General features: G+C 63.0%; 44 protein-coding genes and 1 pseudogene (2 of these 45 only partly in view). 23 read left to right on the forward strand and 22 right to left on the reverse strand.

The genetic code is table 11. The features are described from left to right. The 6 genes from AC0NIL_RS27255 to AC0NIL_RS27280 form a co-directional block, all read right to left on the reverse strand. Positions 1-1,366, reverse strand: partial view of a non-ribosomal peptide synthetase gene (locus tag AC0NIL_RS27255; protein WP_275953880.1) — the 5' portion only. The gene continues 1,229 nt to the left of window position 1, outside the view; 1,366 of the gene's 2,595 nt are visible here — the first part of the coding sequence; the start codon lies at positions 1,364-1,366; the stop codon falls past the left edge of the window. A 1,432-nt stretch (positions 1,367-2,798) separates the two neighbouring features. Further along, complete coding sequence (locus AC0NIL_RS27260) at positions 2,799-3,392, reverse strand: DJ-1/PfpI family protein (protein WP_013533129.1); 594 nt, start codon at positions 3,390-3,392, stop codon at positions 2,799-2,801. Positions 3,393-3,464: 72 nt separating this feature from the next. Then, positions 3,465-4,415, reverse strand: coding sequence for a substrate-binding domain-containing protein (locus AC0NIL_RS27265; protein ID WP_013533130.1), 951 nt, complete (start codon positions 4,413-4,415; stop codon positions 3,465-3,467). A 54-nt stretch (positions 4,416-4,469) separates the two neighbouring features. Next, positions 4,470-5,468 (reverse strand): ABC transporter permease, encoded by a 999-nt coding sequence (locus AC0NIL_RS27270; RefSeq protein ID WP_275953881.1) that lies wholly within the window; start codon positions 5,466-5,468, stop codon positions 4,470-4,472. Next, complete coding sequence (locus AC0NIL_RS27275; RefSeq protein WP_275953882.1) at positions 5,456-7,048, reverse strand: sugar ABC transporter ATP-binding protein; 1,593 nt, start codon at positions 7,046-7,048, stop codon at positions 5,456-5,458. Before AC0NIL_RS27275 ends, AC0NIL_RS27270 begins: the two co-directional genes overlap by 13 nt. An 11-nt stretch (positions 7,049-7,059) precedes the next feature. Continuing rightward, on the reverse strand, positions 7,060-7,761 hold the full coding sequence (locus AC0NIL_RS27280) for a GntR family transcriptional regulator (protein WP_013533133.1): 702 nt from the start codon (positions 7,759-7,761) through the stop codon (positions 7,060-7,062). Between the two features lie 176 nt (positions 7,762-7,937). Here AC0NIL_RS27280 and AC0NIL_RS27285 point away from each other — a divergent pair, with 176 nt between their 5' ends. The 9 genes from AC0NIL_RS27285 (at position 7,938) to AC0NIL_RS27325 (ending at position 19,640) form a co-directional block, all read left to right on the forward strand. Then, positions 7,938-9,164 carry an iron-containing alcohol dehydrogenase gene (locus AC0NIL_RS27285; RefSeq protein ID WP_275953883.1) on the forward strand — a complete coding sequence of 409 codons (1,227 nt, stop codon included), beginning with the start codon at positions 7,938-7,940 and terminating at the stop codon, positions 9,162-9,164. A gap of 16 nt (positions 9,165-9,180) precedes the next feature. Continuing rightward, positions 9,181-10,662, forward strand: a complete 1,482-nt coding sequence (locus AC0NIL_RS27290; protein WP_063167481.1) for an NAD-dependent succinate-semialdehyde dehydrogenase — start codon at positions 9,181-9,183, stop codon at positions 10,660-10,662. Between the two features lie 10 nt (positions 10,663-10,672). Then, positions 10,673-11,497, forward strand: coding sequence for an alpha/beta hydrolase (locus tag AC0NIL_RS27295; RefSeq protein ID WP_473572776.1), 825 nt, complete (start codon positions 10,673-10,675; stop codon positions 11,495-11,497). 349 nt (positions 11,498-11,846) lie between these two features. Then, a complete protein-coding gene (locus tag AC0NIL_RS27300; protein ID WP_224620012.1) occupies positions 11,847-12,845 on the forward strand; it encodes an ABC transporter permease in 999 nt (332 codons plus the stop codon). Between the two features lie 33 nt (positions 12,846-12,878). Beyond that, entirely contained in the window at positions 12,879-13,895 is a 1,017-nt protein-coding gene (locus tag AC0NIL_RS27305) for a sugar ABC transporter substrate-binding protein (protein WP_064994996.1), read from the forward strand. Between the two features lie 12 nt (positions 13,896-13,907). After that, the gene (locus AC0NIL_RS27310) at positions 13,908-16,025 is read left to right on the forward strand and encodes an ABC transporter permease (protein ID WP_063167479.1); all 2,118 of its coding nucleotides are present in this window, start codon (positions 13,908-13,910) and stop codon (positions 16,023-16,025) included. Next, a complete protein-coding gene (locus AC0NIL_RS27315) occupies positions 16,022-17,116 on the forward strand; it encodes an NHL repeat-containing protein (protein ID WP_275953884.1) in 1,095 nt (364 codons plus the stop codon). Before AC0NIL_RS27310 ends, AC0NIL_RS27315 begins: the two co-directional genes overlap by 4 nt. A 3-nt stretch (positions 17,117-17,119) precedes the next feature. Further along, the gene (locus AC0NIL_RS27320) at positions 17,120-18,619 is read left to right on the forward strand and encodes a sugar ABC transporter ATP-binding protein (protein ID WP_275953885.1); all 1,500 of its coding nucleotides are present in this window, start codon (positions 17,120-17,122) and stop codon (positions 18,617-18,619) included. A gap of 124 nt (positions 18,620-18,743) precedes the next feature. Next, positions 18,744-19,640 carry a LysR family transcriptional regulator gene (locus AC0NIL_RS27325; RefSeq protein ID WP_275953886.1) on the forward strand — a complete coding sequence of 299 codons (897 nt, stop codon included), beginning with the start codon at positions 18,744-18,746 and terminating at the stop codon, positions 19,638-19,640. 100 nt (positions 19,641-19,740) lie between these two features. Here the strand turns inward: AC0NIL_RS27325 and AC0NIL_RS27330 are convergent, their stop codons facing one another. Continuing rightward, a complete protein-coding gene (locus tag AC0NIL_RS27330; protein WP_275953887.1) occupies positions 19,741-21,237 on the reverse strand; it encodes an aldehyde dehydrogenase family protein in 1,497 nt (498 codons plus the stop codon). Positions 21,238-21,378: 141 nt separating this feature from the next. Between AC0NIL_RS27330 and AC0NIL_RS27335 the strand changes: the two genes are divergently transcribed. From AC0NIL_RS27335 to AC0NIL_RS27350, 4 genes are all read left to right on the forward strand, one after another. Further along, entirely contained in the window at positions 21,379-22,122 is a 744-nt protein-coding gene (locus AC0NIL_RS27335; protein WP_013533144.1) for a glucose 1-dehydrogenase, read from the forward strand. 25 nt (positions 22,123-22,147) lie between these two features. Then, positions 22,148-23,248 carry an isocitrate/isopropylmalate dehydrogenase family protein gene (locus tag AC0NIL_RS27340; RefSeq protein ID WP_275953888.1) on the forward strand — a complete coding sequence of 367 codons (1,101 nt, stop codon included), beginning with the start codon at positions 22,148-22,150 and terminating at the stop codon, positions 23,246-23,248. Positions 23,249-23,349: 101 nt separating this feature from the next. Then, entirely contained in the window at positions 23,350-24,489 is a 1,140-nt protein-coding gene (locus tag AC0NIL_RS27345; protein ID WP_275953889.1) for an alpha-hydroxy acid oxidase, read from the forward strand. A gap of 181 nt (positions 24,490-24,670) precedes the next feature. Then, positions 24,671-25,078 carry a hypothetical protein gene (locus AC0NIL_RS27350; RefSeq protein WP_473572777.1) on the forward strand — a complete coding sequence of 136 codons (408 nt, stop codon included), beginning with the start codon at positions 24,671-24,673 and terminating at the stop codon, positions 25,076-25,078. Here the strand turns inward: AC0NIL_RS27350 and AC0NIL_RS27355 are convergent. Together AC0NIL_RS27355 and AC0NIL_RS27360 are read right to left on the reverse strand one after the other, a co-directional pair. Next, positions 25,062-25,217, reverse strand: a complete 156-nt coding sequence (locus AC0NIL_RS27355) for a hypothetical protein (RefSeq protein WP_196815386.1) — start codon at positions 25,215-25,217, stop codon at positions 25,062-25,064. The genes AC0NIL_RS27350 and AC0NIL_RS27355 overlap by 17 nt on opposite strands. A gap of 74 nt (positions 25,218-25,291) precedes the next feature. Continuing rightward, positions 25,292-26,197 (reverse strand): LysR family transcriptional regulator, encoded by a 906-nt coding sequence (locus tag AC0NIL_RS27360; RefSeq protein ID WP_013533150.1) that lies wholly within the window; start codon positions 26,195-26,197, stop codon positions 25,292-25,294. 135 nt (positions 26,198-26,332) lie between these two features. Between AC0NIL_RS27360 and AC0NIL_RS27365 the strand changes: the two genes are divergently transcribed. The 10 genes from AC0NIL_RS27365 (at position 26,333) to AC0NIL_RS27410 (ending at position 35,535) form a co-directional block, all read left to right on the forward strand. After that, the gene (locus AC0NIL_RS27365; RefSeq protein WP_013533151.1) at positions 26,333-27,055 is read left to right on the forward strand and encodes a LamB/YcsF family protein; all 723 of its coding nucleotides are present in this window, start codon (positions 26,333-26,335) and stop codon (positions 27,053-27,055) included. Positions 27,056-27,121: 66 nt separating this feature from the next. Further along, positions 27,122-27,355, forward strand: a complete 234-nt coding sequence (locus AC0NIL_RS27370) for an acetyl-CoA carboxylase (RefSeq protein WP_013533152.1) — start codon at positions 27,122-27,124, stop codon at positions 27,353-27,355. Further along, positions 27,355-28,719 carry an acetyl-CoA carboxylase biotin carboxylase subunit gene (locus AC0NIL_RS27375; RefSeq protein WP_275953890.1) on the forward strand — a complete coding sequence of 455 codons (1,365 nt, stop codon included), beginning with the start codon at positions 27,355-27,357 and terminating at the stop codon, positions 28,717-28,719. The genes AC0NIL_RS27370 and AC0NIL_RS27375 overlap by 1 nt, the downstream gene beginning before the upstream one ends. 9 nt (positions 28,720-28,728) lie before the next feature. Beyond that, positions 28,729-29,604, forward strand: a complete 876-nt coding sequence (locus AC0NIL_RS27380) for a 5-oxoprolinase subunit B family protein (protein ID WP_013533154.1) — start codon at positions 28,729-28,731, stop codon at positions 29,602-29,604. Further along, the gene (locus tag AC0NIL_RS27385) at positions 29,594-30,565 is read left to right on the forward strand and encodes a 5-oxoprolinase subunit C family protein (protein WP_275953891.1); all 972 of its coding nucleotides are present in this window, start codon (positions 29,594-29,596) and stop codon (positions 30,563-30,565) included. Before AC0NIL_RS27380 ends, AC0NIL_RS27385 begins: the two co-directional genes overlap by 11 nt. Positions 30,566-30,812: 247 nt before the next feature. Beyond that, complete coding sequence (locus AC0NIL_RS27390; protein ID WP_013533156.1) at positions 30,813-31,565, forward strand: ABC transporter ATP-binding protein; 753 nt, start codon at positions 30,813-30,815, stop codon at positions 31,563-31,565. Then, positions 31,562-32,296 carry an ABC transporter ATP-binding protein gene (locus AC0NIL_RS27395; protein WP_013533157.1) on the forward strand — a complete coding sequence of 245 codons (735 nt, stop codon included), beginning with the start codon at positions 31,562-31,564 and terminating at the stop codon, positions 32,294-32,296. The genes AC0NIL_RS27390 and AC0NIL_RS27395 overlap by 4 nt, the downstream gene beginning before the upstream one ends. A 1-nt stretch (position 32,297) precedes the next feature. Then, positions 32,298-33,203, forward strand: coding sequence for a branched-chain amino acid ABC transporter permease (locus tag AC0NIL_RS27400; RefSeq protein ID WP_013533158.1), 906 nt, complete (start codon positions 32,298-32,300; stop codon positions 33,201-33,203). A gap of 4 nt (positions 33,204-33,207) precedes the next feature. Beyond that, on the forward strand, positions 33,208-34,299 hold the full coding sequence (locus tag AC0NIL_RS27405) for a branched-chain amino acid ABC transporter permease (protein ID WP_024502402.1): 1,092 nt from the start codon (positions 33,208-33,210) through the stop codon (positions 34,297-34,299). A gap of 42 nt (positions 34,300-34,341) precedes the next feature. Beyond that, positions 34,342-35,535, forward strand: coding sequence for an ABC transporter substrate-binding protein (locus AC0NIL_RS27410; protein ID WP_013533160.1), 1,194 nt, complete (start codon positions 34,342-34,344; stop codon positions 35,533-35,535). 114 nt (positions 35,536-35,649) lie between these two features. Here AC0NIL_RS27410 and AC0NIL_RS27415 read toward each other — a convergent pair whose 3' ends face one another. The 13 genes and pseudogenes from AC0NIL_RS27415 to AC0NIL_RS27475 all read right to left on the reverse strand — a co-directional run. Next, a complete protein-coding gene (locus AC0NIL_RS27415; protein ID WP_013533161.1) occupies positions 35,650-36,318 on the reverse strand; it encodes a nuclear transport factor 2 family protein in 669 nt (222 codons plus the stop codon). Further along, positions 36,315-37,697, reverse strand: coding sequence for an aspartate aminotransferase family protein (locus tag AC0NIL_RS27420; protein WP_473572778.1), 1,383 nt, complete (start codon positions 37,695-37,697; stop codon positions 36,315-36,317). The genes AC0NIL_RS27415 and AC0NIL_RS27420 overlap by 4 nt, the downstream gene beginning before the upstream one ends. 96 nt (positions 37,698-37,793) lie before the next feature. After that, positions 37,794-38,525 (reverse strand): LamB/YcsF family protein, encoded by a 732-nt coding sequence (locus AC0NIL_RS27425; protein WP_027163996.1) that lies wholly within the window; start codon positions 38,523-38,525, stop codon positions 37,794-37,796. A 12-nt stretch (positions 38,526-38,537) separates the two neighbouring features. After that, the gene (locus tag AC0NIL_RS27430) at positions 38,538-40,886 is read right to left on the reverse strand and encodes a xanthine dehydrogenase family protein molybdopterin-binding subunit (RefSeq protein ID WP_473572779.1); all 2,349 of its coding nucleotides are present in this window, start codon (positions 40,884-40,886) and stop codon (positions 38,538-38,540) included. Further along, complete coding sequence (locus AC0NIL_RS27435) at positions 40,879-41,376, reverse strand: (2Fe-2S)-binding protein (RefSeq protein ID WP_473572780.1); 498 nt, start codon at positions 41,374-41,376, stop codon at positions 40,879-40,881. The genes AC0NIL_RS27430 and AC0NIL_RS27435 overlap by 8 nt, the downstream gene beginning before the upstream one ends. Beyond that, positions 41,367-42,224, reverse strand: a complete 858-nt coding sequence (locus AC0NIL_RS27440) for an FAD binding domain-containing protein (protein ID WP_473572781.1) — start codon at positions 42,222-42,224, stop codon at positions 41,367-41,369. The genes AC0NIL_RS27435 and AC0NIL_RS27440 overlap by 10 nt, the downstream gene beginning before the upstream one ends. 161 nt (positions 42,225-42,385) lie before the next feature. Beyond that, positions 42,386-44,353, reverse strand: a complete 1,968-nt coding sequence (locus tag AC0NIL_RS27445) for a hydantoinase B/oxoprolinase family protein (protein ID WP_473572782.1) — start codon at positions 44,351-44,353, stop codon at positions 42,386-42,388. 3 nt (positions 44,354-44,356) lie between these two features. Further along, complete coding sequence (locus AC0NIL_RS27450) at positions 44,357-46,384, reverse strand: hydantoinase/oxoprolinase family protein (RefSeq protein ID WP_473572783.1); 2,028 nt, start codon at positions 46,382-46,384, stop codon at positions 44,357-44,359. A 102-nt stretch (positions 46,385-46,486) separates the two neighbouring features. Then, positions 46,487-47,467 carry an AraC-like ligand-binding domain-containing protein gene (locus AC0NIL_RS27455; RefSeq protein WP_013533169.1) on the reverse strand — a complete coding sequence of 327 codons (981 nt, stop codon included), beginning with the start codon at positions 47,465-47,467 and terminating at the stop codon, positions 46,487-46,489. 295 nt (positions 47,468-47,762) lie between these two features. Beyond that, positions 47,763-48,011, reverse strand: a pseudogene (locus AC0NIL_RS27460) (IS481 family transposase); the annotation flags it as partial. A 197-nt stretch (positions 48,012-48,208) separates the two neighbouring features. Beyond that, positions 48,209-49,546, reverse strand: coding sequence for an HlyD family type I secretion periplasmic adaptor subunit (locus tag AC0NIL_RS27465; protein ID WP_127371337.1), 1,338 nt, complete (start codon positions 49,544-49,546; stop codon positions 48,209-48,211). 19 nt (positions 49,547-49,565) lie between these two features. Next, positions 49,566-51,260, reverse strand: coding sequence for a type I secretion system permease/ATPase (locus AC0NIL_RS27470; RefSeq protein WP_013533172.1), 1,695 nt, complete (start codon positions 51,258-51,260; stop codon positions 49,566-49,568). 63 nt (positions 51,261-51,323) lie between these two features. Further along, positions 51,324-57,671, reverse strand: partial view of an Ig-like domain-containing protein gene (locus tag AC0NIL_RS27475; protein WP_474048261.1) — the 3' portion only. Its footprint extends 1,017 nt past the window's final position; the window shows 6,348 of its 7,365 coding nt (coding positions 1,018-7,365); the start codon falls outside the window, past its right edge — the gene reads right to left on this strand; the stop codon is at positions 51,324-51,326.

Raw genomic sequence — 57,671 nt, forward strand, 5'->3', positions numbered from 1 at the left:
GCTCGTCGCAAAAACTGGCTCCCGCTCCGCTGTGCGGTACGGCGAATGCAACCAGTTCATTCGCCGGGGTGACGATAACCACGGCATCCTTCACCGACGGCGCGCCACGCAGAACCCGTTCGAGTTCGGCCGGCTCAACGCGCCGCCCATTGACCTTTATCTGGCGCCCTTTGCGGCCTATGATCCGCAGCAGGCCGTCACTCCCGATTTGCACAAGATCGCCCGTCGCAAAGATGCGAAGCGTCTGGTCGCCGGGGTCTACTTCAAACGGAACAACGGCCCCGTTTTCCCAATGTCCAAGCGCGACATACGGGCTTCTGATCAACAGTTCTCCGATCTTGCCGGGCTGAACCGGGTAACCCTCTTCATCGACCACTGCGAAGCTGATTCCCGGAAGCAGCCAGCCGACGGGAGCCGAAGAATCGAATTCCGGCCAATCGTGCGGCAAGAACCACTGCGATCCCGTCGTTTCCGTCGATGAATAGCCGATCTGCACCAGGCAATTTGGCGGGACAGCCTTGCGCACGAGGCGGATGTCGGCCGAAGACACCTTCTCGCCTCCAATTCGGGCAACTCTGAGCGAACCAAAGGCGTCCGCGGGTTCATCCGCCAAGAGAGCGCGAAGCAATGCCGGCACCAGATAGGTGATCGTCACGCCTTCGGATTGCATGCGGCCGCGAACCGCGCGCAGGCCGACGGCTTCAACCTCCACAAGCTGCAACGTGGCACCCGTGAGCAGAGCGGCAAGAATTTCCCGACAGCCGGCGATGGTTGCCGGGCCGGTCAGAGGCAGGAATACATCCTGTGCATTGATGTGGCACGCATCGACATATTGCTGCACTCGGCACAGCAAGTTCCGCTGGCTGTTGACAATCCCCTTGGGGCGGCCCGTGCTGCCGGAGGTATAAAGCACGATTGCCGGTGCATCGACAGAAACCACACGGTGTGCGGCTGGATGGGGCGTTGCCTGCAATGATTGCGCCATATCGATCCAGGCAACGTGCTGGGGCAGATCAAGGCCGTGGAGGCCTTTGTCGCCAATTATGGCGGAGAGCCTCGCGTCGGCGACGATTTCGTTGATGCGCGAGTCCGGATCTCGCACGTTAAGCGGCACTGACGGCCGACCGGATGCCATGCTGGCCAGCATCGCAACGGTGTACCAGACCGAGTTGGCCTGAAGTATTCCAACGGCATTTCCGTCGGGAACGACGGCTTCAATCCAGCCGGCCAATGCCTCGACCGCCCGAAAAAGCTCGGAATAGGTCAGTCGATTGGTGCCGTCGCTGGCGGCTAGTTTTTCGGAATAACGCCCGGCGATCTCCCTCAGGTGATCAAAGACAGGAACGTCGGCGAAGCCAGTTCCCATCCGTTGATGCAGACGTAGAACAGGCCCGCCATGGTCAAGAGCATGATCGGGAGCTTTTAACCATCGGCAAGGGACCACCGTTTGGTAGTCAGCCTGCACCGTTTGAATCGCCCTCGAAGATTCTAAATGCGCCAGAGACATAAGGGCCCCACGCTAGGATTGTTGCCGCTTATCGCTCCGCGGCATGATCTTTTCATCAATCATTCGGATGATGCGTGAGACGGTCTTAATCGCTTGAATTATTCGAAGATGAAGAGGCCAGCCTGCGCCCGCCCGGGCTGCGGGGCTACCTTACCTTACAGAGGTGTCGGGCTGCGCGCTGCTATCCGCTTTGCCAGTGCTTGAAACGAAGCAGTATGCGAACACTTCCCCTCCAAGCTCATCCGTTACACGAACCCAATTGTTTTCCCAAGTCCGCAGGGTAACCTGGCGTCCCGCTGACATAGTCGCCGCCGTGAACGGGCTGGACGCATTGACGTTACTCGCCGCGACCACGTCATCCCCCTCCATTTGTTCCACCAGGTATGTTTGCATCACTGCTCCTGACTGTGGGGCAAGGCCGGTTCAATCGCGTGTAGCTGGACAACTCCAACCGCAGGGAACGGATTTCGTTCCATGCTACAGGCAACCCTACCGCCGGAAGTCAGCCTTCAGATCGCCTGCCCTCCTGGCAGGACCGTGGCCTAGCCGCTGAACGACTGGTCAGGACTGAGCTATGCTTTGGGGGAGATGGACCTCGCCCTGCGAATCCGCATACTTCTGGAAAAGTGCAATCTTGTCGGGATACGTAATCCGGATTTCGCTGTGACAGCCCTCGCAGCGATATTTGGATGCAACCTGGAACCAGCGCCCGGGTCTCAGCAAAGCCAATCCGCAGCGCGGACATTTGAACGTCATTTCAAGAGGGCATAGATTCTGACACAGCGGCATTTCGCAAAGTCCATAAGGGATACCTAATGTTAGGCAACGACAGCCGGCCGAAATCGTTCCTGGACGCCGTTCTTTTCGTCAGGCCGACGACCAGCCCCGGACGCCGGGAGATTATTGGATTGTCCGCGATGCCAGATTTACTGACGCGGGCCTGAACTCAAGCGCACCCCGATTTCCGGTGGCGTAGCGCCGTTGCAGGCGTTGACTGATGTCAGCAGCTTGCAATCCGAATGAGCAAGCCCGGAGCGAGGTGGCCTCGGGGGGACGACGGGGCCGCACGGTCGACGACACGGCCTTTCCGGATGCTGAAACAACGCGCCAACCCTGTCGAACAGCACCAGTGGAACAGGCAGGAAGAAAAGCGGGCGCAACAGGCGGCAATACTTAAGTGTCTCGCCTATATCGTAGCTCGGGAGCCGCGATCCCGACCGAATTGATGGATATGGAAGCGCTGTTGAAGGGAACCGACGCATCCCTTGGCGAATGCGTCGGTTCCAGAAGTTTATGCGTGGCGGATTTCCGTTCCCAGCACCTTCAGACATTCGCGGATGAACGCAGCAAGCGCCGTCCAACCTTTGGCCGAAACCATTGTCCCGTCCACATAGGCCTCGGTCGGCGACAGGTCGATATAGGTGCCACCCGCCAGTGTCACCTCCGGCTCGCAGGCGCCGAGTGCCGCGACCTTCTTGCCGCGCACCACGCCGTCGACAGCGATCAGGATCTGCACGCCGTGGCAGATGGTGAAGATTGGCTTCTTGGCCTCGTGGAAATGGCGCACGATCGCCTGCACGCGCTTGTCGGTGCGGATGTATTCCGGGCCGCGGCCGCCCGCGCAGTAGACGGCATGATACTGATCGAGCTGCCTCTCGGCTTCCGAGAAAGTCTTGTTGATCAGCGCATAATGGCCGAGCTTTTCGGTATAGGTCTGGTCGCCCTCGAAGTCGTGCAGCGAGGTCTTGATCAGATCTCCGGCGTTCTTGTCCGGGCATACCACGTGGATGGTGTGACCGACGGCTTCCATCGCTTGCTGATAGACAAAGATTTCGTATTCTTCGGTGAACTCACCGGTCAGCATCAGTATCTTTTTGCCTGGCATGGCTCTTCCTCTCAGTGTTTTGAGCTAGGCAAGGCGCAGACTGCGCCTGCCTTTCTGTGAAATCGGATAGGGTCAGAATGGCGAATCCGGAAAGTAATATTCCTTGGCGTTGGCCTGGGTGATCAACGGCGCGTCGAGCTTGACGGTGCCACGGACGGGTGCCTGGCCGATCAGGTTGGCGACTGTCATGTAGATCGCGGTCTTGATCATCGACGGCGGGTATGGCGTCTCGACCGGCGTCATGGCGTCGCCGTCGATCACTTTCTTGACGATGTCCTTCATGCCGTTGCCACCGAGCGCAAGCTTGATGTCGGTCCGCCCCGACTGCTTGACCGCCTCGAGCACGCCAAGCAGCATGTCGTCGTCGTTGGCCCACACCGCATCGATATGCGGGTACTTGGCCAGATAGTCCTGCATCAGCTTGAAGGCTTCGTCGCTGTTCCAATGCGCGTACTGGATGTCGAGGACTTTCAGATCAGTGCCTTTGATCGTGTCCTGGAAGCCCTTGATGCGCTCGTCGTCGATGACGGTCGGAATGCCGCGCAACACAACGACGTCGCCCTTGCCGCCAAGCTTGTCGATCATGAACTTGGCGGTGTTGGTGCCAACCGCGATATTGTCGCCGGCGAGGTAGAGATCCTGGACGGAGGCGTCAGTCAGACCGCGATCTACGACGGTGATGAACGTGCCCATGTCCTTGATAGCCTTGACCGGCTGGGTCAGCTCTTCCGAGCTGTAAGGCAGGATCACCAGAGCATCCAGCTTGCGGCTGGCCGACAGGTCCTCAAGCGCGCTGACCTGCTCCGCCGCGGACGGCGACGTCTTCACGACCACTTCGACGTTCGGGAACGCGGCGTTGATTTCCTTGGCCGCCGCTTGTGCGTGGTAGACGATGCCCGCTGTCCAACCGTGGTCAGCGGCCGGTATCGACACCGCGATGACCTTCTTGTCTTGCGCCATGGCCTGGCCGGCCAGCAGCAGCGCGCCAAGTGTCGCTGCCGCAATCCATTTTCTACTGAACATTGTCTTCTCCCTTGGACCTACAAGAACGTTAATCCGCGTGGTCCGGACGCGGCGCTATTTCGAATTCGAAAACCGCTGGATGAGCATGGCGATGATGATGATGACGCCCTGAACAGCGGCAACGAGGTATTCGGAGACGAAGTCCGAGAGCACCATGAGATTGGCGATGAGTTCCAGGATGACGGCGCCGGCGACTGTCCCCCACACATGGCCCTTGCCGCCGCGCAATGCGGTGCCGCCAATCACCACGGCGGTGATGACCTGCAGTTCCCAAAGCTGTCCGGTTGTCGGCGTTGCGGCGCCCAGGCGCGGCACGTAGCAGATCGCGGCAATCGCCACACAGACACCCTGGACGATATAGGCCACGGTCCGTGTCCTGATCACCGAGATGCCGGAATAACGGGCGACATCCTCATTGGCGCCGACCGCCGCACATTTGCGCCCATATTTCATCTTGTAAAGGATGAAGGATGCGACCGCGGCGACTGCGACGGATATGAGGATTGGAACCGGGATCCCGCCGACCGTGCCGAAATAGACAGGCCGGTAGGCCTCGCGCAACGACCTGTCGATCGGTATCGTGCCGCCATCGGTCAGATAGGTTATCAGCGCCCGGAAAATCCCCATCGTGCCCAGCGTGGCGATAAACGGTTCGATCCTGCCGACCGTGACGATGAGCCCGTTGGCAAGCCCGCACAGCAGGCCGACCAGGATCGCAACCGCCATACCGGCGGGAATAGCCCAGATGCCGGCATGCGGCGCCACCGCGTTCATGAACATGATGGTGATGCCGGTGATGAAGGCGGCCATCGAGCCGACGGAAAGATCGAGCCCCCCCGACGAGATCACAAATGTCGCGCCGACCGCGATAATAGCAATGAAGGCGCTGCGGGTGATGACGTTGGCGAGGTTGGTGGCGGACAGGAAATCGGGGTTGATGAGGTAACCGACCACCAGCAGAGCTGCCAGCGCAAGAAAAGGCCCGATATCGGTCCAACTGATGTTGAGATCGAGGGGGCGACGCCTGGGTGCGGATTCGCTCATGACAGCCATTTTGTGCCTCCCTTGGCTTTTGGCCCTTGCTTGGGGCCACTGGTCGCCAGTACCGCCACATTGCTTTCGGTCATTTCGGCGCCACTGACCTCGCCGCTGATGCGGCCTTCGCGCATCACCAGGATGCGGTCGCAGATGCCGATCAGTTCCTGCATCTCCGAAGAGATGACGATGCAGGCCTTGCCCTTGGCCACAAGCTCCTGGATGAAGGCATAGATCTGCGCCTTGTTGGCGATGTCGATGCCACGCGTGGGCTCGTCGATAATGACCACCGAAGGATCGGTCAGCAGCACCTTCGCCAGCAGCAGCTTCTGCTGATTGCCCCCGGAAAGCTGGGCCGCTTTGGCGCCGAGGCTCTTCAGCCTGATGTCATATGTCTCCACGGCCTGTTCCAGGGCTTGCGCTTCGCGGCGCCGACCCATCGAGAGGCCGGGATGAAACACATCGAGCGCCGACAGCGTCAGGTTAGGCGCCAGGTGCTCTTGCAGCAGCAGTCCCTTGCCCTTGCGATCCTCGGTCAGGTAACCGACGCCGGCGTCGATCGCCGCGCGCGGCGATTGGAAATGGACCGACTTGCCCTCAAGTTCGATCTTAGCAACTGCCGGGCGCAAGCCGATAATGCCCTCGAAGAGTTCGGTTCGGCCTGCGCCAACCATACCGGCGAACCCCAGGATCTCGCCCTTGTGGACCGTGAACGACACGTCCTCCACATAGCCGGGAACAGAGGCGTTCCTCACGCTCAGCATCGGTACATCCGAAGGCGCTGCGGTTCTCTCAGGATAGAGCGCTGCCAGTTCGCGCCCGACCATCAGCCGCGCCATATCCATCTGGCTCAGCGTCTTGCCGGGATAGGTGCCGACCGTCTTGCCGTCGCGCAGAACGGTCACTTTGTCTGCGACCCGCTGCACCTCATCCAACCGGTGGCTGATATAGAGCACGGCGGTGCCGTGAGCCTTCAGTTGCAGGACGATCTCCAGCAGGCGCTCGACCTCGCCACCGGTCAGAACGGCGGTCGGCTCGTCGAAGATAACCACCTTGTGGTCGTCAAGCAGGGCGCGAGCGATCTGCACCATCTGCCGGTCTGCCAGCGAAACGTCGCGCACCAGTGCCCTTGGCGAGACCGCGCAGCCGATCTGCGCCAGTTTCTCGGTTGCCAGCCGGCGCATGGTGCGGTCATCCACGACATGGCCACGCGAAAGCTCTCGCCCGAGAAACAGATTGTCGGTGACCGTGAGCCCCTCGGCGAGCAGTATCTCCTGATGAACCAAAGCGATACCGGCATCCTGTGCTTGGGCAGGCTTGGCAAATTTCACCGCGTGTCCGTTCATCGACAACGTGCCGTGGCTTGGCTCGACATAGCCGGACAGCAGCCGCATCAACGTCGACTTGCCGGCACCGTTCTCGCCAATGATGGCGTGGATCTCTCCCGGCAGGACGTCCAGGGTGACGTCCGACAACACCGTCACTGGGCCGTATTGCTTGGACAATTCCTGGGCGCGCAGCACCGGTTCAAGCGAACCAGGCGCATCGCTGGACAACGTGCTCCCGCCCTCCCCGGCGATATTCGCGGCAATGGACATCCGTTCCGACCTCAATCGAATGCCGGGAGCAGGCGATCGCGCGAGTGCTCGATATGGATGCGCATCGCCTTTTCGGCGGCATCGGGATCGGCCGAGCCGAACGCGGCAAGGATCGCCTCGTGTTCGTCAAGCGCCTCCTCGGTCACGCGTGCATGGAACATCAGGCGGAAGATGTGGAAGTGCGTGTGCTGGTGGCTCAACGTCTCGCGGATGAGTTCGTTTTGAGAAAACTCCATGATCTTGTCGTGGAAGATCGCATCCTGCCTGGCGAAATTCGAATAGCGCACGCGATCATCCTTGCCTTCGCGGCGTGACATCACGCCGGCAGCTTCGAGCAACAGATCGAGCTTGGCGTCGTCCATCGTTGCGGCGGCCTTTGCGGCGCCATGCGGCTCGAGCAGCAGACGCATCTCGTATAATTCGTCGAAACGGCGCCGGGTGATCTGGGGCGCGGCACGATAACCGATCAGATGCGTCTTGAGCACCAGGCCTTCGCCTTCGAGCCGTCCGAGGGCTTCCCGGATCGGCGTGTGCGAGACGTTGAATTCCTTGACCAGGCTGTCGACTGTGATGCGCGAGCCGGGGGGGATCTTCAGCGCCATCAACTGCGCGAAGATGGCTTCATAGACATCTTCGACGAGACTGTTGGCGCGCTGGATGCGACCAGCTCCAATGCTGGCGTCGCTTGGGTCGGGTAAGTTTGCGGTCTGCATATTTTGCCTCTTGACAGTGAGGACTGCTAACACGATGGTTCCGCGGATGCAATCCTATATCCTATACGATTTTAAAGCGGATATCTTTTAAGTGCGAGGGACACACTCTTAAACCGTCCGATCCAGACCGAGTTCAATGCCTCCGTTTCCAGTCAGCAGCCGTCAAAGGACCAATCATGACCCTCTTCGCCGCCCTGCGGTTGCCGCGTGAAATCCTGTTCGGGAAGGGGCAACGCCATGTGCTGCCGACGGTCGCCGCCCGGTTCGGCCGACGCGCGCTGGTCTGCACCGACGAGCGTTTCGCGGGCACAACGGTATTCGCCGACATCATCAAGTCCCTTCAGTCAGCCTCGATCGAGGTCCTGGTGCATGATCGTGTTCTGCCCGACGTGCCACGCGATACGGTCGGCGTCTGCGTCGAGGAAGCGAAGGGGTTCGGGCCGGATATGGTGATCGGCATCGGCGGCGGCAGCTGTCTCGATTTCGCCAAATGCGCCACCCTGCTGCTCAGCCATGGCGGCAAGCTCCAGGACTATTACGGGGAGTTCAAGGTGCCGGGTCAGACACTGCCGCTGATCGCCGTACCCACCACGGCCGGCACCGGCTCCGAGGTGACGCCGGTCGCGGTGATTTCCGACCCGGACCGGACGCTCAAGGTCGGCATATCGAGCCCTCACCTTATGGCCGCGGTCGCTCTGTGCGATCCCGAGCTGACAATGACCTGTCCGCCTGGCCTGACCGCGATCGCCGGCGCCGACGCTTTGACCCATGCGATTGAGGCCTTCACCGCCATGCGGCGCGGTGAAGACCCCAATCTCCCGCAACAGCATGTCTTCATCGGCAAGACTGCGCTGACAGACCATTTCGCGTTGCTCGCGATAAAGCTGCTTGGCCGGAGTCTGGAGAAAGCCTGCAGCGACGGCACGGATGCCGACGCGCGTGCCGATGTCATGATGGGCGCTCTGGCGGCGGGCTGCGCGTTCGGCACCGCCGGCACGGCGGCGGCGCATGCCGTGCAATACCCGGCAGGCGCCCTCACCCACACCGCCCATGGTTTGGGCGTGGCCACAATGATGCCTTACGTGATGACCTATAACAGCCGCGTCGCCGCTCACGAGATGGCAGAGATCGGCGCGGCACTTGGCTTGGAGGCCAAGGCGCGAACCGCCGACGAGATGGCAGCCGCCACGATCGAGGAGATCAGGCGATTGTTCGCGGCGATCGGTATTACGCCGACACTGGCTGATCTAGGCCTCCCTGCCGATAAGCTTGACTGGACCGCCGAGCAAGCGCTCGGCATCGACCGCCTGATCAAGAACAATCCGCGTGCGTTCGATCTCGGCACGATGCGACGTCTCGTCCAGGCCGCCCATGACGGCGACCTCGCCGCCTGCGTTATGTGAGAAACGGAACAAAGCGATGAATTTGAACACTCAGCAACTCGACCAGGATGGCTATGACGTGCGCGGTTTTTCGCACGGACTCTACATCGACGGCACTTGGCGGTCGTCCTCCGACGGTCGGCTCATCGATGTCGTCGATCCCTCCTCCGGGGCGGTGATCGCGGCGGTTCCCGATGCGACGGTCGAGGACGCCACCGCCGCCGTCGAGGCGGCGGCCAAAGCAGCTAGGAGATGGCGGGAAACTGCGCCGCGCAAACGCTCGGAAATCCTCAGGCGCTGTTTCGAACTGATGGTCGAACGCTCCGAAACGCTCGCCATGCTGATCTCGCTGGAGAACGGCAAGGCGCTGCGCGACGCGCGCGGCGAAGTGGCTTATGCCGCCGAGTTCTTCCGCTGGAATGCCGAAGAGGCGGTCCGGATCACCGGTGAATTCGGCACCGCGCCATCCGGCACCAACCGGATCGTGGTCGATTATGAGCCGATCGGAATTTGCGTGCTGATCACACCGTGGAATTTCCCGGCCGCGATGGCGACCCGCAAGATCGCGCCGGCGCTGGCGGCAGGCTGCACTGTCGTCCTAAAGCCGGCCAGCGAAACACCACTGACGGCCTATGCGCTGGCGGCACTCTACAGCGAAGCCGGCGTGCCTGCCGGCGTCGTCAACGTGCTGACCACGACCAGTCCCGGGCCGCTGACTTCGGCCATGCTTGCCGATCCGCGGGTCAGGAAGCTGTCCTTCACGGGGTCGACGGGTGTCGGCCGAACCTTGCTCGGCGAGGCTTCAAAGCATGTCATTTCGTGTTCTATGGAACTCGGCGGCAATGCCCCGTTTGTCGTCTTCGACGATGCCGATCTCGACGCCGCCCTCGATGGCGCGATGATCGCCAAGATGCGCAACGCCGGCGAAGCCTGCACCGCCGCCAATCGCCTCTATGTGCAATCGGGAATCTATGATGCTTTTGCCGACGGGCTCCGCAAGCGCATGGCGGCACTTAAGGTGGGGGCGGGCCCGAATGCCGACACCGAGTGCGGGCCGATGATCACCAGAAAGGCTGTCGACAAGATCGATCGCCTGGTCAAGGACGCGGTGGGCCGGGGAGCCAAGGTGCTTTGCGGCGGGGCGATTTCGGAGGAAGAAGGATTCTTCTATCCGCCAACAGTGCTGTCCGAGGTGCCGCCGGATGCGGAGATGGCGCACGAGGAGATTTTCGGCCCGGTGGCACCTATCACACGCTTCGACACCGAGGCCCAGGCCATCGCCCATGCTAACAACACGGAATATGGCCTGGCCGCTTATATATACACACGCGATGTTGGGCGCGGCATGCGGGTGGCGTCGGGGATCGAGGCCGGCATGATCGGCCTCAACCGGGGACTGATGTCGGATCCGGCCGCACCATTCGGAGGCGTCAAGCAGAGCGGCCTTGGCCGCGAAGGCGGCCAGCACCACGGCATCGCCGAGTTCATGGAGGCTAAATATATTGCCGTCACCTTCTGAACCGGCAGTCATGTCAAAGGACCCTTTCCGCACGCGCGACCATGTGGCCGATTTTGACGATATCGTGGCCGACATAGTGACTCGCAGCGCCGAAACCCGGGCGACCCTGCCGATATCGGCGGGTATCGCCTATGGCGAGGGCGAGGCCGAAAGGTTGGACCTGTTCTTTCCGCCCGGTGTGCGCAGGGATCTTCCCGTGCACACCTTCATCCATGGTGGCTACTGGCGCATGTTCTCCAGGAGCGACTATTCTTATGTAGCGAACACAGTCACCAAAGCTGGGGCGATCGCGGTCATCGTCGACTATGCGCTGATGCCCGAATTCAGGATGGCGGCAATCGTCGACCAGATCCGGCGTGCCAAACAATGGGTGCTGGACAATATAGCCGCCCATGGCGGCGACCCTGCCCGGCTAAGCGTAAGTGGTCATTCGGCGGGTGCGCACCTGGCCACATTCCTGTTCGAAAAGGCGCCAATGCCGTCGCGCATACGTGCGGCGCTGCTGCTAGGCGGCCTTTACGACCTCAAGCCCCTTCAGACCTCCTTCCTCCAGCCGTTAATCGGCATCACCGATGAGGAGGCAGCTGCCTTCACCCCAATGACGCGGTGGCATGACCCGGAGACGGCAGCGACCATTCTCGTCGGAGATCAGGAAACGTCACCTTTTCACCAGCAGGCCGCCGACTTCGGAAAGCGCTTGCGCGCGCAGGGGCACCCTGTCAGCGACCTCCGCCTGAATGACCGAAACCACATGAACAGCGTGCGTGATCTGGGCATCAGCGGCACACAAGCTGGCGATTGCCTGATGGCGATGATCGATGGAAACGGCCTGTAGGACGGAAACCCAGGGAGAGCAGGGCCCGCTTGTGCCTTACTTGACACTCCCGTCACTCAGGAAAGTACCGTCACGGGGATCGCGGCACGCTGCCGGCATCGGGCTGAGCTTTGCGACAGGTGAAATCCGGCAGAGCACACAACCGACGATTCCTCATCCTCTTTTTCCACACTGACGAACTGCACAGCGCATCAGAAAATCGAAATTGCCCCTGCCGCCCTGAGCCGCGATGGTCTTTACGCAAGCAGCCGGCTTAGGGCTGTGGAGGAACGTCGTCGCGGCAAAGCCCCTGGGGCAAGGCCGCTTTGGCACGCCGCTGGTTCAAACCGGCAGCGAGGGAGGAACAGACTTGGCTGGTTCGGGCAAATCCGACACCGCGCGCTTGGGCATCAAGATGTCCCAGGAACTCGTCGTCGGCGCGATCTCGGCCGTCCTCTTCCTGGTGTTCTCGGCGACGCTCAACAATTTCCTGAGCCAGGGCAACATCCTTGCCATTCTCAAGAATGTCTCGATCCTCGGCACGCTGGCCGTCGGCATGGGGTTCATCGTCGTTGGGCGCGGCATCGACCTGACCATGGTGGCGGTGATGGTCGTCGGCGTCGCCTTCAGCATTTGGATCTCCACCTGGGGCGTCGACTTCACGCTGGCCGTCGTCTTCGGCGCCATCCTGGTCGCGGCCATCGGCCTGTTCACCGGCGTCATGGTGGCGGTGGCCGAAATTCCGCCGATCTTCGCCACTCTTGCCATCGCGTCCTCGGTCTACGGCTCTGGCCGCATCGTCTTTGCGTCCGACGTGCTCTATGCCCCCTCCGATATCGGCTGGCTGAAATTCGTCGGCAACGGAACCATCCTCGGCATCCCGATGTCGGTGATCATCTTCGCGGCGGTGGCCGCGCTCATGGGCTTTTTCCTGAGGAAGACCCGCTTCGGCCGGCTGGTCTATGCTACTGGCGACAACCCGAACGCGGCCCGCACGACCGGGCTGCCGACGCGCCCGATCATCGTGACGCAATATGTCATCAGCGCCCTCATTGCCTATATCGCCGGCATCATCATGCTGGGGCTGGTCACCGGCATCGACACGCGCCTCTACAATTCCAGCCTGATCTATGACGTGCTGCTGGTGGTCGTGCTGGGCGGCATCGGCCTCTCCGGTGGCCAGGGCGGCGTACGCAACGTCATCGTCGGCACCATCCTGGTCGGCATCCTGACCAACGGCATGACGATCCTGAACTTCAGCTACACCAGCCAGAACCTGATCAAGAGCGTGATCCTGCTGGGCGCGCTGGCGATCGACGCCATCATCAATCCGCGCGACGAGCAGACCTCGCAAAGCGGCGACATCTGAACAAGAACCGAGACATAAATCTGGGAGGATACCATGAAGTTGTTCAAGAACTGCCTGCTCGCGGGCATGACAGCGCTGGCGCTGCTGGGCGCGGCGAAAATCGCCACGGCGCAGGAAACTGATCAGGTCGGCCGCTCTACCTATCTCGAGGCGCTCAAGGGCAAGAAGGTCATCTTCGTGCCAATCTCGCAGGGCATGGACCTCAACCAGGCATGGGTGGTGGTGTGGCAACGTCACGCGGCACGCTACGGCTTCAGCCTCGAAGTGCGCGATCCCTCCGGCGACACCAATGCCGGCATTCGCGCCATGCAGGGCGCCATCGCCGAGAAGCCGGACCTGATCATCGTGCAGAACCCCGACGTCCAGACCTACGCACGCCTGTTGAAACAGGCGCAGGCGGCCGGCATCAAGGTGCTGCAAGTCAACATGCAGTCGGCCACCCAGACGGACAGTTATGTCGGCAACGACTGGATCGAAATGGGCCGTCTCGAAATGGGCGAACTGGCCAAGCACTGCACCGGGCCCAATGCCGTCTCGCACAAGGTGGTCTGGCTCGCCGGCGTCCAGACGGGTGCCGCCAACATCTACATGCGCACCGGCATCGACGAGGTGCTGAAGGCCAATCCCGAGCTGCAGCTCGTCTCCGACCAGCCGGCCGATTACATGAGCGAAAAGGCCCGCCAGATCACCGAGACGGTCCTCCAGCAGCATCCGGACCTGTGCGGCATCATGGGCATCTGGGATAATGCCGAGGTCGGCGCCGGTGCCGCCGTCGTGGCCGCCGGCAAGCAGGACCAGGTGACGATCGTCACCAATGGCGCGGGCAGCGCCACGGGCTGCGAGAGCATCAAGAACGGGCTGCTCGACGTGATCTTCAACTTTAATGCCCCGATCCAGGCCGAGATCGCAGCACAACAGATTTCCGAGCTGCTGCAGCAGCCCGGCCGGCAGGCGGGTAGCGAGAAGACCATCTTCTTCGGCCCGATCACCCGCGTCGACAAGGCCAATGCGACCGGCAGGAATTGCTGGAAGCTGGACGAGCTCAAGTAACGGACTTCCTTGATGAGCATGGCTGAAAGCCTTGTGCGCTGGCGCTACCGCCTGCTCCCCGACCACGTGGTCGGGGAGATCCTGACCAAGAAGTGGATCGACAGCGTCATCCCCTTCACGGCGCTGGTCATTTTGTGCGCGATCTTCGGCTCGATCGTGCCGGGCTTCTTCGATCTGGCGACGCTGACCAATCTCAGCGGCCAGACCGCCGAGCTTGGCCTTGTGGTGCTCGGCATGACCATCGTCATGGTGTCAGGCGGCATCGATCTGTCTGTCGGGTCGACCTTCGCGCTCGCCGTGCTGGTCACGCTCTATGGGATGAATGTCGAGCAGTGGAGCTTTGGTACCGGCCTGTTGGCGTGCCTGGGCCTCGGCGTCGTCTGCGGCGCCATCAACGGCTTCCTGGTTGGCTTCCTGCGCATGCGGGCGTTTCTCACCACGCTGGTGACGCTCATCATCTACCGCTCGACCTTCGACATCGTCTTCCCGCAGGTCTCGACGCGGATCGTCACCAGCGGTCCGGATTCGCCGGCCTATGATTTCCTTGGTTTCGGCACAATCTGGGGCGTGCCGACATCCTTTGTGGTGTTCGTCGTCATCGCGCTGATCATCCATCTCGTGCTGTCGCGCGCCCGCTATGGCTGGCGGCTGTTCGCGGTCGGCGGCGCGCGCCGCTCTGCCTACAATGCCGGCATCAATGTGCGCTTCATCTTGTTCAGCGCCTATGTCTTGTGCTCGGTACTGGTGGCGCTCTCCGGCTTCTTCTTCTCGGCCCGCATCGGCAGTGCCGCTTCCGACATCGGCACCGGTCTCGAACTGCAGGTGTTGACCGCGACCGTGCTCGGCGGCATCTCGCTAGGCGGCGGGCGCGGCTCGGTCGCCAAGGCGCTGATGGGCACCGTCTTCGTGCTTGTCCTGTCGAACAGTCTGCTTGCGCTGGCCGTGCCCGGCCCGGTCAATTTCCTGATCCTCGGCATCGTGCTGCTTTTGTCGGTGCTTCTCGACGTTCGCTGGGTGAAGAACCGCCACAAGATCCTGCGCAGCGTCTACATCTCGCCAACCTTCGCCAAGATGCCGCAGGCGATCTCGACCGCGCCCGGCGCGCCAATGGCGGTGAATGACCGGTTGAAGGACGTCGGCGTCATCGGCCTCGGCGTTCTCGATGGCGCGGAGGATGTGATCTTCGACCGGCAGGACCGTCTCTACACCGGCAGCCGCCAGGGCGAGATCCTGCGCTTCCAGCCGCCCCATTACACCGATAGCGAAGTGTTCGCACATATTGGCGGCTCGCCGCTCGGCATGGCTTTCGACCGCGACGACAACCTCGTCATCTGCGTCGCCGGCATGGGCCTCTATCAGGTCTCGCCGGCCGGCGACGTAAAGCTGCTGACCGCCGAAACCAACCGCTCACTGACCTCGGTGGTCGACGACTCGACCATGAAGCTCGCCGACGACTGCGACATCCTGCCGGACGGCCGTATCGTCTTCTCGGAAGCGACAGTGCGCTTCGAAATGCATGACTGGTATGCCGACGCGCTGGAAAGCCGCGGCAACGGACGCATCATCGTCCATGATCCCAAATCCGGTTCGACACGCACACTGCTGTCGAACCTCGTCTTCCCCAACGGCATTTGCACGGCCTTCGACGGCCAGTCGGTGCTGTTCGCCGAAAGCTGGGCCTGCCGCATCAGCCGCTATTATTTCGATGGCCCGAAGAAGGGCCAAGTCGAGCGCGTCATCGAGGGCTTGCCCGGCTATCCCGACAACATCAACCGCGCCTCCGACGGTACCTACTGGCTGGCCCTGATGGGCATGCGCACGCCGGCCTTGGATCTCTCGCTTGAAATGCCGAGCTTCCGCCGTCGCATGGCGCGGCGCGTATCGGAAGACGCGTGGCTGATGCCCAATCTCAACACCGGCTGCGTGCTGCGCTTCGACGAGAACGGCCAGATCCTCGAAAGCCTGTGGGACCAGGCCGGCGAGAAGCATCCGATGATCACCTCGATGCGCGAGCACAAGGGCATCCTCTATCTCTGCGGCATCTTCAACAACCGCATGGGCACCTTGCCCTTGAAAGGCGTCGATCCCGACTGGTTCAGCTCGGATTCATACTGGGGCAAAAAGCCATGAGCGGTTTGAGCCAGCTTTTTGACCGCTTTCTCGGCCGTGGCGAGTGGGCAGTGACCGTGCCGACGCTCGACGGGCCGTTGCTGCCCAACCAAGGACTGGAGGAAGCCGAGCCGTTCGCCGGCCTCGCCGAGGCCGACAATCTCGTACGCACCGAAAAGGGCATTCTGGCAAGCAGCGCCAACCGGCTGATGCGCTTTAGCGCCGACGGCCATGCCGAAACCTTGCAGGAATTTCCGGGCGAGATCACCGCACTCGCCCATGCCCGCGGCATGACCGCGATGGCCATCGACGGCAAGGGCGTCGTCGTCCACGGCGGCCTGCATGACGGGCGCGAGGCGACGGGTGAGGAGGCTCGGCGCCTCTCCTGCATCACCGCTCTCACCTTCCTCGACAGCAACACCTTGCTGGTGGCCAACGGTTCGGCCTCAGTGCCGGCGAGCGGTTGGCGTCGCGACCTGATGCAGAAGAGCGTGTCCGGTTCGGTCTGGCGGCTCGATCTAAAAAACGGCCGGCTGGAGCTTATCAGGGACGGCTTGGCCTGGCCGGCCGGCATCGCCACCACCGGCTCCAACCGCATCTACGTTTCGGAGGCCTGGCGCCACCGCGTGCTGGCGATCGACCTTGCCACCAAGGCGACGCTGCCCATGCTGGAGCATCTGCCGGCCTACCCCGCCCGCATCGCCCCGGCCTTCAACGCCGGCTATTGGCTGACCTTCTATTCCGTGCGCAACCAACTGGTGGAGTTCATCCTGCGCGAGGAGACCTACCGCACGCGCATGCTGGCGGAAGTCCCGGAGGCCTACTGGATGGCGCCGTCGCTCGGCTCATGGCGCGACTATCGCGAGCCCATGCAAGGCAGCCAGTTGAAGCAGATGAACGTGCTGAAGCCATACGCGGTGACAAGGTCCTACGGGCTGGTGGTTCTTTGCGACCAGAACATGAAGCCGCTGTCGAGTTTCCATTCGCGCGCAGACGGCAAGGTGCACGGGACGCTGAGCGCCTGCGAGCTGGGCGATGATCTGCTGGTCGCCTCGCGCGGCGGATCGAGGATCGTGCGCGTGGCGAGCGCCGCCAGCGGCAAGCGAGGCTAAGCGATGTCGGACGCCAACATCATTGAACTCAGGGATGCCGCCAAGGCATTCGCGCGCATTCCGGCCTTCAAGAATGTCAATTTCGACCTGCGCAAAGGCGAAATCCACGCGCTGCTCGGGGAAAACGGCGCCGGCAAGTCGACGCTGACCAAGGTCATGGCCGGTGTCTTCAAGCTGACCGAGGGCAAGATGACCTTCGACGGCAAGGATGTGTCCTTCGCCACGCCCGCCGAAGCGCTGCGCGCCGGCATCGCCATGGTGTTCCAGGAAACCAACCTGGTGCCGGCCATGACGGTAGCGCAGAATCTCTATCTCGGCGAAGAGAAGATGTTCAACCGGTTGCGCGGCCTCTACATTCAGGCGCGGCAGTTCCTCGCCGGCATGGGCTTCCAGGTCGACCCGTCCGCGCAGGTCAGCACGCTGGGCGCGGCGCACAAGCAGATGGTGGAGATCGCGCGCGCCGTCCACCACAAGGCCCGCGTCATCATCTTCGACGAGCCGACCGCGACGCTGACGCCAGAAGAGAAGAGCCACTTCTTCAAACTTTTGCAGCGGCTGGTGAAGGAGGGCATCGCCGTCATCTTCATCACCCATGCGCTGGAAGAGGCGCTTGCCGTCGCTGACCGCATCACGGTCATGCGCGATGGCGAGATCGTCGCGTCCGGCGAGGCCAAGGGCTTCACCCGCGCCTCGATCGTGCAGGCCATGGTCGGCCGCACGCTCACCGAAACGCTGCATGGCGAGGTCAAGCGCACGGCGCGCCCCTACGGCGACAAGGTGCTTTCGGTCGAGAATCTGTCCTGCGCCGGCCTGGTGCGCAACTCTTCCTTCTCGGTGTTTTCGGGCCAGGTCACCGGCATGTTCGGCCTTGTCGGCGCCGGCCGCACCGAAATGGCCAAGGTCGTCGCCGGACTGTTGAAGCGCAACATCTTCCACGGCGGCGAGATCCGCCTGCTCGGCAAGTCGGTGCGCTATCGGGTGCCCAGGCCTGCGGTGCGCGACGGCATCGTCTATGTCACCGAGGATCGCAAGGTCGACGGTTTCTTCGAAACCATGACCGCGGGCGAGAACCTGCAAATGGGTGAACTGACCGAGGGCGCCAATCCCGTCTCCATGGTGTCGCTGGCGCGGGCCAGGCAACTTGCCCGCGAATGGAGCGAACGTCTGAGCCTGCGGCAGACCAGCGACCGAGCCCGGATGATCGAGCTCTCCGGCGGTAACCAGCAAAAGGTCGTGATCGCCAAATCGCTGATTCAGAAGCCGAGGCTGGTGATCTTCGACGAGCCGACACGCGGGGTCGACGTCGGCGCCATCGTCGAGATCCACCAGCTCATCAGCGATCTCGCCGAGCAAGGCATGGCCGTCGTTGTCATCTCGTCCTACCTGCCTGAAATTCTCGCCGTTTCGGATCGCATTCTGGTGGTCAAGCGCGGCCGCGTGGTCGAGGAGATGATGCTTTCGGAGGCCACCGAGGAACGCGTCATGTTCGCCGCGGTTCATTGAGCGGCTCGACAAGAGAGACACTTTTGCCGGCCAAGCCAGGACCAATGTCTGGCCTACCCTATTGCCTTGCAATCGGTTCCGCGTCTGAATAGGTCAGGGGTCAGATCACCCTGCCCGAGCGGATATGCCCAGCGTCAACCTCAAACTTCTGCAGACGTTCCTGCTTGCCGCCGAAAACGGCAGCTTCCGACGTGCTGCCGAGGAGAGCAACCGTTCGCCATCGGCGGTCTCGATGCAGATTCGCGACCTTGAGGAGCAGATCGGCATCTCGCTGTTCATCCGCACCGCACAGCGTGCCAGCCTGACGCCGGAAGGCCAGATCCTGTTCGAGGAGATCGCCAACGTGATGTCACAGGTGCAGACCAGCCTCGACCGCCTGACGGAGGTCGCCGCTCGGCGCAAGGGCAAAGTGCAGATCGCCTGTGCCCCGACGCTCGCGGCAAGCCGGCTGGGCGATATCCTGGCGACATTCAAGTTGCGCTATCCACGCAGCATCGTCGAGGTCATCGAGAGCCCGCCGCAGGCCGCGCTTGGCCTTTTGCAACAGCAGGAGGTCGAGTTCTACATCGGCCCGGAACTGCCAAACCTGACGGACTTCCAGTTCGAGTCCATCCTCGACGATCCGCTGATGGCCTGCATCCCCACGGAAATATACGGCGGCGAAAAGAAGCTGCTGCTCTCCGACCTGCTGTGCTATCCGCTCATCCTGCTCAACCGCAAGACCGCCGTGCGCGGCCTTGTCGATCGGCTGACGGCGGCGGAAGGCATCGAGTTCAAGCCGCAATACGAGGTCGAAAGCGCACAGACGGCGGTGGCACTGGTGTGTTCGGGACTTGGCGTCTGCGTGGTGCCCGGCATCGCCATTTCGCGCAATGACGAGCGTATGCGGGTGGTGCCGATCGACCATCGCGACGCCCACCGCTCGGTCGGCATCATCACCGCGCGGGGCTATGTGCACCACTCCTTCTCCGAACAGCTGATGAACCTCATCCGCACCAATTTGCGCGAACTGGCAAACTGAGCGTCGCGCCTTCGGACAGGCATCTTGCACGAGCGCCGAGAATGGTGCGCTGGGAATGCCGCCATTGGCAGCCCGGCCTCACCTGAATATCAGCGCACCCTCAGTCGGTCTGGATCCAGATCGACTTGGTCTCCAGATATTCATGCAGATGTTCGATGCCGCCCTCGCGGCCGTAGCCGGACATCTTCATGCCGCCGAACGGCACCGCCGGGTCGATGGCGTGGTACATGTTGACCCATACCGAGCCGGCCTTGATGCGGCGGGCGAGCTTGTGGGCGGTGCCAAGATGACTGGTGAAAATGCCGGCCGCCAGGCCATAGGGCGTCGCATTGGCCCGCGCCACGGCTTCGTCGAGCGTGTCGAACGGCATCGCCGAAATCACCGGACCAAAGATCTCTTCACGCGCGATGGTCATCTTGTCCGACACCGCACCAAAGACAGTCGGCGCGATGAAATTGCCGCCGTCGTAGGGCCCGCCGGTCAGTCGCGAGCCGCCCGCCATCAGTTCCGCGCCTTCGTCGCGGCCGGCCTTGATATAGCCCACCACCTTGCCGGCCTGCCTGGCATTGATGAGCGGGCCGATTTCGGTTTCCGCCTCGATGCCGTGGCCGATGCGAAGCCTGCCGGCAAACTCGGCGACCCGGCGCACGAATTCGTCATGGATTTCGCGGGCCACGAAAAGCCGCGAACCGGCGATGCAGATCTGGCCCGAATGCACGAACACAGCCATCGCGGCGACCGGAACCGCCTTGTCGATGTCGGCATCGCGGCAGACGATGATCGGCGATTTGCCGCCGAGCTCCAGGGAAACGCGCTTGAGGTTGGTCACGCCCGCCCGCGCGATGGCCTGGCCGGTCAGCGTCGAGCCGGTGAAGACGATCTTGTTGACGTCGGGATGTTCAGCGAGCCGCACCCCGGCCTCTGTCCCGGTGCCGGTGACGACGTTGACGACGCCGTCGGGAACGCCGGCCTCCTGCATCAGCCTGGCGATCAGCAGCGGCGTCAACGAAGCATCCTCCGAGGGCTTCAGCACGATGGTGCAGCCGGTGGCGAGCGCCGGCGCGATCTTCCAGATCGACGCCGCAGTCGGAGCGTTCCAGGGGATGATCGCGCCGACAACGCCTACCGGCTCGCGCCTTGTGAACGAGACGATCTCGCCGGGGATCGAATTGTCTATGGATTCGCCATGCAGCGCGGTCGCCATGCCCGCATAGAAGCGCAGCATGCCGATGACGCGCCGCCGGTTGGCGAGCGTGCGCGTGATCGGCAGTCCCATGTCGAGAGTGTCGGAAACGCTGAGTTCTTCCCAATGGGTCTCGAAGAGATCGGCGATGCGCAGAAGCACGCACTGCCGCTCGTAGGGCGAGAATTTTGACCACGGCCCTTCGAAGGCCGTGCGCGCAGCGGCCACCGCCGCATCGATGTCGGCCGCCGAGCCACGCGGCACGGTGGCCAACACTTCGCCAGTCGCCGGGTTGAGCGCCTGCATCTCCTGGCCGGATTGTGCCGGAACCCACTTGCCGCCGACGAACATCGGCCGGAATTCGCCATGGTAGAGCGCCGTGGCCTTCGCCCGCGGGTCGAAATTCAGCGTCATCTCTTCCTCCTCACAATTCCGTGGCGACTATGACTCCCACGCCGGTCGACCTCAAACAAGGAAAGCTAAAAGGGCGTTCAGATAATCGGACTGTGCAATGCACGCGACTTCCCCGATGGTGCCGGCAACGGAGGAACAGATATGAGACTTGCTGGCAAGGTCGCTATCGTCACGGGCGGCGGTTCGGGATTTGGCGAAGGCATCGTCAGGAAATTCGTCACCGAAGGTGCGCTGGTCGTTTTGATGGACCGTGATGAGGCCGCCGCGGCCCGCGTTGCTGCCGAAGCCGGCGAAAATGTGCGGCCAATCACTGGCGACGTCTCGACACTCGGAAGCTTCGAAGCGGCGGCAGACCTGGCCCGCTCGGCCTTTGGCGGTCTCGACATACTGGTCAACAATGCCGGCGTGGCCCAGCCGCCCTTGGCGCTCGAGACGATGGACGAAGAGATGTTCGACCGGATCGCCAACGTCAACATGCGATCCATCTACAATGGCGCCCGTGCGGTCGTTGCGCATTTCAAATCCATCAAATCGGGCGCCATCCTCAACGTCGCCTCCACCGGCGGCGTCTCGCCGCGCCCGAATTTGACCTGGTACAATGCTTCCAAAGGCTGGGCGATTGCCGCCACCCGGGCCATGGCCGTGGAACTCGCCCCCTTCGGCATCCGCGTCAACGCCATCAATCCGGTTGCCGGCGACACGCCACTTCTGTCCACTTTCATCGGCTCCGGCGAAGAGAACCGCGCCCGCGTCGTCGCCACCATTCCGATCGGCAGGCTGTCTACGCCGGCGGACATGGGCAACGCCGCGGCATTCCTGTGCTCCGACGAGGCCAGCATGATCACCGGCGTCGACCTCAACGTCGATGGCGGCAAGTGCATCTGAGCGTTAGACCATTTGGGAGTTGGCGATGAAGCCTGTCTACGAAATCGCCGTGGTGCATGGCGACGGCATCGGCCCGGAAGTCTGCGCCGCAGCGGTTCAAGTGGTGAAAGCAGCGCTCGGTCCCGGCAGCCCCTTGCACTTCAGCGAATACCCGGCCGGAGCCGAGCATTTCCTGAAGACCGGCCAGAGCTTTCCCGAGCCGACCTTCCAGGCCTGCCGCGAGGCGGACGCCATCCTGCATGGTGCGGGCGGCTTGCCGGGCGTCATCCATCCCGATGGGACCGAAGCAGGCCTGGATTTCACGCTGAGGCTGCGCTTCGAACTCGATCTCTATGCCAATATCCGCCCCGTCAGGCTCTTCGAGGGCGTGCCGAGCCCGTTGAGCGGAGTGAAGGCCGGCGATATCGACTACATCATCTTGCGCGAGAACAGCGAAGGGCTTTACGCCGCGCGGGGATCGGGCGCGCTGTTGCGCGGCGAAGTGGCGGTCGACACGCTGGTGCAGACCCGCTCCGGCATCGAGCGCATCGCACGCAAGGCCTTCGAACTGGCGCGCCAGTCGGGCGGCGCGCCCCGTGACGGCGTGCGCCGAGTGACCTGCTGCGACAAGGCCAACGTGCTGCGCAGCTATGCCTTCTTTCGCTCCGTCTTCGACGAAGTGGCGAAGGACTATCCCGATATCGCGACCGAGCACGCGCTGGTCGACGCCATGGCGATGCATCTCGTGGTGAAACCGGGTCATTTCAACGTCATCGTCAGCGAGAACATGTTCGGCGACATCCTGTCCGACCTCGCCGCCGCGACGGTGGGCGGGATGGGCATGGCGCCTTCAGCCGAGATCGGCGTGGCCAACGGCTTCTTCCAGGCCGCGCACGGCTCGGCACCCGACATTGCCGGCAAGGGTATCGCCAACCCTTATGGGACGATCCTGTCGGCAGCCTCGATGCTCGACTGGCTCGGCCACAAGCATGGCGACGAGAGGCTCAACCAGGCCGCCGCGCGCATCCGTCGCGTGACCGAGGACTGCCTGGCCAATGGGCTTCTGAGCGCCGACCTGAAAGGCAGGGCGTCGACCAGCGAGATAACCCGTTCGGTCTGCGACCGGCTCACGGCCGGGCGCGACTGATATGACCAAGCCAAGGATAAATCTTGTTGGACCTGGCAAGGTCGGCCAGACGCTCATGCGCCGGATATTCATCGCCGGCGGGCACAGGGTCCAGACCTAAGATGGGCGCTCTCGATCGCCATGTTTCGGTCGAGGACTTTCGCACGCTTGCCCGTCGTCGTCTGCCGAAATCCGTCTTCGAATTCATCGATGGCGGGGCGGGGCAAGAACTCACCCTCAAAGCCAATCGAAGCGATTTCGAAAAGATCAGAATTTTGCCGCGCGTGCTTACCGATGTTTCGCATCCGAACGTTTCCACGACGCTCTGGTCCGAGACCTTGCCAACACCGCTGGTGATCAGCCCGATGGGCTCCTGCGCGCTGGTCAGGCCCGGAGCCGACATTGCCATCGCGAGGGCGGCAACCGCTCGCAGCATCCCCTACACGCTCTCCACCATGGCCACGGCCAGCATCGAAGGCATGGCGCGAGCCGTACAGGGGCCGCTGTGGTTCCAGCTTTATGTGCTCAAGGATTTCGACTTCAATCGCCAGTTGGTGAGGCGAGCGGAAGAATTTGGCTATTCGACGCTGGTGGTGACCGTTGATCTGCAAGCCGGTGGCAAGCGCGAAAAGGATATTAGGAACGGCATATCTATCCCACTGCGGCCTTCGGCCCGGCATCTCTGGGAAGGCATGCTTCATCCTCGCTGGTCGCTGCGCCTGCTGCGCGGCGGTCTGCCCCAGTTCGAGAACGTCCGCGGCTATCTCGGTGACAACAGCGCCGGCCTGACGATCGCCGCGCGTGTTGGCGGCAGCCTCCATGCAGGTTTCGACTGGGACGATTTCCGCCAGATCCGCGACTGGTGGAAAGGCCGGCTGCTGGTCAAGGGCGTCCTGCACCCGGGCGATGCGTCGCGACTGGTGGCGGCTGGTGCCGATGGCATCTGGGTGTCCAACCATGGAGGCCGCCAGCTCGACGGTGCTGTATCGAGCATCGATGCCCTGCCCGCTATCCGTCAGGCACTTGGCGCCCAAATCCCGATCCTCATCGATTCCGGTATCCGCACGGGCACGGACATCGTCAAGGCCAAGGCACGCGGCGCCACCGTCGCGGCGATCGGCCGGGCCGCCCTGTTCGGCGCCGTGGCTGGCGAGCCCGGCGTGGCCAAGGCACTGGATATCATCCTGGACGAAATGGTGACTTGCCTCAGGCTCTGCGGGATCCCCCGTTTTCAGGAAGCGGGATCAGAAATGATAGCATAGCGCCAAGACGAGTGCTCACGCTTGGTCAAGAGGTACAGAAAACCCCCGCTCGTCCAATATTCTTCCTCATCATGCCAAGGTTTTGCTATCGCGGTTGTGCAAGCGGCTGCGGGCGGCCGACCAATTGCCGCCCTCACACGCCGCTCCTTCCCAAGCCCAACGGCCGCCTGTCAGAGAGCACTTGTTTGATGCACACCCGCTAGCGGCGGGCGTGATTAAATTCGAAAGGCTGCGCAGTCGGATAGGCAGACTAAGGTCGGCCGCCCGGTGCTGTTTTCGGTTCCATCCACCCGTTCTTCAGAATGTCGCGAAGCACGTTGCGGGTGTCTTCGCCGAACTGGTGAACGAGACCGGTTTCGACGCACTTGATGCCGGCGATCTCGCGAATTCCTGGCGCCAGCAACCGGGCACGCCCGCCTACTGCACGGAACTGACGTTGCCTGATCTTCAGGATGCGCTGTCCACGGCGGAAAAGGCGCGCGCACCCAGAATTCGCGACGCGCTGATCAAGGGCTTCATGGAGGCGACGCCTCCCCTCCGCCACGAGCAGATCGTAGCCCGCAACCGTGAAGTCACCGCCCGCCGATGAGAAACTTCTCCGGTTCCGGTCCGAGGTGACCAATAAGACTGTCCAAGAATTCCTTCTGTTTGTCGGGAGCAACCTGAGGGACGACGATGACGAGGTAATTTGCGACAAAGGTGAAATCCCCCTTGAGGATGCGAGGCATCAGATCCTGAGCGCGGCATGCTCCGCTGCTCAACCAGCGAGCCTGAGCCATAGCGCCTGACTGGCGGCAGGAGATTAGCCGCCGCCGCCCATGGTTACGGACATAAAGGCCCGGAAGGCCGCAGCCGCCGGTTCGATTGATCTGTCACGCGACCAGGCAAGGCCAACGTCCATAGTGGGGATGGGCTCGACAAGCCCGCGCACTTCGATGCGCTGCCCCTCCAAGGACCAGGGGCGGTAAACCATGTCGGACAGGACAGTGACCCCCATGCCGGCAGCCACGAGCGACCGCACGGCCTCGACCGAACTGGTGGTAAGGACGGCGCGGAGCGAAAGGCCCGCGGCATCCCAGTAACGGGCGGCCGTCGTGCGTGCCTCGTCAACCGTCAGCATGACATAATCTTCCGCCGCCACATCGGCGAGGCTGATCTCCTGCCGCGCGAGGAGGTGATGATCAGCCGAAAGCCAGAGCCGGCGGTTCGACCGCATCAAGACCTCCTGCGCCAACTCCTTGGTGTGCTCCAGGTTGGACACCAGCATCACGGCCATGTCGATGTCCCCGCACATCAAGCCGCTTTCGAGAGCGTCTCGGGGCAATTCCAGCACCTCGACCTCGATCTCGGGATAGGTCTTTCGAAACCGCGCGTAGTGGCGCGACATGTAGTAGCCGACGACCGTGTAGGTCATGCCCAGCCGCAGCTTGCCCGCCAGGCCTTTCCTATCGCGCAACGGGCTTCGGACGGCGGCAGCAACGGCCCCGGTGATAACACGCGCATGTTCAAGAAACCGCGCGCCCTCCATCGTCAGTCTTACGCCAGCGTGGTTACGCTCCAAAAGCCGTACGCCCAGGTCAGCCTCAAGCGTCTTTATCGCCGCAGTGACCGCCGATTGCGAGATGTTGAGTTCCACCGCGGCATGACTGACCTGTCCGCTCTCGGCGGTCGCGATAAAATAATCCAGCTGTTTCAAGGTGATGGTCATGGTGCGCCCTGGCCCAGAACCATTATCTGTTTTTTTGATATGACAATCAATAAACTACTATTTCACAAATGCCCTCGCATGCGCAAAAAATGCTGCAACGCCGCAAAGACGGCAGCTTCGAGGGGTAACAATGCGATGGCGGTGACGCTAAACTGCGACATGGGCGAAAGCTTTGGCCTCTACAAGGTTGGCGACGATATGGGCATGATGCCCATCATCGACGTTGCCAATGTCGCCTGTGGTTTTCACGCTTCGGATCCGGATCACATGCACGCCGCCGTCCGCAGCGCCAAGGCGAGTGGCGTAAAGATCGGCGCCCATCCAGGCTTGCCCGACATTCAGGGTTTCGGCCGGCGCGAGATGCGGATGACCCGCGAAGAAGTCAGGAACACCATCATTTACCAGGTGGGAGCGCTTGCCGGCTTCCTCAAGGCCGAGGGTGTGGAACTCCACCACATCAAGCCGCATGGCAGCCTCTACTTCATGGCCATGCAGCAGGAGGCAATAGCCCATGGCGTGTGCGACGCGGCAGAGATTTTCGGCGTACCCCTCTTCGGCATGACGGGCACCCTGCATGAGAAGATCTATCAAGAGCGCGGTATCCCATTTGTCGCTGAGTTCTATGCCGATCTCGACTACGATGCCTCCGGCAAGCTGATCTTGACACGCGTTCATGACGCCAAGGACCCCGCAGAGATGGCCGAGCGGTGCGTACGCGCCATCAGGGAGGGCGAGGGCACGGCAGAGGACGGCAGTTTCTTCCCTGTGCGCTGCGAAACCATCTGCGTGCATTCCGATACGCCGAACGCCATCGAAATAGCCAGGGCCGTGCGCACCGCAATCGCCCCCTGGCACTGAACTCGACCGAACCCACCCGCGCGGGCGGTTCCAGATTAGTCTGTCCGCAGTTTTCCGGAGCTTTTTATGGCCCAGATTCTTTCACCTCTTCCCGGCACTTTTTATCGCAGCGCTTCGCCAGACCAGCCGCCATACAAGGCGGATGGCGACGCGGTGTCCGCCGGAGACGTAATCGGTCTCATCGAAGTGATGAAGTCGTTCCACGAAGTGAGGGCCGAGACGGCCGGTACGAACATCCGCTTCATTGCCGACAATGAGGATCCCATCATGGCCGGCGCACCTATTGCGGATCTCGACTGATGCTGAAAAAGCTTCTGGTTGCCAACCGGGGCGAGATAGCGGTCAGGATCATCCGGGCCGCGCAAGATCTGGGGATCGCCACCGTGGCGGTGCATTCGGCCGCAGACGCCGAGTCGCTCCACGTCCAGCTTGCGGACGAAGCGGTCAACATCGGCCCACCAGCTGCAAAGAAGTCCTATCTCAATGTCGAAGCAATTCTGAAGGCTGCCCGCGACACCGGTTGCGACAGTGTTCATCCAGGCTATGGGTTCCTTGCCGAGAATGCCGCGTTTTCCGACGCAGTCACAGGCGCTGCATTGGTCTTCGTCGGCCCGTCGGGAGATGCGATCCGGATGATGGGAGACAAGGTCTCGGCGCGATCGGCCGCTGCCGCTGCAGGTGTCCCCGTCGTGCCAGGCTCGGCTGGCCGGGTCGAGGGCCTCGAGGCTGGCCACGAGGTGCTGACCGCAACCGGTTTTCCGGTGATGATCAAGGCGGCGGCAGGCGGCGGCGGGCGGGGCATCCGCATCGCGAACTCGTTCGCCGAGTTCGAACAAGCCTTTCCTCAGGCCGAAGCAGAAGCCCTCGCCGCCTTTGGCGATGGTGGTCTCTACATGGAAAAGGTGATCGGCAAGGCCCGCCATATCGAGGTGCAGGTGCTGGCAGACGGAAGCGATGCCATCCACTGCTACGAGCGGGAGTGCTCGCTGCAGCGGCGACGCCAGAAGGTTTGGGAGGAGGCGCCGTCGCGCGCACTTTCAGACAGGCTGCGCGAAGAGCTCTGCGCTTCAGCGGTCGCCTTGGCCAAGGCGGTCAAATACTCTGGTGCCGGCACGGTAGAGTATCTTTACGACGATGAAGCAGACCGCTTTTACTTCATCGAGATGAACACCCGTATCCAGGTCGAGCACCCGGTCACCGAAGCGATCACCGGCATCGACCTCGTTGCGGAGATGCTTCGCATCGCCGGCGGCGAGAAGCTGCGGATCCGGCAAAGCGATGTCTCCGTCAAAGGGCATGCGATCGAAGTCCGGCTCAATGCCGAAGACCCGGCGAAGGAGTTCGCTCCATTCCCCGGGCGGGTGGCCGAGCTTCGCATTCCCGGCGGTCCGGGCGTACGGTTCGATTCGATGCTCTATCAAGGCTATCAGGTGCCGCCCTTTTATGACTCGCTGCTTGCCAAGCTGATCGTGCATGCAGAGACGCGCGAGGCGGCGATAGTGCGCCTGATCCGCGCGCTCAACGAGTTGAAGATCGGCGGGCTCAAGACCACCAAGCCGCTGTTTCTTGCGCTGGCCGCCGATCCGGCGATGCGGGCGGGAGACGTGCATACCCGCTGGCTGGAAGGCTGGCTCATCGAAAACGCCGCAGCATTGGCGGGTTAAGGAGGACCGATGTCGATACGATTCAACTTCGGCGGTGACGAACATATCTTCGGCGAGGTGTCCGAAGAAATGTCGCTCACCTCCTTCTTTACCGGCCTTTCGATGACCAACGCGGTGCGTACGGCGGGCATCCGAGGCGTCACCGAGATCTGCCCAGCCAACGCCAGCTTCCAGATTCGCTTCAACCCCGACATCGTCAAGCCGCAGGATTTGCTCAGCGAACTGAAGTCGATGGAAGAGGCCGCCTCGAAGTCGGACCCGGTGCTGAAGACCCGGATCATCGAACTGCCGGTTTATTTCCAGGATCCATGGACGCGTGAAACCTGCTTGCGCTTCCGCGAGCGCCACCAGGACCCCTCCTCCACCGATCTTGAATATTCGGCACGCATCAACGGCTACGCCACGGTGGAAGAGTTTATCGAGGCCTATTCCGGCCAGCCCTGGTTCGTATCGATGGTCGGCTTCGTCGCCGGACTGCCCTTCCTGTACCAGATGGTTGAGCGCAAGAAACAGATTCAGGCGCCGAAATACTTGCGTCCACGCACCGACACTCCCAAGCTCACCATTGGCCATGGCGGCTGCTTTGCAGCGATCTATTCGGTACGCGGCGCTGGCGGCTACCAGATGTATGGCATAACCCCGGCCCCGATCTACGACCCGACCAGGAAGGTGCGCTACCTCGCCGATGACATGTGCCTGTTCAAGCCAGGCGATATCGTCAAGTTCAAGGCCATTGGCCGCGATGACTACGACGCCACGCTTGAGGAAATCGAAGCCAATCGGTGGCAGCCGACGGTTCGCGAGTGCACCTTCAGCCTGAAGGATTTCAACAGCGACATTTACGGCACCAATGCAAAGCTGATGGAGCTTATCAATGGCCGTTAAGGTAATCTCTCCCGGCCTCTCCACTTCCGTGCAGGACCTTGGCCGACCCGGCCACTATCATGTCGGCATTCCAGAAGGCGGCGGCATGGACCGCTTTGCGACACGCATCGCAAACCTGCTTGTCGGCAACGATCCGGGTGCCGCGGTGCTCGAAGCCACTTTCATGGGTCCCGAACTCGAATTCACCCAATCCGCGGTCGTCGCCGTCACAGGTGGAGAGCTCCCACCCAAACTCAATGGCGAGGAACGGTCGACGTGGGAAAGTTTTCCGGTGAAGACCGGTGACCGGCTTTCCTTCGGCTTCCTCAAGAGCGGCGCGCGCGCTTATCTGGCCGTCTCCGGCGGCATCGACGTACCCGTGGTTCTCGGTTCGCGCTCGACTTACATTCTGGGCGCACTCGGCGGCCATCAGGGCCGCACGCTGAAGGCGGGCGATGAGCTTCCCCTCGGCGAAGGTTCCGGCAAAGCCGGTCTTTCACTGCCTGCAAATCTGCGCCGCGCGCGCAATAGCCCGGCGGAACTCAGAATGCTTCCCGGCATATACTGGCATCGGATCACTGAGGCTGCCGGCAATCGGTTCTTTGAGGAAACCTGGAAGGTCGCGCCCGAAGCCGACCGTATCGGCTATCGCTTCCGCGGCGGGACGCCGCTGGAATTCGTCGAGCGCGAGCAGCCTTTCGGTGCGGGCTCCGACCCCTCGAACATCGTCGATGCCTGCTATCCTTACGGATCCGTCCAGGTGCCGAGTGGCACGGAGCCGATCGTTCTTCACCGGGACGCGGTTTCGGGTGGCGGGTATATGATGCTGGGCGTGGTGATATCGGCCGACATGGACCTTATCGCCCAGCTCCAGCCGCACACCCCGGCGCGCTTCGTTCCGGTGACGCTGGAAGACGCGCTTGCCGCGCGAACCGAACAGCGCGCCGCGCTGGCGCGTGCTGAAGGGCATCTGGCCGGCTGACGTCAGCCGGGAATGCCGGCGGAGGAGCCGGAGGCGAGGAGATCGGCCGGCCAAAACCGACCGCGCGTGGCGGAAGACAAAATCCGGTGCGCGAAACGACAAGACGACGCCGGGCAACGGCGTGAATTTGGCACCCGAGCAGTCCGCTAGAGACCGCCGGAACCGACAGGGGAAGACATTTGCAACGTGGCTGGCCGCAAGGCCGGATGCTTCGCGCCTTTCCGTCGGTAGAAAGAAGGAAAGGGTCATGAGTCATCTGAGCGCGGAGAACGTCTCGGTATCGTTTGCGGGGCTGAAGGCCCTGTCATCGGTAGACCTCCAAATTACGCCCGGCCGCATCAGTGGCCTCATCGGCCCGAATGGCGCTGGCAAGACCACGCTCGTCAACGTGCTGACCGGCTTCCAGGCACCGACGGAAGGCACCATCAAGCTCGACGGGGAAGCACTCACGGGTCTCAAGCCGCATCAGGTCCGGCGGCGCGGCATTGCCCGCACCTTTCAGGGTGGGCGGCTCTTCCGCGACCTGCCTGTGCTGGACAATTTGGAGGTAACGGGCGTTGGCCTGGGAATGAGCCGGCGCGCTGCCATCGCCGAAGCGGAAGCGATGCTCGACTGGATAGGCATCGGTGCGCTGGGTACCCGCATCGCCGGAACGTTGCCATACACGGACGAGCGCCGCGTCGCCATTGGCCGCGCCCTGATGGGACGGCCCGCATACATCCTGCTCGACGAGCCCGCGGCTGGCATGAGCGCACTGGAGGCGCGGGAGCTTTCCGCCCTGATAAGACACATCGCCAGCGATCTCGGCTGTGGTGTCCTGCTCATCGAGCACAATGTCGGGCTGGTGCTCGGCCTTTGCCAGCATATCGTCGTGCTCGATTCCGGAGCGATCATCGAGGAAGGACCGCCTGCCGCGATCCGCGACAGCGAGAAGGTGCGCCACGCCTATATGGGCACGGCCGCGAACACCGACCTGCCTGTGCTGGAGGCGATGGAATGAGCCTGCTCGCCCTTTCCGATATCACCATCCGCTACAGCCGTCTCACGGCGGTCCGCAATGTCTCCTTCTCCATGGACGAGGGAGAAATCCTGTTCATCACCGGCCCGAACGGAGCCGGGAAGTCTTCGCTGCTGCGCGCGATTGCCGGTGTTACGCCGGTGGCGGGCGGCCGGATCGACCTTGCTGGTCATGAGATCACCGGCCAGGCGCCGGAGAACATCGCCCGGCTCGGATTCTCCATGGTGCCGGAGGGGCGCGATGTCTTCGGCTCGCTGACGACCGAAGAGAACCTTCTGGTCGGAACCGGCATGCATGCCCGCGAACGCGGCTGGCGCAGCCGAGCGGCCGACGAACTCGAAGCCGTCTACGCAACCTTCCCGATGCTGAAAGAGAGGCGGCACGGGCAGGCGGGATTGCTGTCCGGCGGGCAGCAGCAAATGCTGGTCATCGGCCGCGCGCTGATGACCAATCCGCGGCTTGTAGCCATCGACGAGCCTTCACTGGGCCTCGCCCCCAACATCAACGACCAAGTCTACGAGCGGCTGATCGCGCTGCGTGCGCAGCGCCAGCTCACGCTCCTGATCGTTGAGCAGAGCTCGGCCCGGGCGATGATGGTGGGCGGGCGGATGATCCTGATGCGTGGCGGACAGATCGTGCTCGATGGCGACGCGCGGACGCTCGGCAATGGCGAGGCGATCCAGGCTGCCTATTTCGGCTACGAGGACAATTGAGATGCTTCAGATCCTGTTCGACGCACTCTCGCTTGGTTCGCTCTACGCGCTCGGGGCGCTCGGCATTGCCCTCATCTTCGGCGTCATGCGGCTCGTGAACTTCGCGCATGGCGACGTCATCGCCTTCTGCGTCTTCGCCCTGTTATGGCCGTCTACGGACGCAATGGCCATCGTCTTCGCCGGCCAATTGCCGTGGTACCTGCTGTTGCCATTCGTGCTCCTCTGCGGGGCCGGGCTGTCGGTGCTGTGCGAAATCGTCGTCTTCAGGCGGTTCCGTCAGGCAAATCCGGCAACCATGATGATCGCCTCCTTCGCGCTCGGTTTCGTCATTCGCTACTTCCTGCTCATGCTTTTCTCCAGTCGGCCGAAATCGATCTCGCTGCTGCCCGAACTGTCCCAGCCGGTGGAGATCCTTGGTGCCAGGCTTCCCCTCCTCCAGCTCATAACGATCGTGGCCACGATGGTCATCCTGATCGGCCTGACACTGTTCCTGCGTCAAACCCGCTTCGGCCTGGAGATGCGGGCGGCGGCCGAGAACTTCTCGATGGCCCGAATGCTGGGTGTGCGTGCGAACCGGGTTATCATGGGCGCGTTCGCCCTCTCTGGCGCGTTGGCCGCCGCCATTGCACTGATCTTTGGCGCCCAGACAGGCACGCTGGACATCCAGATGGGCGCCTCGATCATGTTGATGGCCTTCATCGCCACCGTCATTGGCGGCCTCGGCAGCCTCGGGGGAGCCGTGCTCGCCGGCTTCCTGCTGGGTGCCGCCTCGGTGATCATGCAAGTCATGCTGCCCATCGACGCCCGGCCATTCCGCGATGCCTTTGTCTATGGAGCGGTCATCCTCGTCCTCCTCTTCCGCCCACAGGGTCTTATTGCCGCGCGCGGCACCAAGGAAAGGATCTGATTTCATGGGTGTCGCCGCCTCCCTCACCAACTCTACCGCTGCCGGTGCCCCGGCTGCCGAGCGAAAGCCCGCCCGCTTCGCGCTTGCCCGCCGCACAATCCTGACACCGGTCCTGCTTTCTCTGCTGCTGCTGGCCATCGCGCTGATCACGGTGATGACCGGATCGCGGCCCTTCAACCAGACGGTGATCGACGTGTTCGTCCGTGTCATCCTCGTCGTGGGCCTATACATCTTTATCGGGAATTCGGGCGTTCTCAGCTTCGGGCATATCGGCTTCACCTGCCTTGGCGCCTACGCGGCCGCGTGGCTCACCATCAATCCGATGATGAAACGCGGTTCGCTGCCGGGACTGCCCGAATGGCTGCTGGCGACCCGATTGCCGTACTGGCAATCGGCTATGCTGGCAGCATTGTTCGCCGCCCTCGCCGCTCTCATCTTCGGGCGGGTGCTGATGCGATTATCGGGCATCGCGGCTTCGATCGCGACCTTCGCGATGCTCGCCATGATCAACACAATTTATTCCAACTGGGAGAGCGTGACCGGAGCGACCTCATCGGTCGTCGGCATTCCGATCGTACGCGTGATCTGGCCGTATCTCATCGGCGCCGTGGTCGCGATCTTCATCGCCTGGGCGCACGCGATCTCCCGGTCCGGCCTGGCCCTTCGTGCTGCCCGCGACGAGCCCACCGCCGCCGCGGCTTCCGGTATCGACATTCCCAGGGAAAGATTGGTGGCATTCGTCATATCAGGCGCGGTGATGGGGCTGGGCGGTGCGCTCATGGCTCATTCCATCGGCGTGGTCACACCCGACACATTCTATCTCGGTCTCACCTTCATCACCCTTTCCATGCTCGTCGTCGGCGGCATGGGCAGCCTGTCGGGGGGTGTGGTGGGTGTCGTCCTGCTGTCCGCCCTCATCCAGGCGCTGCGCTGGCTGGAGGCAGGCGTATCGCTCGGCGAGTCCACTTTCGCCCTCCCGAAAGGGGTTCAGGAAATAGCCCTCGGCGTCATCATGATCGTGATCCTCGCGCTTCGCCCATCCGGACTCATGGGTAACCGCGAGATCACCTTACCCCGCAGCAGTCGCAACAAGTGACCGGCGGCACAAGCCCGACCGGAAAACAAAAAGGAGACGTGCATGACATACAAAATGAGAATTGTCGCAACCGCTCTGGCCTCGATGTCCATCGCATACCCGGCCCTAGCCGATGACAAGACCATCGTCATCGGCTTCGCCACTGCGGAGTCGGGCTTCATGGAAGCCTATGACAAGCCTGCGCAGGAGGCGGCCTTGATCCGCATCGACGAGATCAATGCGGCTGGCGGTCTGCTTGGAAAGCAGATCAAGGTCGTCAAGGCCGACACCAAGTCCGACCGGGCCGAAGGCGCCAAGGCGGGCCTCTCCGTGCTCGACCAGGGCGCGGATCTCGTGGTCGTCTCGTGCGACTACGACTTCGGATCGCCGGCTGCGCTCGCGGCCGAGGACGCGGGCCGTATCTCCTTCTTCCTGTGCGCGGAATCGGTCAAGGCCGGTATCCAGGGTGTCGGCCCGCACAGCTTCTCCGCGTCGGTGCTGGCGCCCGTGCAGGGCGCGACCATGGCCGAGTGGGCATTCAAGGAAAAAGGCGCAAAGGACTTCTACCGTCTGCTCGATACCTGGACGGCCTACAACAAGGGCATCTGCGACGGCTTCGACTGGATGATGCCGAAGCTCGAAGCCCAAGGCGCGAAGCTTGTCGGTGAAGACACCTTCAAGAACGAGGACGCCTCCATCGCCGCGCAGATCACCCGCATCAAGTCTCTGCCGAAGGAGCCGGATGCGATCATGCTTTGCACGATGATGCCGGGCGCTGTCTCGGCCATCAAGCAGCTTCGTGCCGCGGGCATCAACTCCATGATCCTGAATGGCTCGGGCGTCGACGGTAGCTATTGGCTATCCGCTGTGCCCGATCTGACGAACTTCTACGTCCCCGTTCAGGGATCGATCTATGGCGACGATCCCAATCCGGAAGTGCTGAAGTTCAATGCCACCTACAAGGCGAAGACAGGCGCCGATCCCTCGAGCCAGTATGTCTTTCCGGGTTACGTCATGGTCGACGTCTGGGCCAAGGCGGTGGAGCGTGCAGGCACGACCGATGCCGACGCCGTCGTCGCGGAACTGGAGAAGATGAAGAACGAGCCGACGCTGTTCGGGCCTCGTACCTTCACGCCGGAACTGCATCACCAGAACCAGACGCGGTACCTGATCGTCGAGACCAAGGCCGGCAAGCCGGGTGTTGTAGGCAACTGGACGATTTCCGAGCCGGTACCGATGGAAGCCTTGCTCAAGTAAGAAGATGGGCCGGGTAAGCCCGGCCCTTTCATCTTTTGAGGATCTTGCCTTTGGACAAAAAACGAGGGCGGCCCGCTTGGACCGCCCTCGTCGCCCGATGAATTCAGATTTTCGCTACCCTCGCGCTTTGCGGTAGGAATCCTTGAGCGCTATGAGCTCCCCCGAGAAAGCGAAGATATCGCAGCCGTCGACTTCGATTTGCTGCCCCGCTGCCGTGGTGCCGACGAAGCGCCATGATGAGAGCCCGGTGTCGCCCGTCACGACGTGCCGTCCCCTGGTCCACGCGGCCTTCGGGAAAGCATCGAACAGCGCTGCATAGGCGGCGCGCACGGCGTCACGCCCCATATGCTTGCGCCCTTCGGCATCGGGTCCAGCCGAGCCGTGGAAAGCGCAATTCTCAGCCATGCAGTCCATCAGCGCGCCCACGTCGCGAGCGTTCCAGGCAGCGAGGAACCGGTCGAGCACGGCGAGCCGCCTGGCTGCGAGGTCGCCGGCCTCAACGACCTCGACCTCCAGGAAGGCCAGCGGCGCATCGCCGGCATTGATGACGTTGTGGGCCACACCCGTCCGCCGCGAATAGGGCACCCCTTGGGTGAGAGCGGCTTGCGCCTGCGCGCCGTCCGGACCTTCGAGACCGAGCTTGCCGTCCGTAAGCGGCACGATGACGTAGTCATGGCCGTGGATGTGCCAGCCGGTCTCGGCCCCGGTGGCAAAGCGCCATTCGGTGACCCGAAAGCGCTCGTCGTCGATATGGACGACCGGTTCGGCTTTCATGCGGGTCATTCAAGTCCCTCCTTGGCAACCGCACCGGTCAGGCGCTCAAGCGTCCGGCCCATGCGCGTCATGATTTCTTTCACATCGTCTTCTGTCGAGATCATCGGCGGGCAGAGCGCGAGCTGATCGCCGATGGCGCGGAAGATGAGGCCTTCCTCGTGGCCGATCCCTGCTGCGATACCCCCTGCGCGCCCAACCTTGGCGAAGGGGCGTTTCGTCGCCTTGTCTGCCACCAGCTCAACGGCGCCGATAAGACCGGTGCCCCGCGCTTCGCCGACAAGCGGGTGATCGGCAAATGAGCGGATGCCGGCCTGGAACGACGTCTCGAGGCGGGCCGCGTTTCCGATCAGGTCCCGCTCCTCGAAGATGGCCAGGTTTTCGAGACCCACTGCCGTCGCGACCGGATGACCTGACGCCGTGAAGCCGTGGCCGAAATTGCCGATCGTGGCGGTGTTGTCGGCGATCGCCTGATAGATCGCATCGGAGAAAATGACGGCGGCAAGCGGCATATAAGACGACGTGATTTGCTTGGAGACCGTCATGATATCAGGCGTGAAGCCGTATTTCTGAGCGCCGAAGGGCGTACCAAGTCGCCCGAAACCACAGATCACCTCGTCTGCTATCAGAATGATATCATTTGCCCTGCAGATTTTCTCCACGCCTTCCCAGTACCCGACCGGCGGTGGCAGAACGCCGCCGGCTGCCATGAGCGGCTCTCCTATGAAGGCTGCGATGGTGTCAGCCCCTTCTTCGGCGATCACCGCTTCCAGCTCGGCGAGCAGGCGCGCCGTGAAGGCGGCTTCGTCTTCGCCTGCCATGCCGAAGCGATAGAAGTGCGGGCAGGTCAGGTGGCGAACGGGAATGGCCGGCAGATCGAAGTCGCGATGGTTGACCGGCAAGCCTGTCAGGCTGCCGGAGGCGACGGTGATGCCGTGATAGCCCTTGGTCCGTGCCAGGAATTTCTTCTTTTTTGGCCGGCCCAGCGCGTTGTTCATGAACCACATCATCTTGACGATGGTGTCGTTGGCTTCCGAGCCCGACGACGTGAAGAAGACACGCGTCAGGTTTTCCGGCGTCATCTCCACGAGTTTCTCCGCGAGCCGGATGGATGGCTCATGCGCCTTGGAGGAGAAGGTGTGGTAGTAGGGCAGCTTCAGCATTTGCTGATAGGCAGCGTCGGCCAACCGCTTTTCCGAAAAGCCGACGCCCACCGACCAGAGCCCGGCCAGCCCTTCGATGTATTCCTTGCCGCGTTCGTCATACACACGGATGCCGTCGCCGCGGCTGATGATCAGCGGCCCGGTTTCTTCGTGCTGACGCAGGTTGGTGTAGGGGTGCATGGTCGTGGCGATGTCGGCGGCGGCGAGAGAGTTGGAAAGCGCATCCATGGAAGTCCTCAGCGGCTTGGAGAAATGGTTCGGGCAGTGAGTTCGAGATAGTCCTCGAGTCCCTTGCGTGGAGCTTTCACGATTCGGAAGAATGAATCATGGCAGGCCGTTGGAATGAGTGTCGATGATCCGCCGCATCAGCGCGGCGACGTCGCGCGCATTCGGCGGATCGGAGTGGATGCAGACGGTGTCGAAGTCGACCGGGCGGATCGTGCCGTCTGTCGTGACGAGTTCGCGTCGGGTAAGCGCCCCCATCATGCGGTGCTCGGCAAGCGTCAGGTCGATGGCCGACTGGACGCGCGGGATGATCAGGCTGCCGCCGGGAGCGTAGGCAAGATCGGGAAAGAACTCGCCCACGAAGGCAACGCCGAGTTCGGCTGCCGCCGTCTCGTGACAGGTTCCCGCCATGCCGAAGAGAGGGACGCCGAACGGCTTGACCGCCGCGGCAATTGCCCGGGCAGTGTCGACGTCGTGCGCGGCCATGCCGTAAATGATGCCATGCGGCTTGACATGGCTGAGTTGCCCGCCCTCGGCGGCCAGCATCCCTGTCAGAGCACCGATTTGGTAGAGGAAGGCAGCTGTCAGTTCCTCCGGCTGAAGTCTCATTTCGCGCCGGCCGAACCCCTCACGATCGGGAAGGGAGGGATGCGCGCCGACCCGCTTGCCATGCGAAAGGGCGAGCCGCACGGTCTTCAGCATCGTCCATGGATCGGAGGCGTGGAAGCCGCAGGCGATGTTGGCGCAATCGATATGAGGCATGATGCCGGCATCGTCACCGAAGCGCCAGTTGCCGTAGCTTTCGCCCATGTCGCAGTTCAGGGTGACCATGGTTTACTTGCCTCAGCCCAGAGTGTTCAACGCCCAGCCGGGGGCGATGTGCGGGAATTCCGGCGGTGGTTCGCGCTCATGCAGCAGTCGAAGCACGCGCGGCGGCGTCAGTGGCAGCTGCCGCACCGGCTTGCCGATGGCGCGTGCCACAGCGCAGCCGATCGCCGCGCCCACCGCCAGGATCGGGACCTCGCCCGCACCCTTGGTGCCTAGAGGCCCCATCGACGGCGCGCCCTCGTAAAGGTCGGCGGCGACCGGAACCACATCCTGCGCCAGCGGCAGGCGATAAGTCTCGAAATCGTCCTGCGCGATGCATCCGTCGGCGGTGAGCGTCACCTCCTCGTGCAACGCATAGCCGAGCCCCTGTACCACGCCGCCCTGTATCTGGCCCAGGATGGCGCGCGGGTTGAGCGCGCGGCCGACATCTTGAACTACGCGATAGGCCAGCACCTCGACATGGCCGGTGTCCGGATCAACCGCCACCTCGGCCTCGTGAACGACGAAGACGGGAATGTCGAGCGCATCGATGAAATGCCCCATCGCGCAGCCGGACATTGCCGGAGTGTTCCTGGCGGCAAAGGCCCCGCTTCCGGTGATCGGGCCAGTGGTTGCCTGTGCATGGGCGACGACAGCGGGGATCGACATGCCGGAACCGGGACGTCCCGTGATCTCGACACGACCGTCCCGCAGCACCAGGTCTTCCGGTCGGGTCTGGAGCATCTCGCCGGCGGTCCGAAGCAGCTTCTCCCGCACCTCCGCGCAGGCGGCGATGCTCGCGGCACCAATGGACACGGTGGTGCGCCCACCGCCAACGCCGACATCGAGACCGGCGGCATCCGTATCGGCTTCGCGCACGATCACCTTGTCGGGAGCAAGCCCGAGCTGCCCAGCCACGATCTGCGGCAGGGATTGCACCATCGTGCCGGATCCGATCTCCACACCCGAGGTGACCAGCGTTGCGCTGCCGTCGGCGTTCAAATTCACCGTCGCCGCCGAAGGCCCGACGAAGACGAACCATGTGCCGACCGTGGTCGCAATTCCATAGAGCCTGCCGTCGGCCTCGGCCTCTGATGTACCGGTGCTGGCGCGCAGTGTCTCCATGCGATCGAGCATCGGACCCAGCACGTCGGCCTCGAAAACCTGGCCCGTGGCACCGAGATCGCCATCTCCCAGGACATTTTTCTTCCGGAACTCCATTGGGTCTAAGCCTAGCGCATCGCAGATTTCGTCGGTGTGTCGCTCCAACGCGAAGGTGTTGTAGACGCCGTTGCAAGCTCGGAAAGCGCCGTTGGGTGGTGTGTTGGTGTATACGGCGCGGCTGACGAGCCGCGTTGCGCCAACCCTGTAGTTGCCGCCCAGCGTGTGCGCCGTCATCGTTGTCAGGAAAACCTGTTCGCCGCCATACGCGCCGCAGTCCATCAGCACGACCGCCTCGCGTCCGGCGATGTATCCTTCGGCAGTGACAGCGGACCGGATGCGGATTTCCGCATTCTCGCGGCAGAGGCAGGTTGCCATCTCTTCCTGCCGGGTGTTTTCCAGGACCACCGTGCGCCCGGTCATCCGCGCCAGAAGTGCCGTGATCGGCTCGATGGACGCATCGAATTTCAGGCCGAACCCGCCTCCGACAGGCGGCACGGTGACCCGCACACGCCCGGGCGCAAGCTGCATGACCCTTCCGGTGACGTTGCGAACTGTCCAAGGCACCTGCGTCGAGGTCTGGATGTGAGCCCGGCCGTCCTCCCAGGAGCCGATGGCAACGCGCGGTTCGAATGGCACATGGCTCTGCCGGCCGACGGTAAAGCTGCTCTCGACTATGCGTATGTCGGGACGGGCGAAGGCCGCATCGACGTCGCCGCGGCTGGATTTTGCCTCCCATGCGATGTTGCCGGCACGTGCGCCGCCCTCGGTGATCACCTCATAGCCGCGCCAGCCCTCGTGGACGAGACGGGCTGCGGGCTGGAGCGCTTCGGCCATGGTGGACACCGGTGCCAGCGGCTCGATCTCAAGGACGATGGCGGCAAGCGCCGCCCGCGCCTGCTTCTCCATTTCGGCGGCAACGACGGCGATTGGCTCGCCATGATAGCGGATGGTGTCGATGGCCAGGAGCGGATGGTCGGCAATGCCGATGCCGTAGAGGCCTGGCGCGTCGGCGCCGGTCGCCACCGCGCGCACGCCAGGACAGCAAAGTGCCGCCGAAACGTCGAGCTTGCGGATACGCCCCGCGGAAACGGTCGACCGCAGCAGCACGGCATGCAACATGTCGGGGCGAACCCGGTCGTTGGTGTATTTCGTCCGCCCGCGCAGCTTGTCCTGCGCATCGCGGCGGGGAAGATTCATCACGGTGGCGGACAGCTCAGACATGGAGGCCTCCCACCGACTGGCCAGCCTTCCGCGCTTGGTCAAGGCAGTCGGCCACGGCGTCGACGATCCGCTCATATCCGGTGCAGCGGCAGATGTTGCCGACCATCGCAGCCTTGATTTCGGGACGGCTCGCATGCGGATTGTCACGCACGAACGCCGAAAGGCTCATAACCATTCCCGGAAAACACATGCCGCATTGCACGGCATCGGCGGCCTCTAGATTGGCCTGGAGCGGATGCAGCGCCTGGTTTCCGGAACTCAATCCCTCGATGGTCGTGACCGCGCATCCCTGGACCAGGCCAATCGGCTTCAGGCAGGACGGCACCGCTTCGTCGTCGACATGCACCGTGCAGGCGCCGCAGAAGCCTTCGCGGCACACGGCTTTGGTCCCCGTCAGGAATCGTTCCCGCCGCAAGATGTCGACGAGCGGCGTCATCGGATCGCCGTGAAAGCTGCAGTCCTCGCCATTCAGCTGGAATGTCACAACCATGCCAGGCCCTCGGTCTTGAGAAGTGCGGCAACACCGCGCTTGACCAGCGGCGGAAGAACCTGGCGCCGGTACCAACCCTCCGCTTCCCTGCCGTCGCGGCCCTGAAAATCATTGTGCTCTAGTGCAAGCCCGGCAGCGCGCTCCGGATCGAGCGCGGAGGCCTGGCTTGCCCTCATCGCCTGTTCGAGCGCCGTCCAGCGCCGCGCTACCGGCTCCACCGAGCCGACGGCGATGCGAAATCGTTTGTCCTTGTCCACCGCAAGCGAGACGACGGCGACCGGATAGTCGCCGGCCTTCCGAAGCGGCAGGCGGATATGCGCGCTTGCGACAAGATCGCGGCGCAGATGAATTCTCGTCACAATCGCCTCTGCCAGCAGCGCATGCCTGTCTTTGAGGAAATCCGAAATGCCGATGAGTTTTGGGCCTTCGAACGTCTCCAGCTCCACCGTCGCCTCACAGACGAGAAGCGCAGGGGCGAGATCGGCGGCGGCAAAGTCGAGGGCACAAATGTTGCCGCCCACAGTGGCGACCCTTCGGATACCGGGATTGGCCGCGTTCTCCGCCGCGGCAACCAGACCTTCGAAGCCCGCTGCCCCATGCAACGCGCGGCCAAGGACTGCGTGGGTAACAGCTGCACCGATCACGACATGGTCCGAGTCGATTTCGACCTTGGACAAGGCCGGTATTCGGTCGAGTGCGACCACCGCGTCGGGAAGGTCGACCCAGCGTTGGGGATCACGCATCACCCAGGTGCCGCCTGCAAGCACCACCGCGCCCTGCCGGCGTGCTGCCATTGCCTCTTCAAGTGTGCTGGCCGCGGTGAACGATCGTCCCACGCCTGGTGCCATCTGTCATATCCCTCGGAGCAGCCAACCTTCGCGGCGCTGCGACATTGTTGCTCCAGCTTTAGGTTCCTGTGAAATAGTAATTCTTTCAATATGGTATCGAAAAAACAGATAACTCTGGCATCCCGCGAGCGCCCGCAAGATTGCGGCGCGCTCGCTGGCGCTCAAACCCAGTGGGTGACGGTCCGTTTCTCAAAACTCTCCCGGAACTGGGCGGTGGTTTTGGGAAGTAGTTCGCCAGTCTCCCAGTCGAGGATCACGGCATAGTGCCGAACCGCATCGAGCGTATCGATCTCGCCGGAGCGATATTTGCGCGCGACCTCCTCGGGATCCATGCGTGCCCAACCCTTCCGTTTCGCCCGGATGTCGGCACGGCAGGCTTCGGTCGCCGTCTCGTCGATTTCGTAATGGCACAGGTCGCGGTCGATTTCGCGGATCACAACACCGTAGTCAGTCCTGGCACGCTCCAGGGAAACGTAGTCGTCGATCACGTCCTCCATCACCTTGCGGGGCTCGCGCTGCAGTGGATCGCCGAAACCACCGCCGCCGGCCGTCGGACGAGCGAACTGGTCGCCTGTGTGGACGGAGTAATCGGAGAATACGGAGCCGAGCCAGATCTCGGTCTCTTCTCCGGCGCGCTTCATGGTCAAGCCGTGGGGCATCGACGGCAGGCCTCCTTCGACACCCCAGACGACAGCACGCTCGCGGTCGCAAATATAGGACATGACGGCATTTTCAGCCTCAAGCAGCAATGAGGTCTTCTGCACGCCGACGCCGCCCCGCCACTTGCCGGGCCCGGCTGAATCCTGCTTGATCTGGAACTCGAGCGTCCGAGTGGGATTGACCCGCTCGTTGCCTTCGTTCGGCTGCGACATCAGCCCGGTTCCGAAGCAGGCGGTGGTGACATCGGCACCATCCTTGCCGTTGCGCCCGCCCCAGCCGCCAGGCAGCCATTCGTAGAACATGAAGATCGGCTTTTCGGGTTTGCGCGCATCCCGTCCCCCGGCCAGCAGATATTCGAGGTTGAAGGCGCAGGCGATAGCGCGTTCGGGCATGATCTTCGACCACATCTCGAAGATCGCGTTCATGATTTTTTCAAACGGCATCAGGAACCCGGTCACCGCCACCGGCCATTCCGCGCTGACGATGCTGTTCTTCGGCGCGGTCACCTCGATCATCCGGTAAAACCCGCTGTTGAGCGGGAGGTCCGGAAAGAAGGTTTTCATGCCGGCGACCACGGCCGAGAAGGTCGCGCCCGGGGCGGAATTGTACATCGAGGCAATGGTCGAATGGCTTCCCGTAAAATCGTAGTGGATCGTGTCGCCCTTGATCGTCATCTTGATGCGGATCGGGATCATGCCTTCGCCGGCACCGAGATCCCGGTCGATGTAGTCGACCGTCTCCCAGGTGCCGTCGGGCAGCTCCGCGAGACGCTTTCGCACGGCACGTTCGACGTAGTCCTGAACCTCCTCCATACCGCGCATGACCTGGCCGCGCCCGTACTTCTTGACCAGCCGCAGCAGTTCGCGCTCGGCCGCCTGCGTCGCCTGCGCCTGGGAATGGATGTCGCCAATGATCGATGCGGGATCGCGCGTGTTGGCCGCGATCATGTTGGCAACATCGGAGCAGAAGCGGCCGCGCTGGAAAAGGCGCAGCGGCGTTATCCGCAGCCCTTCGCGGAACATGTCGCGGGCGGTGACGTCGAAGGAGCCCGGCACCGAGCCGCCGAGATCCGACCAGTGTCCGTTCGACTGGGAGAAGCCGATCAGTTTGTCTTCATCGAAGATCGGCCGGACGAGCCGAACGTCGCTGAAATGCGTACCGCCGGCATAAGGATCGTTGATTGCGTAGACATCGCCGGGTGCCATATCGCCTTCGAAGACCCGGATCACTTCCTTACACGTGTTGTGCAGTGTGCCGACATGGACCGCGATGTCGTAGTTGCCCTGGGCGACGGAGTTGCCATCGGCGTCGTGCAGGGCATTCGAAAAGTCTCGGTTGTAGATGACGAAGGAATAGCAGGTGCGAAGCATCTGTTCGGCCATCTGGTCGACGGTGGTGATGAAGGAGTTCTTCAGCACCTCGAACGTTACCGGATCGAGGCCAGGGCTCGTTTCAATCAGCTTTGTCATGTTTCAGCCTTTCGTCACGATGAGAATGTTCAGGAAGCCATCGACGGTCGCGCTCATTCCCGGCGGAACCACGGTGGTGGAATCGAACTGTTCGACGATGGCGGGTCCCGCAAAGGCAGCGCCGGCGCTGAGTTGGTCGCGTTCATAGACAGCCGCATCATGAGATACGCCGTCGAACCAGACGCCGCGGCGGCCGAGCGGCTCGGGCACATGAGGCAAGACTTCGTGTCGCGGTATCTCGGCTTTCGGGACGATGCCGATCGCCTTGACCGCGATGCGGAAGATCGACACCGGCGCCTCTTCGCGGCGGTAGTTGAACTCGCGTTCGTGTTCGTTGTGGAATGCCTCGATCAGCGGGCAGATGCTCTCGATGCGCGCCGGGGCTGACACCGCGAGCGAGCGCCATTGGCCCTGGTACATCATCTCGACCGTGCGCTGCAGCGCCATGTCTTCCTGCGCCACGCCCTCATGGCCCAGACGCTCAACCGCCTGTTTTTCCATCAGAACAAAGGCTGCCTGCATCTCGGCGGGCGAGACAGTCGAAGCATCGGCCATGAAGCTTTCGGAGAAATCGTGCTGCACGTCGACGAGAAGGCAACCGAGCGCGGAGGTAACGCCGGGATTGGGCGGTACGATCACGGTTGGAATCGAAAGCTCCTTGGCCACAGCCGCTCCGTGCAAAGCGCCAGCACCGCCGAATGCGACCAGCGCAAAGTCGCGCGGGTCGTAGCCTCGGCTGATGGAGAGAAGCCGGACGGCATTGCCCATATTGGCGTTGGCGACGGCGATGATCGCCTCGGCCGCCTGGTGGAGTTCCATGCCGAAGGGTTCCGCCACCGTCTCCTGAACCGCCTCGGCGGCCAGAGCGGGGTCGAGCGTGATCTTGCCGCCCGCAAGGCTGGTGCCGAGACGGCCGAGCACCACATTGGCATCGGTGTTGGTGGCAATGCGGTTGCCATTCTTGTAGCAGGCCGGACCTGGAAAGGCGCCAGCGGACTGCGGTCCGTTGCGCAAGCTGCCGCCCTCGTCCTGCCATGCCAACGACCCGCCGCCCGCACCGATGGTCAATACCTCGATGGAGGGGAAGCGGATCGGATATCCGAATTCGATGTACCAGTCCTTTGTGATGCGCGACTCCCCGTTCCAGGCCAGCGAGACGTCGGTGCTGGTGCCGCCCATGTCGAAGCCGATCGAGTTCGGGTAGCCACAGAGATTTCCGATGAAGCGGCTTGCGATCGCTCCGGCGGCGATGCCGGATCCCGCGAGCCGGGCTGAGAAATCCTTGACGCTCGCGGGCGTCATGACCCCGCCACCGCTGTGCAGCAACAGGAGATCTCGCTTGTATCCGGCGTCGGCAAGCTTTTCTCCGAGACGCGACACGTAGTCGACGACGACCGGGGCGCAGACGGCGTTCGCCATGGTGGTGGAAAAACGTTCGTGCTCGAAGATTTCCGGCATCACCTCCGAGGAGATCGAGACCGGCAGATCCGGCATTGCCTCCTTCAGGATCTCACGCATGCGGCGCTCGTTGGCGCCGTTGACATAGGAGTTCATGAAGCAGACGGCGATGGACTTGACCTGCCGCTTCTTGAGAATCTCCGCGACACGGCGCGCGGCCTCTTCGTCCAACGCTTCCAGGATCGTGCCCTCGGCACTGACCCGTTCCCGGACGGTCAGCCGGTCGCGGCGCGGGATATAGGGCTTGGCGACATCTTTGTAGGTGTCCCAGAGATCTTCCTTGTTGGCGCGACGGATCTCTACAACGTCACGAAAACCCTCGCTGCAGACCATTGCGGTGCGCGGCAGACGGCGGGTGATCAGCGCATTGGTGGCGACCGTCGTACCATGAGAGAACATCGTTACCTCCGAAAGATCGATGCGCCCCTGCTCCACGCCATTCATGATGGCCTGCATGGGATCGTCAGGCGTGGAGGCGGTTTTTTCGATGCGGATCGCTCCGCTGTCTTCGTCCATGATGCAGATGTCGGTGAAAGTCCCTCCGACGTCGACGGCAACTCTGATTCGGCTCATGACAGTTCCTTCGCAAGGTCTTGCGGGCAAAGCCCCGCCTTCGTCGCCCCTTGCCGGGGAGACGTTGCATGAATGGTGGAATTGGCCCGGATTTCGTCGGGACTAGTGGCGCTCTCGCGAGGCCGAAGAGCCGCCCGCCCGGTTCGCTGCTTCGCGACGGGTATCCGTCGGTGCGCAGCCGAACCGCGTCCGGTAGTGCTTGCAGAACTGGGACTGGTCGGCGAAGCCCCAGCGGTAAGCAATCTCGGCTACGCTGCTGATGTTGGTCACCGACATCAGCTCCTCGGCGCAAAGTTCAAGCCGGGCGTCGCGGATGAAGCCGTTGATCGACTGGTTGCTGTCCTGAAAAAGGACCTGCAGGTAACGCAGGGAGATGCCGCAGGCATCAGCCACCGCCTGCGGGCCGAGGTCGGAATTCTTCAGATTGTCGCGAATATACTGCTCGGCACGATGCAAATGGCCGGCCCGGATCGACGAGATGCTGCTGTCCAGCACGCGATCGTCGCTCACGATCGACAGGCACAGCATTTCCAGGATGTGCCTGCCCATCATCTCACGAGCGACTTCAGTGATCTCATCGAGATGGCCGATCGTGGTTCGCACCGTGTCGAGGAAGAGCGCGGCGATGCCTTGGGTCGCGTCGAAACTGAGCGCACTGAGCCGTTCGGCGGATCCGATCCGTGCCCGAACGCTCGATGATGGTACCTTGAGGACCCACAGCGCGTTTGGCTTGCCGTGCCAGAATTCGTAAGGCGCATCTCCCCGCTCGACGAGAAAGCCCCCCGGCCTGCAATTGACGGTTCTCGACCCTTGCGAGAAATTCACCTCCGACATCTCCGGGATCGTGATGAGCAGGCTGGCGTCACGCTCGTTGAGGAAGTGGCGGCGGTGGCGACGATAGCTTACGGCATCGCAGCGCATTTTAGACACGCTGACGAGCCCAAGCGAGAAGGTTTCTAGCGTGCCTGAAAATTCGCGACGGTTCCGATACTCGGTGTCGAGCGGAAAATAGGCTTCGGTAACAGCGGCTTGCCAGGCATCACCGCCTGCGGGACCGCCGATCGTATCGACGACGTATTTCATTCCCCGACCTTTCTGGTTGACCCGGTTGTCCCGGTGTTGTTCCGAAGATTACAGGAATTCACCGGCGCGTATTGGTCAAAAACGAATAAACTTATGTGGTCGGTTGGCCCAGGACCGGAGCTCGCGACGGTTGCAGTTGTCGTCACGATCAGTGTGCAGCTGATCAAACCAGCCTTGGCGCGCAAACCGCCAGCCGACTTGGAACCATGCATTCTTTTCGCACACTCATTCAGGAAAAATTGTCGGCTTCCAGATGTGGGCGGAAATGATGTCCTGCAGTTCCGTGCGTACGGAAGAGTGGCAGCAGCGTGTAGCGGCGGAAAGCGACAATGTCCGCCTCGTCCTCAATCGAGAGCACCGTCGATCTCGGTTCCTTCGGACCAGTCGATAGATCGGCGACCGAAGCTCGCCTCTTCCACTTCGCAACCGTCTTCCGGTTGATCCCGTAGCGCTTGGCCAGCCCCCTCAGGCTCTCTTGACTATGCTGTATCGCTCGACGGACCGCCTCTGTCGTTTTGGCGCTCCCATGCAGAACTTGGCCCATAGCGCATCCTTTCATTCGGGAGACAAGGATGCTCCATAAAGCCCGGGATCAAACATCTAGGATCATCAGATCCAGCACCAAAGAAACAGAGGGGCTGTCGGCAGGGAACATGCAGACCATGAGCGACTGGTTGTCGGCTTGTCTCCGACTGCTCTGCGTCAGAATCACCTCAAAAGCGAAGTCGCTTGGCTAATCCGTCATTTCTGGCGAAAGGCGGAGTGGAACGACACAACCAGCGGGCCCAGAATGTAGTCGAGCGCGGTGCGTTCCTCGGTGACGATCATGACTGACGCTGGCATGCCCGGATAAAGCGCAATCTGTGGGGCTGCTGCCAATTCCACCGGATCGACCGCTACGTCGGCAAGATAGTAGGGAAACCCGGTCTTGCTGTCGGTAATGCGATCCGCCGAAATGCGGGTGACGCGGCCATGAATTATGGGTATTGAGCGCTGCTTGTAGGATGTAAAACGAACTTCGGCAGCCATATCGGGTCGCAGGTTCGATATGTCCTCGACGCGAATCTGGGCCTGGACGATCAGCGAATTTTCGGTCGGCACGATATCGAGGATGGTCTGGCCCGGCGAAACGATCGCGCCTATCGAGAAGACGCTGAGATCCATCACCTGGCCGTCATACGGCGCGCGCACCTCGGCTCGGTCCATGGCAGCCTGGGCGGCAAACATCTTGGGCACGAGGTCGGAAAGGCTCGATTGCGTATCGATCAGCATGGCCGACAGCTTGGCTCGGCGCTCATTTGTCAATTGTGCGATCTGGCTTTCGAGTTCGGCTTTGCTCTGTCGGCTGCCGCCGATCGCGCCGAGGTTCTCATCGATCAGGCCCTGCAGATCCGAGGCGGATCTTTCCAGCTCCAGGATGCGTGGGCGGGTCGTCAATCCGGCCTTGAGCAGCTTCGACAGGCTGGCCTTCTCGTTGATCGTCGATTGCAACTGGGCATGGTAAGATTCGACCCGAGACTGCTTGCCCTGGATCTGCTCCTCGAGTTCGGCAATGCGCCGCTCGAGGATTTGCCTGGCGCCGGCCATCGAGGCGCGTTGGCTTTCCAGATCGGCGATCTGGTTTGCCATTGCATCCCGAAGGTAGTCTTCGTGCTCTTTGAGAATGTCCTTGGGAAAGGCAACAACCTCGCTGCCGTCCAGTTCGGCTCGGATCCTGGCATCGGTTGCGCGCAACAGCGCATATTGCTGGGCATAAAGATTGAACTCGGACCGAATCCTGGTGTCGTCCAGCTTCAGCATGATGTCGCCCTTCCTGACGACGTCGCCATCCTTGACGCGGATCTCCTTCACCGTACCGCCGTCGAAGTGCTGTACGCTTTTGCGATTGCCATCCACCTTGACGATGGCGTCGGCAAGCACGGCGCCGTTCAGCGGGGCAAAGGCCGCCCAGCCGCCAAAGATGCCAAAGAAAGCAACGATGATCAGCAGACCGATATAGGCCGGCACCCGGATCGAATCCGGGGCCAGAATACCGGCGTCGCCAGGCAGGCTCCGGTAGGTAAGCGCGCCGTCGCTCATCGCTCTCTCCAAACACGGTTCATTGCGTTGCCACCGCCATTGGAGCCGCGCGCTGGTTGAGGAGCGCCACGATCTCGTTTCTCATGCCAAAGGCCTCGACGGCGCCATCGCGCAACAGGAGGATCTTGTCGACATTCGCCAGGGTCGAGGGCCGGTGAGAGACGATGATCACCGTACTGCCGCGGCGCTTGAGTTCGATCGCGCAGTCGCTCAGCGCGCGGTCGCCATCGGCATCGAGATTGGAGCTGGGCTCGTCGAGAATGATCAGGTTCGGCGTTCCGAACACTGCGCGGGCAAGAGCAATCCGTTGGCGATATCCTCCTGACAGCACTGCGCCGCCTTCGCCGATCTGCGTCTCATAGCCTTGCGGCAGGCGGATGATCATCTCATGCACGCCGGCGAGCCGCGCGGCCTCGATGACCTCCTGGTCGACATTGGTCTTGAAGCGGCCGATGTTGGCGGCGACCGTATCGGAGAAGAGTTCGATATCCTGCGGCAGGTAGCCGATGTGGTCGCCGAGCGCGTCGTGTCCCCATTGCGACAGGTCGGCCCCGTCCAGCCTGACGGTACCGCGGCTGGGTTGCATGACGCCCGCGAGATGACGCGCCAGCGTCGACTTGCCGGCGCCGGAAGGGCCGACGATTCCCAGCGTCTCGCCTGCTTCCAGCCGGAACGATACGTCTCGGAGAAGCACTTTCTGCTGGCTGGCGATTGCAAAGCTGACCTGCTCGACCGAAATCTTGCCGGTGGGCTTGGGCAGGTTGAACGATCTTTCGCTCTGCGCGCCCCCGTCGACCAGCTTCTCGACCCTTGCCAACGCCGCCCGCCCCAGGATCAGGCTGCGCCAAAGGCCGACGATCTGCTCGACCGGCTGCAGCCCCCGGCCCAGCAAGAGGCTCGCGGCGAACATGGTGCCGCCGGTGATCTGCCGCTCGATCACCAGATAGGCGCCGAGGCCGAGGATCAGCGACTGCATGGTGAGCCGCAGGAAACGGATCAGGCCCGACATCAGTGCGGCGCGATCGCTTGCCTCCGCCTGGCGCCGCAGCGCCAAATTGCGGTCGCGTCCCCAGCGGCGGATGAGGCCGTCGATCATCCCCATGGCGCGAACGACTTCGGCGTTTCTGAGGCTCATCTCGGTGAAATTATAGTTGGTCGTCGCCAGGTCGTTGGCCTGCTTCAGCGGCGAACGCACGATATATTCGTTTAGCACCGCCATGGCGACCAGAAGCAGCGAGCAGCCCAGCGCGAAGAAGCCGAGCCAGGGGTGCAGCAGGAAGATGATGCCGATGTAGATGGGCGACCATGGCAGGTCGAACAAAGCGTGGATGCCGCTGCCGGTGATGACCTGCCTGAACGTGTCGAAGTCTCGGATGGGCTGGCTCGGCGACGAGCCGGGCGATGGGGTCTCGACCGACGCGGCCAGGACTTTTGCCGACAGCAGCCGGTCGAGCCGCGCACTGGCACGCGTCAGGATGGAGGCGCGCACCAGGTCGAGGCCGGCCAGCGAAAGAAAGGCCGCCAGCAACACCAGGGTCAGCATCACCAGCGTGGTTTCGCTGCCGCTGGTGACGACCCTGTCATAGATCTGCAGCATGTAGAGTGGGGACGCGAGATAGAGCAGATTGATGGCCAGGCTGAACGCCGCCGCTACCAGGAAATAGCGGCGGCAGGCCCGAAGCGCATCCTTCACAATTCGAGATTTGCTATCCACGTCCAGAACCCCACTCGATACGCATCAGGCCAGGTGGGCCGCCGCTGGCGGCGGCCTTTTGGTTCACACCACGAAGTCGCTTGAAATTGCTCCATTGCCAACGCCCGTCAGCGTGAATTCCGCCGGATTGTACGAAACGGCGGTATGGCCTTGGCCGTCATCGGCAAGCTTGAAGCCGTTCGCATCGTAGCTGCCGACCAGATGCAGCGCGGTACCGTGGGTGCCGTCCGAAACGGTCAGCGTTCCGCCGCTGCCATCCTGGTTTGCCTGGTAGACGGCCGTCGTTCCCGCGCCGAACAGGATGTCCTCTAGCTCCAGCCTGTCGTCATTGGTGATGCCGCCGATCCGCCCGCTGAAATCGAAGGAATCGTCGAGCTGCAGCGTGCCGGCCGCATCGTGCGCGAAGGTGACATCCGTCGACGAGGCGCTGCCGAACTCAAGCTTCGACAGGTTGCCGATCGTGGCATCGCCGTCGCCGGTGACCTGGCCATGGATGACGATGTCGCCGCCATTGGCCAACAGCATGCCGGAATTCGCCAGCCCGCCGGTGATCGTCAGTCCACCTGAACCGGTCGCCTCCAATGTTCCGGAGTTGGTGACGACGCTGCCCCCCGTATCGATGACAAGCGCATTCGCGCCAGAGGCGATAATGGTGCCCTGATTGTCGAGGCTCAGCATCCCGCCGCCCAGCTGGCCAGCGCCCGATATCGTGTTGTCGACATTGACCAGAGTGACGTCCGGCCCCGTGCCGGAGATCATGTTGGCGGCGCTGTCGGACAGCAGGATCTGCCCGCCACCCTGCAGGGTCACACCATGCTGGATGATTTGCAGCAGCGTATCGCCGCCGGTCGATTCCAGCGAGATAAGGCCGCTATTGTTGATCGTACCGCTCAGCGGCAGCAAGGCGCCGTCGCCGATCGTCATGGTCCCTGGATTGTTGACCACCGGTGTCTGGTCGAAGACGAAATTGCTTGCCGTCAGCGCCCCCGAGTGCACGCCATCCAGCGTGATCGACTGCCCATCGCCGAGCGCGATCACCGCGTTTCCATTGGCATCGTCGGCGATATGCGTCTGGAGATCGGCAAAGTTTGCCAGTCCGTTGTAGCCGATGAGGTCGATCTGGTCAGCCGCGGCGTCGAAATTATGCACCGTGTCGGCACCGATCGGCTGCGAGAAGACGAAGAGATCGTTGCCGCTGGACCCGGTCAGCACGTCGTCGCCCGACCAGGCGAAGATCGGCGAGCCCGGAGCGTAGGCCTCGACATTGTCGGCGATCGACGCGCTGCCCGAGGTGCCGTCGGCGTTGATCCAGGTCATCTGGACGTCGAGCACGGCTGCCCCGGTGAAACTGGCCGATGTGGTGACAGTCAGCCCGCGCAGGTCGCTGGTCTGTGTCGTCCAGCTTCCATCGGCGTTATGCGTCGCGCCGTCGATGGTCCAGCCCGAAGGTACGTCCTTCACCGTGACGGTGATGAGCGCACCTTCATGCGATGGATCGGTGAGAGCGAGATTGATGGGCTCGCCGGAGATGCCTGCGGGCAAGGTGAATATCGGGCTACCTATGCCACCATGGCCGGTAAGGTCTGTCCAAAGCGACGACCCTGTGCCGCTAGCGACTACGCGAATGTTGTGCGGCCCCGACCCGCTGGTCGCGTCCTTAAGCGCTAACGTGTAAATGTCTTGGCCACCAGTGATCCCTACATGAACGATCGGTCCATTGACAGTTGCTCCGACAATCTGGAGGTCGTTGAGATCAAATCCTGTAACCGCTTCGCTAAATGTAAATGTAACTGTGGGTTTAGAGCCGCTGTTGTCTGATGTTATGACCACCGTCGGCGGCGCGTCGGCGGTGTTGACGGTATAATTGGCCGAGTTGGTTATAGCCGCTGGGGCGTTGCCAGCCGGGTCCTGCCACGCGGCACCCACTGTAATGACGTTAATAGTGTCGGTGATCGACGCCAGCGGCGTCAAAGTGGCGGTGAAAACCTTCGTATCGGCCGTAGCTGTAATCGCGCCCAAGGTTGCACTGGTGATGTCATAGGTAACGTCTGCCGCAGAGAAGTTCGACGGTACCTCACTGAAGGTAAAGGTCACCGTCGCGACATCGCCGGTCGTTAACGCGGTGTCATTGATCCCAATGGAGACCGTGGGGGCGACGGTGTCCACCGTCATGCTTAGCTGCGTGGCGGCGGTGTTGTTGTTGCCCGCCGCGTCGGTGAAGGTGCTGCCGGCCAAATTGATGGTGGCGGTGGTGGTGCTGGCAGCGGTGGGCGTGAAGTTGGCGGTGTAGCTGGTGCCGCTGCCGGCAAAGTTGCTCAGCGTGCCACCGGTGACGGCGACATCGCCGCTGGCGAAGGTGGTCGATGGCTCGCTCAAGGTGAAGGTCAGGTGCGCGACATCGCCGATCTTCAGGGCACTGTCATCGGTGGCGATCGACACCGTGGGGTTGGCGGTATCCACCGCCTGCACCGCCTGGGTCGCCGCCACGCTGAGGTTGCCCACGGCGTCATTTGCCGCGCCGGCCGCGATGTCGACCGTGATGTCGGCGGTGGAGCCGTCCGTCGCCGTCACATCGAAGGTGTAGGTCGTGCCGCTGCCGGAGAAGTTCGATACCGTGCCGCCCGCCACCACCAGGTCGGCGGCGGTAAAGCCGGTCACCGCTTCGCTGAAGGTCACGGTGTAGCCGACCACCGGGTCGCTGTCGCTGGCCGTGCCGGGCTGGTCGTCGGCGATCGACACCGTGGGGTTGGCGGTATCCACCGCCTGCACCGCCTGGGTCGCCGCCACGCTGAGGTTGCCCACGGCGTCATTTGCCGCGCCGGCCGCGATGTCGACCGTGATGTCGGCGGTGGAGCCGTCCGTCGCCGTCACATCGAAGGTGTAGGTCGTGCCGCTGCCGGAGAAGTTCGATACCGTGCCGCCCGCCACCACCAGGTCGGCGGCGGTAAAGCCGGTCACCGCTTCGCTGAAGGTCACGGTGTAGCCGACCACCGGGTCGCTGTCGCTGGCCGTGCCGGGCTGGTCGTCGGCGATCGACACCGTGGGGTTGGCGGTATCCACCGCCTGCACCGCCTGGGTCGCCGCCACGCTGAGGTTGCCCACGGCGTCATTTGCCGCGCCGGCCGCGATGTCGACCGTGATGTCGGCGGTGGAGCCGTCCGTCGCCGTCACATCGAAGGTGTAGGTCGTGCCGCTGCCGGAGAAGTTCGATACCGTGCCGCCCGCCACCACCAGGTCGGCGGCGGTAAAGCCGGTCACCGCTTCGCTGAAGGTCACGGTGTAGCCGACCACCGGGTCGCTGTCGCTGGCCGTGCCGGGCTGGTCGTCGGCGATCGACACCGTGGGGTTGGCGGTATCCACCGCCTGCACCGCCTGGGTCGCCGCCACGCTGAGGTTGCCCACGGCGTCATTTGCCGCGCCGGCCGCGATGTCGACCGTGATGTCGGCGGTGGAGCCGTCCGTCGCCGTCACATCGAAGGTGTAGGTCGTGCCGCTGCCGGAGAAGTTCGATACCGTGCCGCCCGCCACCACCAGGTCGGCGGCGGTAAAGCCGGTCACCGCTTCGCTGAAGGTCACGGTGTAGCCGACCACCGGGTCGCTGTCGCTGGCCGTGCCGGGCTGGTCGTCGGCGATCGACACCGTGGGGTTGGCGGTATCCACCGCCTGCACCGCCTGGGTCGCCGCCACGCTGAGGTTGCCCACGGCGTCATTTGCCGCGCCGGCCGCGATGTCGACCGTGATGTCGGCGGTGGAGCCGTCCGTCGCCGTCACATCGAAGGTGTAGGTCGTGCCGCTGCCGGAGAAGTTCGATACCGTGCCGCCCGCCACCACCAGGTCGGCGGCGGTAAAGCCGGTCACCGCTTCGCTGAAGGTCACGGTGTAGCCGACCACCGGGTCGCTGTCGCTGGCCGTGCCGGGCTGGTCGTCGGCGATCGACACCGTGGGGTTGGCGGTATCCACCGCCTGCACCGCCTGGGTCGCCGCCACGCTGAGGTTGCCCACGGCGTCATTTGCCGCGCCGGCCGCGATGTCGACCGTGATGTCGGCGGTGGAGCCGTCCGTCGCCGTCACATCGAAGGTGTAGGTCGTGCCGCTGCCGGAGAAGTTCGATACCGTGCCGCCCGCCACCACCAGGTCGGCGGCGGTAAAGCCGGTCACCGCTTCGCTGAAGGTCACGGTGTAGCCGACCACCGGGTCGCTGTCGCTGGCCGTGCCGGGCTGGTCGTCGGCGATCGACACCGTGGGGTTGGCGGTATCCACCGCCTGCACCGCCTGGGTCGCCGCCACGCTGAGGTTGCCCACGGCGTCATTTGCCGCGCCGGCCGCGATGTCGACCGTGATGTCGGCGGTGGAGCCGTCCGTCGCCGTCACATCGAAGGTGTAGGTCGTGCCGCTGCCGGAGAAGTTCGATACCGTGCCGCCCGCCACCACCAGGTCGGCGGCGGTAAAGCCGGTCACCGCTTCGCTGAAGGTCACGGTGTAGCCGACCACCGGGTCGCTGTCGCTGGCCGTGCCGGGCTGGTCGTCGGCGATCGACACCGTGGGGTTGGCGGTATCCACCGCCTGCACCGCCTGGGTCGCCGCCACGCTGAGGTTGCCCACGGCGTCATTTGCCGCGCCGGCCGCGATGTCGACCGTGATGTCGGCGGTGGAGCCGTCCGTCGCCGTCATATCGAAGGTGTAGGTCGTGCCGCTGCCGGAGAAGTTCGATACCGTGCCGCCCGCCACCACCAGGTCGGCGGCGGTAAAGCCGGTCACCGCTTCGCTGAAGGTCACGGTGTAGCCGACCACCGGGTCGCTGTCGCTGGCCGTGCCGGGCTGGTCGTCGGCGATCGACACCGTGGGGTTGGCGGTATCCACCGCCTGCACCGCCTGGGTCGCCGCCACGCTGAGGTTGCCCACGGCGTCATTTGCCGCGCCGGCCGCGATGTCGACCGTGATGTCGGCGGTGGAGCCGTCCGTCGCCGTCACATCGAAGGTGTAGGTCGTGCCGCTGCCGGAGAAGTTCGATACCGTGCCGCCCGCCACCACCAGGTCGGCGGCGGTAAAGCCGGTCACCGCTTCGCTGAAGGTCACGGTGTAGCCGACCACCGGGTCGCTGTCGCTGGCCGTGCCGGGCTGGTCGTCGGCGATCGACACCGTGGGGTTGGCGGTATCCACCGCCTGCACCGCCTGGGTCGCCGCCACGCTGAGGTTGCCCACGGCGTCATTTGCCGCGCCGGCCGCGATGTCGACCGTGATGTCGGCGGTGGAGCCGTCCGTCGCCGTCACATCGAAGGTGTAGGTCGTGCCGCTGCCGGAGAAGTTCGATACCGTGCCGCCCGCCACCACCAGGTCGGCGGCGGTAAAGCCGGTCACCGCTTCGCTGAAGGTCACGGTGTAGCCGACCACCGGGTCGCTGTCGCTGGCCGTGCCGGGCTGGTCGTCGGCGATCGACACCGTGGGGTTGGCGGTATCCACCGCCTGCACCGCCTGGGTCGCCGCCACGCTGAGGTTGCCCACGGCGTCATTTGCCGCGCCGGCCGCGATGTCGACCGTGATGTCGGCGGTGGAGCCGTCCGTCGCCGTCACATCGAAGGTGTAGGTCGTGCCGCTGCCGGAGAAGTTCGATACCGTGCCGCCCGCCACCACCAGGTCGGCGGCGGTAAAGCCGGTCACCGCTTCGCTGAAGGTCACGGTGTAGCCGACCACCGGGTCGCTGTCGCTGGCCGTGCCGGGCTGGTCGTCGGCGATCGACACCGTGGGGTTGGCGGTATCCACCGCCTGCACCGCCTGGGTCGCCGCCACGCTGAGGTTGCCCACGGCGTCATTTGCCGCGCCGGCCGCGATGTCGACCGTGATGTCGGCGGTGGAGCCGTCCGTCGCCGTCACATCGAAGGTGTAGGTCGTGCCGCTGCCGGAGAAGTTCGATACCGTGCCGCCCGCCACCACCAGGTCGGCGGCGGTAAAGCCGGTCACCGCTTCGCTGAAGGTCACGGTGTAGCCGACCACCGGGTCGCTGTCGCTGGCCGTGCCGGGCTGGTCGTCGGCGATCGACACCGTGGGGTTGGCGGTATCCACCGCCTGCACCGCCTGGGTCGCCGCCACGCTGAGGTTGCCCACGGCGTCATTTGCCGCGCCGGCCGCGATGTCGACCGTGATGTCGGCGGTGGAGCCGTCCGTCGCCGTCACATCGAAGGTGTAGGTCGTGCCGCTGCCGGAGAAGTTCGATACCGTGCCGCCCGCCACCACCAGGTCGGCGGCGGTAAAGCCGGTCACCGCTTCGCTGAAGGTCACGGTGTAGCCGACCACCGGGTCGCTGTCGCTGGCCGTGCCGGGCTGGTCGTCGGCGATCGACACCGTGGGGTTGGCGGTATCCACCGCCTGCACCGCCTGGGTCGCCGCCACGCTGAGGTTGCCCACGGCGTCATT

The sequence above is a fragment of the Mesorhizobium sp. WSM1343 genome (genome assembly GCF_055901535.1).

Excerpts from the sequence above, each read along its gene's own strand:
- AC0NIL_RS27260 (WP_013533129.1), bottom strand. The coding sequence starts at position 3,392 with ATGCCAGGCAAAAAGATACTGATGCTGACCGGTGAGTTCACCGAAGAA.
- AC0NIL_RS27265 (WP_013533130.1), bottom strand. The coding sequence starts at position 4,415 with ATGTTCAGTAGAAAATGGATTGCGGCAGCGACACTTGGCGCGCTGCTG.
- AC0NIL_RS27270 (WP_275953881.1), bottom strand. The coding sequence starts at position 5,468 with ATGGCTGTCATGAGCGAATCCGCACCCAGGCGTCGCCCCCTCGATCTC.
- AC0NIL_RS27275 (WP_275953882.1), bottom strand. The coding sequence starts at position 7,048 with ATGTCCATTGCCGCGAATATCGCCGGGGAGGGCGGGAGCACGTTGTCC.
- AC0NIL_RS27280 (WP_013533133.1), bottom strand. The coding sequence starts at position 7,761 with ATGCAGACCGCAAACTTACCCGACCCAAGCGACGCCAGCATTGGAGCT.
- AC0NIL_RS27285 (WP_275953883.1), top strand. The coding sequence starts at position 7,938 with ATGACCCTCTTCGCCGCCCTGCGGTTGCCGCGTGAAATCCTGTTCGGG.
- AC0NIL_RS27290 (WP_063167481.1), top strand. The coding sequence starts at position 9,181 with ATGAATTTGAACACTCAGCAACTCGACCAGGATGGCTATGACGTGCGC.
- AC0NIL_RS27295 (WP_473572776.1), top strand. The coding sequence starts at position 10,673 with ATGTCAAAGGACCCTTTCCGCACGCGCGACCATGTGGCCGATTTTGAC.
- AC0NIL_RS27305 (WP_064994996.1), top strand. The coding sequence starts at position 12,879 with ATGAAGTTGTTCAAGAACTGCCTGCTCGCGGGCATGACAGCGCTGGCG.
- AC0NIL_RS27310 (WP_063167479.1), top strand. The coding sequence starts at position 13,908 with ATGAGCATGGCTGAAAGCCTTGTGCGCTGGCGCTACCGCCTGCTCCCC.
- AC0NIL_RS27315 (WP_275953884.1), top strand. The coding sequence starts at position 16,022 with ATGAGCGGTTTGAGCCAGCTTTTTGACCGCTTTCTCGGCCGTGGCGAG.
- AC0NIL_RS27320 (WP_275953885.1), top strand. The coding sequence starts at position 17,120 with ATGTCGGACGCCAACATCATTGAACTCAGGGATGCCGCCAAGGCATTC.
- AC0NIL_RS27325 (WP_275953886.1), top strand. The coding sequence starts at position 18,744 with ATGCCCAGCGTCAACCTCAAACTTCTGCAGACGTTCCTGCTTGCCGCC.
- AC0NIL_RS27330 (WP_275953887.1), bottom strand. The coding sequence starts at position 21,237 with ATGACGCTGAATTTCGACCCGCGGGCGAAGGCCACGGCGCTCTACCAT.
- AC0NIL_RS27335 (WP_013533144.1), top strand. The coding sequence starts at position 21,379 with ATGAGACTTGCTGGCAAGGTCGCTATCGTCACGGGCGGCGGTTCGGGA.
- AC0NIL_RS27340 (WP_275953888.1), top strand. The coding sequence starts at position 22,148 with ATGAAGCCTGTCTACGAAATCGCCGTGGTGCATGGCGACGGCATCGGC.
- AC0NIL_RS27345 (WP_275953889.1), top strand. The coding sequence starts at position 23,350 with ATGGGCGCTCTCGATCGCCATGTTTCGGTCGAGGACTTTCGCACGCTT.
- AC0NIL_RS27355 (WP_196815386.1), bottom strand. The coding sequence starts at position 25,217 with ATGCCTCGCATCCTCAAGGGGGATTTCACCTTTGTCGCAAATTACCTC.
- AC0NIL_RS27360 (WP_013533150.1), bottom strand. The coding sequence starts at position 26,197 with ATGACCATCACCTTGAAACAGCTGGATTATTTTATCGCGACCGCCGAG.
- AC0NIL_RS27365 (WP_013533151.1), top strand. The coding sequence starts at position 26,333 with ATGGCGGTGACGCTAAACTGCGACATGGGCGAAAGCTTTGGCCTCTAC.
- AC0NIL_RS27370 (WP_013533152.1), top strand. The coding sequence starts at position 27,122 with ATGGCCCAGATTCTTTCACCTCTTCCCGGCACTTTTTATCGCAGCGCT.
- AC0NIL_RS27375 (WP_275953890.1), top strand. The coding sequence starts at position 27,355 with ATGCTGAAAAAGCTTCTGGTTGCCAACCGGGGCGAGATAGCGGTCAGG.
- AC0NIL_RS27380 (WP_013533154.1), top strand. The coding sequence starts at position 28,729 with ATGTCGATACGATTCAACTTCGGCGGTGACGAACATATCTTCGGCGAG.
- AC0NIL_RS27385 (WP_275953891.1), top strand. The coding sequence starts at position 29,594 with ATGGCCGTTAAGGTAATCTCTCCCGGCCTCTCCACTTCCGTGCAGGAC.
- AC0NIL_RS27390 (WP_013533156.1), top strand. The coding sequence starts at position 30,813 with ATGAGTCATCTGAGCGCGGAGAACGTCTCGGTATCGTTTGCGGGGCTG.
- AC0NIL_RS27395 (WP_013533157.1), top strand. The coding sequence starts at position 31,562 with ATGAGCCTGCTCGCCCTTTCCGATATCACCATCCGCTACAGCCGTCTC.
- AC0NIL_RS27400 (WP_013533158.1), top strand. The coding sequence starts at position 32,298 with ATGCTTCAGATCCTGTTCGACGCACTCTCGCTTGGTTCGCTCTACGCG.
- AC0NIL_RS27405 (WP_024502402.1), top strand. The coding sequence starts at position 33,208 with ATGGGTGTCGCCGCCTCCCTCACCAACTCTACCGCTGCCGGTGCCCCG.
- AC0NIL_RS27410 (WP_013533160.1), top strand. The coding sequence starts at position 34,342 with ATGACATACAAAATGAGAATTGTCGCAACCGCTCTGGCCTCGATGTCC.
- AC0NIL_RS27415 (WP_013533161.1), bottom strand. The coding sequence starts at position 36,318 with ATGACCCGCATGAAAGCCGAACCGGTCGTCCATATCGACGACGAGCGC.
- AC0NIL_RS27420 (WP_473572778.1), bottom strand. The coding sequence starts at position 37,697 with ATGGATGCGCTTTCCAACTCTCTCGCCGCCGCCGACATCGCCACGACC.
- AC0NIL_RS27425 (WP_027163996.1), bottom strand. The coding sequence starts at position 38,525 with ATGGTCACCCTGAACTGCGACATGGGCGAAAGCTACGGCAACTGGCGC.
- AC0NIL_RS27430 (WP_473572779.1), bottom strand. The coding sequence starts at position 40,886 with ATGTCTGAGCTGTCCGCCACCGTGATGAATCTTCCCCGCCGCGATGCG.
- AC0NIL_RS27435 (WP_473572780.1), bottom strand. The coding sequence starts at position 41,376 with ATGGTTGTGACATTCCAGCTGAATGGCGAGGACTGCAGCTTTCACGGC.
- AC0NIL_RS27440 (WP_473572781.1), bottom strand. The coding sequence starts at position 42,224 with ATGGCACCAGGCGTGGGACGATCGTTCACCGCGGCCAGCACACTTGAA.
- AC0NIL_RS27445 (WP_473572782.1), bottom strand. The coding sequence starts at position 44,353 with ATGACAAAGCTGATTGAAACGAGCCCTGGCCTCGATCCGGTAACGTTC.
- AC0NIL_RS27450 (WP_473572783.1), bottom strand. The coding sequence starts at position 46,384 with ATGAGCCGAATCAGAGTTGCCGTCGACGTCGGAGGGACTTTCACCGAC.
- AC0NIL_RS27455 (WP_013533169.1), bottom strand. The coding sequence starts at position 47,467 with ATGAAATACGTCGTCGATACGATCGGCGGTCCCGCAGGCGGTGATGCC.
- AC0NIL_RS27465 (WP_127371337.1), bottom strand. The coding sequence starts at position 49,546 with ATGAGCGACGGCGCGCTTACCTACCGGAGCCTGCCTGGCGACGCCGGT.